Raw genomic sequence first — 43348 nt, forward strand, 5'->3', positions numbered from 1 at the left:
CCAAACAGGATAAATTGACCGACGCGCAGCTGGCCTTGCTGGCTTCACTGAAGACGCTGGCTTTTTTCCCGAAAGGCACAATACTGCCTTTTAGCTCCGCCGCCTGGGACGAAGCCAGTTCGGAATTCAAAACAATCTGGAAAATCTGCGACGGTTCGGACGGCAGAACCATCAATCTGGCTGGTAAATTTTTGCGCGGCGGTAGATACGCTGAGTATGGCCAGACCGGCGGCACGGATACTACAGAGGTACCGTATCACAATCATGGCGTGACCGATAATGGACATGGACATCCAGTGCCTTTCACAATGTCGAATGCTTACAGTGGCGATAACTATGAAGAAACTCCGATTGGTAGAGGTAGACGTGGTGAGTGGTCAGGAAATTGGGGACGCACCGTCACAATTTATGCCGAAAACGCAAAAACAGACATTTCCGTGGACTATGCCGGTTCACAGACAGCTGACAATCGCCCCGCCTTTTGCACTGTGATCTTTATTGAAAAAATACAGTGAGTTTATTTTTTAATAGTATCTATAGAATATATTATGTCCTTGTATAGTGGCTGTTAGTTTGCCCGGTCACTGAGCGAAGTCGAAGTGACCGATAGACAGCGATTATGTCGGTTCGCCAGCGTATCCGTAGGATACTCCGTTCACCGACCGGACACTTAGATGCTTTACCAGCGTATCTGTAGGATACGGGCTCACCCGTCCCAGACCGCTCAGCAACCAAGGCTTCGGATAGCTCCGAAGTGTCCTCATGGCAAGGGTTTTTGTGAAATATCCGGCGACAAAAAAATGGTTTTCACCAACGATAATGCTTGTCACGGAACAGGCTGTAAATTTATACAGACGGTTGCGCAAGAGAGGAGCCACTATCCGCGCCTCGGCGGATTGTCTCATTGCGGCGTATGCTCTGCTGGCGGATATCCCTATTCTGCATAAGGATCGAGATTTTAAGCAAATTGCCCAAAATAGCGCTTTAAGAATATATAAATAAATTTTATCAGATGGGCTATAGTCATTGTCTGTTTGTAATTTACATAATAGAATACAGTAGTATCTTTCCCCGATAGCTAACAACGCCCGCTTAACGCGGCCGTTGTTTCAGGTAACGTAGCGTAGTTATTGTTAATTTGTAAATTAGGTAATAAAATAAAACAACTTTCATTCCCCGATAGCTAACAGCGTCCGCTGACGCGGCCACTGTTTCGTGTTACGGATTGTAGTTATTGTTAGTTTGTAATATAGGTTATAGAATACTGTGGTGTACATTCCCCGATAGCTCAGTCGGTAGAGCAAATGACTGTTAATCATTGGGTCGTAGGTTCGAGTCCTACTCGGGGAGCTTGGCATTAATACCAGCCGAAATATTGCTCGGGCGAAAATAGTGTTTTCAAAACTGATGGACCACGAGTGAGCGTAGCGAACGAAGTCGTCCTACTCGGGGAGCTTGGCATTAATAACAGCCGAAATGTTGCTCGGGCGAAAATAGTGTTTCCAAAGCTGATGGACCACGAGTGAGCGCAGCGAACGAAGTCGTCCTACTCGGGGAGCTTGGCATTAATACCAGCCGAAATATTGCTCGGGCGAAAATAGTGTTTTCAAAACTGATGGACCACGAGTGAGCGCAGCGAACGAAGTCGTCCTACTCGGGGAGCCATATATGACAGCAGACGAAACTTGTCCGGTGGTGTCGGCAAAACCATTTTCATTACCCTATAAGATTTCGATAATCAGTGATATTCTTATACTCGGATGACAAACAAATTAGCCAGAAATTATATTGTCGAAATCAAGCAGATACTCACACAGGCCAGAGCGCAAGCCTATACCGCTGTAAATTCCGCTATGGTGCAGGCGTATTGGTTAATCGGCAAGCGGATTATCGAGGAAGAACAGCACGGCAAGAAGCGCGCCAATTATGGCGAAGAAGTATTATTGACACTTTCTAAAGAATTGACCAAAGAATTTGGCAAGGGGTTCGCTATTTCAAATATAAGGGATATACGTCAGTTTTATCTGACATTTCCAAATCGCCACGCACTGCGTGGTGATTTGGGCTGGACACATTATAGATTTTTAATGCGTATTGATAATGTCGGCGCCCGTCAGTTTTATATGAGCGAATGCGTAAAGTCCAGATGGAGTACCAGACAATTAGAACGTCAGATAAACACTCATTTTTATGAAAGGCTATTATCCAGCCGTGATAAAAAGGCAGTCTCTAAAGAAATAATGAGAGTTGAACAACCTGCTCGGCCCAAGGATTTTATTCGCAGTCCGTATGTTTTGGAGTTTTTAGACGTTTCTCCTGCGCCTAATTTATATGAAAAAGATTTAGAAACAGCCATCATAGATCACTTGCAATCATTCTTGTTGGAATTAGGCAGAGGTTTCTCTTTTGTGGCCAGACAAAAACGTATATCTTTTGATGGGCGAGATTTCTATATCGACCTCGTATTTTATCATTACATTTTAAAATGCTTTGTGTTGGTGGACTTGAAAATGGACGATTTGACGCATCAGGATTTAGGGCAAATGCAGATGTATGTAAATTATTTCAGCAGGGAATTAAGACAGGAAGGCGATAATCCGCCGATTGGTTTAATTTTGTGTGCTGATAAAAGCGAAGCGGTAGTCAAGTATACTTTGCCGAAAGACAACAAACAAATATTTGCTTCTAAATATATGCTTTATTTACCGACTGAAAAAGAATTGATAAAAGAAATAGCACGCCAAAAAAAGATTTTACATTTATAAATCGTAAAAATTGTACTCTTGGGCTGTTTTTTTCCGCGTTTGGATGGCCGCCTGAAAGCCAGTGGCGATAAAAACGGCTGGGCGTGTTACAACTTTTAGCGATACTTTGCTTGGTATTATTTTCGGGGAGCTTGGCGTTCGATACTTACCCTATTCTTTCCTAAAAATAGTGTATAATAAATTCCAAGAGGGAATATGACAGGTTATAATCCGGTAAGTTTTAAATACTTAACAGGCTGGGGGGATGTCGACCTGTCGGCGGCGCCAGTCGCGCAGGCCGCCACTATCGAGGACATTTTCAAGGCTTTGAAAAAATTTTCCGCCAAAGAAAGAGAGTACTTTCGGGATAAATGGCGCGAGGCCTATCGTTTTTACGCCAGCGTGCTGCTGGAGAGTGATGACGCGGAAGCCGCCTGCGGTGATGAATACTTGCAAAAAATCGAAAGGGAATTGAGTTAAATGACAGAGGCGGCGCGGGTGGAAGAAATCTGGAAAAAGGTCAAAAAAACGGTTGATAAAGACATTAAAAAACACCTGACCGAAAAATATTCCGACCAGATACTTAAAAAATACAACAGCAAGATAAATTATCTCATCAACAAATATTTTTCTTCGCTGCCGACGCATGTGGTCAATACCGAGGGCGACGATATCGCCAATGTCGCGCGCATTGAGTTTTTTGAGACGCTCAAAGTCTGGGATCCCGAGCGCAACGAGGACGTCTGGCCGCTGGCCTATTCGCGCATCAGCGGAGCTATGCGCGACCAGATCCGTTATATCACCAAGGCTTCGCCGACGCGGCTCTACAATTGGGTAACTGACGCGTCCAATATTTATCTGGCCGTCGAGCAGGATAATAGTTTTGAAAACAAAATCGAATCCGGCGTGGTTTTAAACGAAGCTCTGCAAAAACTCGACCGCAAAGAAAAATTTATCATTATCAGCCGTTTCAAGCACGATAAGACTTTCAAAGAGATCGGCGAAGCGATCGGCATTTCCGAATCGCAGACCACCCGTATTTATAAACAGGTGATCGAAAAACTGCGCAAGCTGATTGCGGAAAAAGGAGTTTACAAATCGTCCTCGCCTATTTAGACACTTTTCTGGCCGCGCTGCTCACCTCTCTGGCCGCCGTCTGGCCGGTCAAAAAGCTGGCCATTTATTCCAACGCGATCGATTGTCCCAGCCAGCGCAAAATTCACGCGCGCCCCACGCCGAAGCTCGGCGGGCTGGCGATCTTTCTCGGTATTATCGCCGCGCTGGGTGTCAGCCGGATTTTTTACGGCAATATTTTCAGCCACGAAATGATCGTCATCCTGAGCGGCGGCCTGCTGACCGTGGCGCTGGGTTTTGTCGATGATATTTATTCTTTGCCGTGGTCGGTCAAGCTTCTCGGCCAAACCGTTATCGCTGTCCTGGTGGTGTGTTGCGGCATTGAGATCAATTACCTCAAACACCTCCTGTCCCTGCAAATAATCGAGCTTGGCGTTTTCAGCAAAATCCTTTCGGTTTTTTGGATCTTGGTGGTCATGAACATCATCAATCTGATCGACGGTCTGGACGGGCTGGCCAGCGGCATCGCGCTGATCTCGGCTTTCGCGCTCTTTATTATTTCTCTCCTGACCGATCAGCCGCACGTGGTTTTTTTGCTGCTCGCGCTTTGCGGCGCCACGGCCGGTTTTCTGCGTTTCAATTTTCACCCCGCTTCGATCTTTTTAGGCGACACCGGCTCGCTGCTGCTGGGCTATTTGCTGGCGGTCTGTTCGATCACTGGCGTGCTCAAGAGCGCGACAATTATCGCGCTGGGCATACCGCTGCTCTCGCTGCTGATCCCGCTGGCCGACACGGCGCTGGCTATTGTCCGCCGGCTCAAAAACCGTGTGAATATTTTCCTGCCCGACCGCGGGCATCTGCATCATATTCTGCTAAATTATTACAAAGACAGCCAGCGCGAAGTAGTGGCGCTGCTGTATTCCGCTTCAGTCGCGCTCAATCTAGCCGCCGTGCTGCTTTCCGTAACTTCCGGAATATACTCTTACTTGTGGTTTCTAGTTATAATTGTGGTATTACTGATCGCGGCCTTGCGGCTGAAAAAAAGGATCTTATGGCCAGAGTCAAAATAATCGGCGAACAGCCTTTGTACGGCGCGGTTAATATTTCCGGCGCCAAAAATTCCGCGCTGCCGATCATGGCCGCCACGGCGCTGCTGGACGGCGAGAGTTTAATTACCAATGTGCCCGAATTAACCGACATTACGACTATGGTGCGTATGCTGCGCTCGATCAACATCGTCGCCGAACAAAACGGCAACAATATCCGTGTTTACAATAAAAAACAAATCAAGCATTTGATCCCCTATGAGCTCGTCACGAAAATGCGGGCTTCGTTTTTTATCGCGGGGCCGATTTTGGCCAGAGTCGGCATGGTGCGCGTGCCAATGCCGGGCGGCTGCGCGATCGGTTCGCGGCCGGTAGATATTCATCTCAAGGGCTTTGAGGCTCTGGGCGCTAAAGTCCGGCTGGAACACGGCTTCATTGAGATCCGCTGCCCCCAACTCAAGGGCGCGCCTGTGGATTTTTCTTTTCCCAGCGTGGGCGCCACGGAAAATATTATGATGGCCGCCACGCTGGCCGAAGGCACGACCACGCTCACCAACGCCGCGCAGGAGCCGGAGATCGTTGACCTGGCTGAGCTGCTCAATAAAGCTGGCGCCAAAATCAGCGGCGCGGGAACCTCGACAATCACGATCAAAGGCGTCAGCAAACTCTCCGGCGTAAAACATACGATCATTCCTGACCGCATCGAAGCCGGAACCATGCTGCTGGCCGGTTTGATCACGCATGGCAAAGTCACAGTTCACAATGTGCGTCCGGCGGATATTTCCGCGCCGCTTTCCGCGCTGGCCAGCACTGGCGCCAAATTGACCATTAAAAATAATTCTATCGAAGCGGCGGCCAGTGGCGTCTGCCGCAGCACCGACATCGTCACCAGTCCGCACCCGGGGTTTCCGACGGACATGCAGGCGCAGATCATGGCTTATCTAGCGCTGGCGGACGGCATGAGCACTATCCGCGAAACAATTTTTGAAAACCGTTTTATGCACACCAGCGAGCTGCAGCGCATGGGCGCCAATATCCGCATCAAAGAAAGGATTGCTATAATTAAGGGTGTGCCCAAACTTTCTGGCGCAGAAGTCAAAGCCACCGATCTGCGCGCGGGCGCGGCGCTTTGGCTGGCTGGACTGGCGGCGCAGGGCGAGACGACGATCTATGATATTGAGCATATCGAACGCGGCTACGAAAAACTGACGGAAAAACTTTCGCGGCTGGGCGCGAAGATCAAGAGGATCAAATAATGGCCTTTAAAAAAAATAAAGTTTGGCAGGATTTTTTACGCGAGACTGACACGGTCGAAAATCTGATCGGCCTGCTGTGGTTTGTCATATCTTCGGCGATCCTCGTTTGGCCGGTGCTGGCGGATTGGCAGTGGCCGCGCGCGCTGGCGCTGACTATCCTCAACGGCGCGGCGCTCGGACTGATCGTCAACAAAATACTGACCATGCATGCGCGCAGTATTGTCTTTACGCGGCGGATCTTTATTTTGCTGGCTTTAATTTCCTGCGCGGCGCTGCTGGCCGCCAACTATCTGCTGCCGTTTAATCCATTTTTGGTGCCGGTCGCCGCGGCGGTGGCGATCTACGGTTTTGTCTACGGCAATCGCTCGGTGGCGATCTATCTGACCGTTTATCTGGCTTTTGTGCTGGCTTTGCAAAATCCTGAAAACTGGTTTTATTTTTTTATAGTGTACACGTCTCAGGGTTTGTTTCTGATCCAATTGTCCAGCAGCCGGCTGGAGCGCAACTCGCTGGCTTATTCGGCTTTGCTTAGCGCGCTGGCCGGCATCGGCACAATGTTTTTATTCTGCCTGCTCGGGCAAAGCGACTTTCACACTTTGCACGGCAACGCCGCGGCCATGCTGCTTTCGGCTCTAGCCTCGACAGTGATCATCATCGGTTTGCTGCCGTACATTGAGGATATTTTTTATATTGTCACGCCGACCAAACTGCTGGAGCTGGCCAGCCCCAATAATCCGCTGCTCAAACGGCTGCTGATGGAAGCGCCGGGCACGTATCATCACTCGCTGACCGTCGCCAATCTGGCCGAGGCCGCCACAGAAGCCATAAAGGGGAATGCTCTGCTCTCCAGAGTCGGCGCATATTATCACGACATCGGCAAGATCAAACGGCCGCTTTTTTTCGTGGAAAATCAGCACGCTTTTGACAATCCGCACAATCAGCTCAACCCGCAGATGTCGGCGATCATCATTATTTCGCACGTCAAAGACGGCGCGGCGCTGGGCAAAGAATACAAACTGCCGCGGCCGATCATCGATATTATTCAGCAGCATCACGGCGACAACGTCATGTCGTATTTTTTTCATACGTTTAAAGAAACCAATGAGAAAGCCGCCGAGAGCGAAAAAACCACGGTCAATGAAGATGATTTTCGTTATCATGGCCCCAAGCCGCGCACAAAAGAAGCCGCGATCATTATGCTGGCCGATTCCTGCGAAGCCGCGGTGCGCACGCTGGAAAAACCGACACCGTCGCGCGTCAATAACCTGATCAGCCGCATTATCAAGGACAAGATCGACAACGGCCAGCTCGACGACAGTCCGCTGACTTTTCGGGAGATCAGCAAAATCCGCGCTTCTCTACAGCAGACCATCGGCAATATGTTCCACAATAGAATCGCCTACAATGACCAAAGCAAAGACTAGCATATTTTAACCATGCACTACCTAAACAAACTGGTTCAAGTAAAAATCGACCGCGCTATTGTCAGCGCTCTTTTGCGGAAAAGCGGTTTGTCGGAAGTTTCCGTCACGCTGTGCGACCAAGCCATGATCCAAAAATTAAACAAAAAATTCCGCGGGCAAAATCAACCGACGGATGTGCTGTCTTTTGACTGCGGGGACATTATTATCTGTCCGGCAGCCGCGGCGGCCAATGCCCGAAAATACCGCAATACTTTAGCCAAGGAGCTGCTCTACCTGCTCATTCACGGCCTTTGTCATCTGCAGGGGCATGACCACAGCACGCCGCGCGAAACCGCCCGTATGCAAAAAGCCGAGCAGCGCTACTTGGCGTATCTGCGCAAAAAATATAAAATAATAATTACGGGGAGAATCCAGTGAGCTCTAAAAACCGCCGTTTATGGCCCAGTCTGGCTTGTGCTATTCAGGGCATCCGCCAGGCGTTCCGGCAAGAAAGAAATCTGCGTATTCATTGCGCGGCGGCGGCGCTGGCGGCCGCGGCGGGGTTTATTTTTAAACTCTCCGCCGGTGAATGGGCGGTCTTGCTTTTGACGATCACACTGGTAATTTTTGCCGAGCTGCTCAATACCGCGCTGGAAGCCAGTGTCAATCTGGTTACCCGAAAACACCAGCCGGAAGCCAAACTGGCCAAAGACGCCGCGGCTGGCGCGGTTTTGCTCACAGCGCTCAACGCGGTCTTGATCGGCCTGCTGATTTTCGGGGCAAAAATTTGGGAGTTTTTCCGTCAATGATTCTGGAAATTATTTTCAGCATTATTCTGCTCCTGGCTTCGGCTTTTTTTTCCTGTTCGGAAACCGCGCTGACTTCGCTGCCCAAGCATCAGGTCGGTTATCTTAAAAAGCGCAAAGTCAAAGGCGCCAAATCCGCGCTGTTTCTCAAAGAAAACCCGGGCATCATGCTGGCGACGATCTTGATCGGCAATAATTTCGTCAATATCATGCTGTCCGCGCTGGGCACGCTGATCACTTTAAAAATCCTGCGCAATTTCGGCATTGAGAATGAGACCTACACGACGATCATCGCCACGCTGTGCGTCACTTTTATCGTGCTGGTCTTCGGCGAAGTCACACCCAAAAATGTCGGCCTGTCCAAAGCGCGGTATTTCGCGCTTTTTTCCAGCCGCATTATTGTTTTTCTGGCGCATCTTTTCAAACCGCTGGTTTTTAGCTTGAATAAATTTTCCAATCTGGTGATAACCCTGCTGGGCGGGCAGCCCCTCGGTAAAAACAGCCTGATGACCGAGGAAGAGCTGCTCTCGATCATCGACGCCGGGCAAGAAACCGGCGTGATCGAAAAAGAAGAAAAAAATATGCTGCGCGACGTGATCCGTTTTGGGGATTCTTTTGTGGGCGAAATCATGACGCCGCTCGATAATGTCATCTCGGTCAGCGCGACCGACACTATTGAAACCCTTTTTCGCCAAATCAAAAACCGCCTGCCGTCGCGCGTTCCAGTTTACAGCGGCAGCCACCGAAATATTATCGGTGTGCTCTATCTCAAAGACCTGCTGCAAAAAATTCATTACACGCTGAATTATGAACAGCAGCGGATCAATGAATTTAAAGACCTGATCCGGGCGCCTTACATCGTCTATATCGACCAAAAAAGCGCTCAGGTCATGCGCTACATGCGCTTCCAGCATATTCACATTGCTATTGTGCAAAACCGCGATAAAAAAACCGTCGGTCTGGTGACTTTTGAGGATTTACTGGAAGAGATTGTCGGGGAGATACAGGACGAATACGAAAAAGGCTGACAAATTTCGTGTTACAATTCCCCGCATGACCCGCGTGGCGATCAACGGTTTTGGACGAATTGGCCGTAATTTTTTACGCATGGCCGTAAACCGCCCCGATATCGAAGTAGCGGCTGTCAATGACCTGACCAATGCGGCGACGCTGGCTTATCTGCTCAAGTATGATTCGCTACACCGGCGTTTTTCCGGAGAAGTGGATTTCACCGACGAGGCGCTGTTGGTCAACGGGCAAAAGATCCAGATCCTGGCCCAGCGCGATCCGGCGCGTCTGCCCTGGCAAAAACTGGGCGTGGATATAGTGATCGAGTCGACCGGTCTTTTTACCAGCCGCGAGGACGCGCAAAAACATCTGTCTTCCGGCGCTAAAAAAGTCATCATCTCCGCGCCGGCCAAAAATGCGGACATCACTATAGTGCTCGGCGTCAATCAAGAAAAATATCAAGCCGCAGCGCAGCATATTATTTCCAGCGCGTCGCCGACCACACATTGCGCGGCGGTGCTGGCCAAAATCCTGCACGAAAATTATCAGATCATAAACGGCGTTATGACCGCCGTACATTCTTACACCAATGAGCAAAAAGTGCTGGATCTGCCGCACGAGGATATGCGGCAGGGACGCGCCGCCGCGCTGTCGATCATTCCCGTACAGAGCGGCGCGGAAAAAGCGCTCGGCTTGGTCTTGCCTGACCTCAAGGGGAAAATAGAGTGCGGGGCTTTGCGCGTGCCGACGCCCAATGTCGCGCTGGTCGAGCTGGTCGCGCAGCTGGAAAAACCGGCGTCCGGCGCAGACCTTAATGAATTGTACAAAATTCGCTCCGCGGCTCTGCCCGGGATCTTGAGCTACACCGCGGAAAAAGTCGTGTCTGTCGATTTCATGTCCGACACTTCGTCCTGTGTTTTTGACACTTCGCTGACCGCTACCACCGGCCAGCTGGTCAAGCTCTCCGCCTGGTACGACAACGAATCCGGCTATTCCGCGCGGCTGGTCGAGCTGGTCGAGTTTTTAGCGGAAAAGGGAATTTCGTAAGTTAGGCAAAACTATCCGTTTAACTTATTTATTTTTATTCTCCAAATGCCGTTCCAGACCGGAAACTATACCCTGCGCAAGTTTTTGCTGAAATTCCGGCGTGAGGACTAATTTTTCTTCTTTGGGATTGGACATAAACAGCGGCTCGATAAGCACGCCGGGCATAGTAGTATGATTGAGATTGTGCAGCATAGATTTGCGCAAGCCGCGGTCTTTTTGGCCGGTGATCTTGAGCAGCTCCTCATGCACTGCTTTGGCCAGCGCCTGATCCACCGGTTTGTAATAAAAAGTTTCCGCGCCGCTGGCGGTCTCATTGACAAAAGAATTAAGATGCACGCTGACCAATAAATCGGCTTTGTTGCTCTCAGCAAACTGCGCCTGTTTGTCCAGCGACATGCCTTCGTCGCCTTCGCGGTTGAGCAAAGCCACCGCGCCTTTTTCACGCAGCAAAGCCTGCAGCCGTTTGGCAATCGCCAGTGTGAGGTCTTTTTCTTTGTGCCCGCGCTTGGAGATCGCGCCCGGATCGGAGCCGCCGTGCCCGGCAATGATCGCCACGCGCGCGCCTTTCAAAACCGAAACTTGCGGCGGCGCGGAAGCGGTCACCGCGGCCGCGGATTTTGTCACAGACTGCACCGCTGGAGACACTGGCGAAACCGTAACAGCCGCCGTGCTTGCGGCAAAATTTTTTTCTGCCGCGGACGGCGTGACCAAAACCCGCAAAGTATACGGACTGTCCTGTGCCTGTTCATACGCGGCATAATTAGTATTCAGATCCAAAACCACCCGGGCCTGCAGCGGTTCCCAGGTAAACTGGCTGGCGCGCAGCCGCGCCGCCGGACCATAGGGTAAAGCGATCTCTTTATCTATACCCAGCGCTGTCGCCGGAAAATCCAGCGCCAGCCGTTCCGGCGCGGTGAAGCGGCTGACCTTATAATTGAGTGGCACATTGCCGGTCGAAAAAAAAGTCAAACGCAGACTGTTATCATCTTCCGAAACGATTTCCACCAGTCCCAGGCGCAGATTGCCAGTTGGCGGAGTTTTAGGCGGCGGCAGCGCGGTAAATTTCACAATAAAACTATTGCCGCCGTTTTCCCGAAAAACCGCGGGCTGCAATTTTTGGGCGGTTTTAAGCTGGATTTCCACCAATCCCGGATTGAGCGAGCGCTGATCGTAAACAATTGAAGTCAACAAATCGCCGGTAAAATACAGCCGCTGCGGATGCGGTATGTTTAAAACCGCGCCGGACAGCAACAAACGGTAGCCGCCAGCAGTTTGCTCAAAAGAAACTTGTAGCGGCGCGCTGCCGATCACGCTCAAGGTTTGTTTTTCCCAAACAATTGCGTTTATTAAAACGTCCGCCCGCAGGAAATTTAAGCAAACCCAAAAGGCCAAAAACAACTTTGACTTAAACATTAGAACTTATAAACCAGACCTCCGGAGATCTCCGACTGGGTCAGCTTGTCGTGATAATAATAACCTTCGCGGTCATAATCTTCGCCTTCGTATTCATAAAACAAAGAATTTTCCCGCGAGGCCACGCCGTTGAGATACCAGTACAGGTCGCCGAAAGATTGGCCAAAAGCCAGACGCAGGCTGTTTTTATTTTTGTCCAGCGTGTCCAGAGTATTTTTGCGCGTCTGATACCAGTGACTGATCGAAAATTTGCTGTTGTACGGCAGTTTGAATTCACCGAGAGACGCCACCAGATCCCAGCCAGACGAAGCGGAAGTATTGCCACCGAAAATATAACGCGCCCGCTCGTCGACGCGGGTGATCCGGTAGCCAAACCAATCCTGCCGGTAATTCAAGCCGGCTTCCGTGCGGTCAGTAGAATACTCCGCGGACGGCGACTCGTAACGCCAGGTCGAGAGATTATAAGCAGCCCATAGTCGCCGCCGCCAAAGCTCGATCTCATACAACTGCGCGTTGATGCCGCTGGAGCGGAAATTGTCGCGGTAATTGCTGTAATACGAAACCGCTGGCCGGAAAAAAAGCACTTTGTCCAAACCTAAACGCAAGCGCAGACGCTCAACAATATAATCCGGATTGGTCAGCTTTTCCCGCTCGAAACGCTGCAAATAAGTCTCGTAAGAACCGCTCAAAGACAGCAACCGCAAAGGCCGCGCGCTGCCGTAAAAATACCAGCCGCGCATACCGGCATAATTGAAATAATCTGACAAAGCGCGGTAGTCCGGCGCGATGTCGCGGTAAGCGATCTGCCAGCCGTATTTCTCCGTGTCGTAATGCAGCTCGGTGCGTGTGGCGCCAGCATGGTCTTTTTGCGACTCGGCCAATTCCACCACCGCCGCATAATCTGCCCATTGGTAACCGATCTCCGCGGAGTGCAAAGAATAGCTGCCCAGCAGATTGTCCGTTTCCGCCCGGCGCGAGGCTGTTAAATAACCAAGATTAAGATTTTCCAGCGGCCGCCAGCTGAGCCGCGCGCCGCCGACCGACACTTCGCGGTCTTTGTCCGCGATATAATTTTCGCCGACTTCGCGTCCCCAAAAATTCCCCGGCCGCTGGCCGACAAAACCGTCCAGCGCTAGAGTCTGGCTAAAACTGTAACGGCCGGACGCGCCCTGCAGCTCAAGGTACGGCACGGCCAGCTCCGAGTAACGAACAGTAGTATCGCCGATCTCCACAAAACCGCCGCGGCCGGCCAAGCGCGCGGTCAGCAACTCGACCTCGCCAATGTCGTTGCCGTTAGCCGCGGCGTTGTGGCGGTAACGCGTGTAAAAATCCAGATCCAGAGCGCCGACCGCGGCGGAATATTTCAGTGAATTTAAGATCATTTTTTGGTTGACCGGCGTGGCGTTGACCGGATCAAATTTCAGATAAGCTTCCCACTGGCCGTTATTTTTGGCCAGGCGGCGCGCGGCCGCGGCTGTCGTTTGTTTACGGCCGTTAACCCGCACGAACAAAATTTCCTGCCGGTCAGTCCAGTAAAAAAGCCGCGCTTCGCCGCGTTCTTTGGCCTGAATAAGCAGCGCGCCATCGGCCGTGAGCGACACCTCGACAACAGCCGGCGCGGCGTTGACAAAACGCGTTATTTTGGCCGACGGCCTAAAACTATAAGACGCTCCAGCGGTCAGCTCGATCTGCGCCGCGCCGGCTGCAGCGGCGAACAAAATCAAGGCCAGACAAAATTTTTTCATCATTTGATCCTAATTATCTTTTCTTCCATCAGCGTATCCGCGTCGTTTTGTACGGTCAGCACGCAAACATATTCGCCCGCGGGAATAGACCCCGGCAAGCCGATCGGCCAGCTCACATTCAGCGTTTCGACCTTGCCGGGCTTGATCTGCTTGGCGTTGAACTCCACAGTTTTGACCCGCTGATTGGTCGCCGTATCGTAAATAGTGAGCGCCGGTTTGATCGTCATAGCTGCCGCAGCGGCAATATCACAGCGGATCTGCAAAGTATTTTTAGTCTGGTTGTGTTCCGGCTCAAATTTTTCTACCCAGAGTTTAGCGCCGGCCACCGCCTGCGCCGAGTCCGCGGTCAGCAATTGTCCGGTCTGCAACGCGCCATTGGCATCTTCCAGCATATACAGAATTTCCACACGCGCTTTACTGTCAACCGTAGTGCGGCGGTTAAAAACGCCAGTGTAGCGCGCCGTATCGTCTGGCAGCAAGCCGCGTGTAAAGAGCTCGACTTCTTCCAAAGCCTCGCCGTCGACGACCAGCGCCACAAAACCGTGCGCGCTGTTCCAGGCATTGCCGCTGTTGCGCAGGTTGATGTCGTAACTATACACGCCGTTTTGTTTGGCGGCTTTTAATCTCTGCGTGTCGAGAAAATCTTCCGTGTATTTTCTGGTCTTCTGATAAACCAGCGAGCCGACGCGCGCGCCATAATGGATATTGCCAGTGCCCGGCAGATCGGTCTCAAAAAAAATCACCGCTTGGTGTCCGCCAGCGGCGTCTTCCGGTGTGCGCAAAGTGAAAGAAAAGGGCAGCGTGGAATTGGCGGGCACCACGATGCTCTCCGCCTCCAGGGTCAGCCAATCCGCGCAGGAAAACCGCGAGCCGCCCGGCTCTAAAAATTCTTTACCGCCCTTGGCGGTGTGCAGCCAGTCATTAGTGTAGACAAGCAATTTTAGATCTGTGCTGTTGCGGTTCGTCAGATTGATCCTGTGCGTAACCGCCGAACCTCTGTCCGTCTCCAAAAAAATCGACGGGCGGTCGATAGAGATAGTGGTCAACGCGCTGGCCAGACCGCACATCAACAGGATTGCCAAGAATAGTTTTTTCAAAATAAATTCCCCTTTCTATAATTTCTAAATTTCTTCCTCAACTTCAAACCAAATTTTAGTATTGTAAACACCGTTGGGCTGCACGGACGGCACCCAGCGTAATGTTGTGCCCAGCAGCACCTCAACATCTCCTCCGGTCTGATAAGTTTTATCAATAGTCAAAACCGGCACCGGCCTGCCGTGATACGGCGCCCAGCTGTTAAACCCCGTAGAGCTTAGTCCGTTGGTTTTTTGTGGAGAATAAATCTGCCATTCCAAAACGCTATCCTTGAAGCGCAGATCTTCCATAGACAGCGGCTCCTCCAGCCAAGCGTACACAGTCACGTCTTTGCCAGCCGTGCGGTTGATGACTTTAAATCTGATCTGACCATCTTGTTCGCCGTAATAACCGTTGCCGACTTCCGCGTTAAAACGGACATCCCGCCGCGTCGGGTCAAAACTGATCTGAGCAGCGGCGCTTAAAACAGCGGCCAGCAAGATTAGAAAAAGCGCTTTTTTCATTGTGCAATCCCGCGGTTTTATTCGGTCAGAGTCAGCAGCACGCGTCCGGAATAATTGCCTTCCGGCATCGCGTCCGGTACTTTCACGCCAAAATTCAGCGGAACATACGTGCCTTCATAATTATTGAAACCGGCGTCGCCGCGCGCGGTGCTGGAATAAACGATGTTCGGCCGGCTGAGCACTTTTTGCTCGGCCGCCACCAGATTGCCCGGCAGATTTTTGCCGTTGGGCGAACGCGCCGACAGCAGGCCGCGCACCAGCAGAGAGCCTTCCGGCAAGGTCAGCCCTTTGGCCAGATCGCTCAGAGGCTCGGTCTCCTCGACCTGCAAATACCATTGCCGGCCGCTGTTGGATTTACAGCCGGCCACGATCACGCCTGTCACCGGAAAATCTTTGCTGCCCGGCGCGAGCGAGCCGAGATCAAAAGCGCCGGCCGCCGGAAACGCGCTGGCATCCTGCAGCTCCAGCGTAAAAGTATTACCCACCACATTGACCTCCAGATTGACCGCTTCGGGATTAGCCGCCAGCAGACCGATCAACACGCCCAGCAGGATTATTTTGCGCATAAAAACTCCTTTGTTTTTTTATTTGGCCAATTTCACCAATTGCAAATTATCCAAACCGACATTCAAGCGGCCGGCTGGCGTATTGGACAGCGCAATGATCTGTATATGCAGCAAACCGCCAGACCCTCCGGCCGTGCCGGCATCCCAGCGGTCATTGCCGATACCGGGGTTGACATCCACGAAACGGCTGAACGGAATTTCCACCGTGCGCCAGCCTTCCCAGTCCACGACGATCTCGTACTCTAATTGATCGTCTGACGTCGGCTTGAAATTTTTGTCCTGCTCGACCTGATACGTGCCATTGTCGTCGTCAAAAAGCTGGATGCGCAGCGTGCCGCTGTTCAAACCTGAGCCGTAAATATCCAGCGCCAGAGCGTTGTACTCCGCGGCGCTTTTGCCAATATAAGCGCCCAGGCCGCCAACATAATAATTTTCCGCTTTGCCGGTCAACTGGAGATAGGCTTGGCCGCGGCGGCGGTCTTTAGACTCGGCAATAATTGTCTCCAGCCGGTCGAATTTCCACCACTCCGGCGCGGCGCTGATATTGCCGTCATCAAAATTTTCGATGAGCAAAACCTTATCGTATTCCGAAGCCACGCCAGCCACAGGCTCAGCGGCCGACAGCAAAAATCCCATGCACAGAAAACAACCAGTTATCATGATAAAAGCTTTTTTCATGCTAAACCCTCCACAGTTAGTATGAGTGACATTTTACTACAAATTACCTTGATTTACACCCTGTTTTTTGGCTACAATGCCATTTCATGTATACCAAATACTGGTCAGAAACAAAAACGCCGGCGCTAAAGCCGATCGTGCTGGTAATTGACGATGACGCTGATCTGCGCCAGACCACCGGTTTGATGCTTGCCAAAAACTACACGGTGATCGAGGCCGGCAACGGAGCCGCCGGATTAGGTGAATTGAAAAAAACCGCTGTCGATGTGGTGCTCTGTGATATACGCATGCCAGATCTGAGCGGTCTGGATGTGCTGGAAAATATCAAAAAATCCCAGCCGCAGCTGGAAGTCATCATGCTCACCGCTGTCGGCGACGCCAAAACCGCGGTGCAGGCTTTGAAAAAGGGCGCTTTTGATTTTTTGGTCAAACCAGCCGAACCGGAACAACTGCTACACACCTGCGCGCAGGCCGTCAAAAAGAAAGACCTTGTTTTAAAAAACCTGGCGCTCGAAGCCGAACTCGAGCCGGTACGCGGCCCGCAGATCCTGGGCGAGAGCAAGGTCATGCAGGAGCTCTTCAAGAAAATCCAAAAAATCGCCAAAACCACGGCGGCGGCGCTCATCACCGGCGAGACCGGCACCGGCAAAGAGCTAGCGGCGCACGCCATCCACGCGCTGGGGCCGCGCGCCGCCAAACCTTTTATCGCGGTGAATTGCGGCGGCATACCAAACGAACTGCTGGAAACCGAACTTTTCGGCCATGAACGCGGGTCATTTACTTCGGCGGAGGAGCGCAAGTACGGCAAATTTGAGCTGGCGCAGGGCGGCACGATATTTCTCGACGAGATCGGCAACATGCCGCTGCTGATGCAGGCCAAAATGCTGCGTGTCCTGCAGGAAAAAGAACTGGAGCGCGTCGGCGGCGTCAAACCGATACCGCTCAATGTGCGGTTTATTTCCGCGACCAACGAAGATCTGCAGGCCTGCATCAAGGAGAAAAAATTCCGCGCGGATCTGTACCACCGGCTCAAAGTGGTGCCGCTGGAAATTCCGCCTTTGCGGGAACGCCAGGGTGACATTGCTTTACTGGCCGAGCATTTTTTGACACGCTACAACAAGCTTTACCACGGCAATTTCACCAAGATCAGTCCGGCGGCGCTGGATATTCTGGAAAAATATTCCTGGCCCGGCAATGTCCGCGAGCTGGAGCATCTCGTTCAGCGCGTCATCACTCTGGAAGAGGGTGACACCGTCTTGCCCGAGCATCTGCCGGAAGAATTTCAATCGGTAAAAAAGCCAAAAACCAAAAATTAATTTCCGCCAAACCCCGCAGCGGAACTGTTCCGGCCGTTTAATTGAGCCAGATAATTTTCTGCCCGCGCCAATCCAGCTCATATTTTTTCAGGCCGGAAAAATCGCTGACCCTGTCCGCCTGGTTTAACTCGCTGCGGTTGAGGATAATTTCCTTCTCTTGATAATACTCTGTCGCTTCACGCAGACCGCGCGCGTAGCCGCGCTGCCAGAGCAGAAAAAAACTGAAGAGCAGCGCCAAAATCCCCAGCACGATAATCAATTCCAAATACGAATAGGCGTGTTTCATTGCGGACTCCACGTGATCAAGCCGCTGCCGACAGTCACGGTCATTTTCGCGGCGGTCTGGCCGCGGCGGTAAAGATACAGCGTACCGGCAAAACGCGGATTGCCGTCAGCATTGAAGCCCAGACGCAGACTGGAAACCGTGAACGGTTTGGCCAGCGCAATTTCTTTTAAAACCCCGCGGCTGCTCTGCACGGTAAAGCCTTTTTCAAAAAACAACAGATCAATATCGCGCTGCCGCGTTACAGCCTCTTGTTTAGCCCAAAGCAAATATTCTTCAATGACGCCCTGCTGAAAACGCAGTTCGGCTTTTTGCCGATAATGCTCCAGTCCGGTCAAAGCCGCCGCGCCGATCAGCGCGATTATAAAAATCGTCAAACTCAACTCAACTAAAGTAAAGCCTTTACGCATAAAAACTCTCGTACATTTTCAGCAGCGCGCCGCCCCAGTATTCCACAATGACAAACGCCGCCATGATAAACGGCGCAAACGGCAGGACGGCGTCTTTACTGACCCTGCGGCTGGCCAGCAGCCCCAGCGCAACCAGCATACCGAGAAAAAATGACAGGAATAAAAACAAAATATACCGCGCTGGTTCGAAATACAAAGCCGTGCCGAAAAAAAGCAAAAAATCCGCGCCGCCAAAAACCGGCCGGCGGTAATGAAATTTTTCCAGGCCTTTGATCAGCAAAAACAAGGCCAGCCAGATCAGCAGGTTGCCGAAAAATAAGCCGTGATAATTTTCCTGAAAATACAGCAGAGCAAGAAAACCTAAAGAACAAAAATACGGCACTTCTTGGCGTTTAAGATCTGTATAGACCACCGCCCCAATAAAGCCAAACAAAAACAGTTTTGGCCAGAACGGCGCTAGCATGATTTAAAACTTCACAATGCGCGCCTTATCCAGCAGGCCGTCGATTTTGGAAATTTTGGCCAGCGTCGCGGCGTCAAGTTCATTGTCAATGTTGATCAGCATAATCGCTTTGCCGCCGATCTTTTCACGGCCAACCTGCAGTCCGGCAATATTGACCCTGGCTTCGCCAAGTATGCCGCCAAGCTGGCCGACCACGCCGGGTTTATCCTGATGGGAGAGCACTAGCAAAATGCCTTCCGGTATAGCCGACAGGGTGAAGCCGTCAACATTGATAATGCGCCCGCCGACCGAGGCAAACAATGAGCCGCAGATCGAGGCTTTGCCTTTTTTGGTGTTGACGACGATCTCTATTTCATTGGCGTAATCGTGGACTTTTTCCGTGCGCGCGCTTTTCACTGTGATATTTTTTTCTTTGGCGATCAGCGGCGCGTTGACAAAATTGACATGGCCTTCGGGGTTTACGGCTTCCAGAATGCCTTTCAATATAATAGTGGACAGCGGCGACGGATCGACAGCGGCGATCTCTCCTTTATAATTGATCTCCACTTCGGAAAAAGTGTCCTTGACCACCTGGCCGATAAAACGCCCCATTTTTTCCGCCAGACCGAGATAGGGCTTGACCGGCTCAAGCAGCGCGGGCTTCATGGTCGGAATATTGACCGGCGCGGAAGCGCTGCCGCCCTGCAAAACCGTAACGATCTGCTGCGCCACATCCACCGCCACATTGATCTGCGCTTCGGCTGTCGACGCGCCAAGATGCGGCACGGCCACCAAAGTCGGTAATTCCCGCGTCAGCAGCGGCGACTCGATCGCTTTTTTCTCATCTTCAAATACGTCAATGGCCGCGCCGGCCACCTGCCCGCTGGCCAGAGCGTCAGCCAGATCAGCCTCGACGATAATGCCGCCGCGCGCGCAGTTGACGATGCGCACACCTTTTTTCATCAGGGCAAATTTTTCCTTGTTAATGAGGCCTTTGGTCTCATTTGTCTTGGGTATATGCAAAGTGAGAAAATCCGCCTCCTGCAAAACCTCATCAAGTTTTTTTATCTCGATGCCGTGACTCTCGGCGTATTCTTTGGTCACAAAAGGATCATAGGCCGCGACTTTCATGCCCAGAGCCAGACAGCATTTGGCGACATGCGAGCCGATCTTGCCCAGCCCTACCACGCCGAGCGTCTTACCGTATAATTCCACGCCTTGAAACAGCGAGCGATCCCATTTGTGATTTTTGACCAGCGTGTCGTAAGCCTGCGGTATCTTGCGCGCCATAGACAGCATCATCGCCAGCGTATGCTCGGCGGCGGCGATCGTATTGCCCTCGGGAGAATTCACAACAATAATGCCCTGCTCGGTCGCGGACGGCAGGTCAATATTGTCCACGCCAACTCCGGCGCGGCCGATAATTTTGAGTTTCTGTCCGGCCTTGATAATTTTGGGCGTGACTTTGGTTTCGCTGCGCACGATCAGCGCGTCGTATTCGGGAATAATTTTAACCAGCTCGTCTTCGGGCAGACCGGTTTTGAGGTCGACTTGCAGGCCGGCTTTTTCAAAAACCGCAATGCCGTCTTTGGATAATTTATCGCTTGCTAAAACTTTCACTGCTCCGCACCTTCCCCGTACTGTTTCAACTTCACCAACAGCGCTCGAGGTTTATTTTTTGGCCAGAATATTCTGCGCGGCCTGCACGCCCTTGCCCCACTGAATGCCGGGCATACCCAGCTGGGACAACACTATTTCCAGACAGGCGATCACCGCCAGCACATCTTTGGGATCAATAAAACCCAGATGGCCGATGCGGAAAATCTGGCCTTTTAATTCGTCCTGACCGTTAGCCAGCGTGATACCCCAATCGTCTTTCATTTTTTTGCGGATCTCGTCAGCGTCTAACCCGTCCGGCGGATACACCGCGGTCACCGCGCGCGAAGCCGTGTTGTCGTTTTCGTTGAGCAGTTTCAAGCCCAGCGAGCGTAGCGCGGAACGCACCGCTTTCATCAGTCGCTCGTGCCGCCCCAGGATAGATTCCAGTCCTTCCGCCGTCAGCAGATCGACCGCCTCGACCAGCTGATAGATCAAACCGATCGCTGGCGTGTAGGGCGTCTGGCCTTCCGCCGCCTGCTTGAGCGCGGCTTTTAAACTTAGATAAAAATGCGGCAGATCGGAAGTTTCCAGAGCTTTTTTAGCTTTTTCCGAAACAGCCACGACAGCCAGCCCCGGCGGCAGCATGAAGGCTTTTTGCGAACCGGTAATGACCACGTCCAGCCCCCATTCGTCGATCTTGAGGTCAGAAGCCAAAAAACCGGAGATCGCGTCTACAATAATTAACGCGCCGTGAGCTTTGACGACTTTGGCTATCTCTTCGACATCGTTGAGCACGGCCGTCGAAGTTTCATTCATTTGAAAGAAAACGCCTTTGATCTTTTTCTCGGTGTCTTTGGCCAGCAGAGCCTTGACCGCCGATGGATCGACAGCCTGACCGTAAGCGTACTCCAGCGTTTCCACGTCGAGGCCGTAAGTTTTCGCCAGCTTGACCCAGCGTTTGCCGAAATTGCCGACGGACGCGATCAACGCCCTGTCGCCCCTGCAGAAACAGCTCGCCACCGCCGCTTCCATGCCGCCTGTGCCGGAAGCGGACAAAACCACCACATCATTTTTGGTCTGCAGGAGAACCTGCAATTTGGCGGTCAGATCCAGCATCAATTTTTTGAACGGGCCAGAACGATGGCTCATCATTTCTCTGGCGCCGGCCAAAGCCACCTGATTGGGCACGGGCGTCGGCCCGGGTATCATCAATAATTCGGAAACGTATTTCTTCATGCTCAGCCTCCTAAAAAGGTCTAAAAAATCGGCTCATATCCTAGCATTAAAGGGCGGCGCAAGCAAACGGCTCAGTTTTCTTTCTCCGCCGATTTCAGCAAATAGATAATCAGCAGCGCCGCGCCGATATCGATGAAAACATCCGCCAGATTAAAAGTCGGCCAGCGCGGCAGATTGATAAAATCAATCACATAGCCGTAAAAAATCCGGTCGATGAGATTGCCCAGCGCGCCGGCAAAAATAAAGATCAAGCCGTTGTACTGCAGCCGGCTGCGGCAGCGTTCTTTTTGCACATACCAGAGAATGACCAGCAGCACCAATGCCGCCAGCAAGATCAAAAACCAGCGCGCCGCCGGCAAAATGCCAAAAGCCGCGCCAGTATTTTCGCCATAAATTAATTTGAGCACGCCTGGCAGCAGCGTGATTTCCAGCCCGCTTTTTAGATAGATCAAGGCCAGCCTTTTAGCGGCAAAATCCAGCGCGGTCAAAAAAAATGAAGCGGTTAAAAAAAACAGCATTATTTAACCAGCGCCAGTAAAACGCCGATCAACCGGCTGAAAAGACCAGTCACCGAGCGAACTTCGTTGAAATTGGACAAAATCCAGGCAGCCACCACGATCATGATCAGCAGGCCAAAACCAAAAAACAAACCACCGCAGAAATTCCAGAGCAGATAACCAAAACCAAAAGAGCGGCGCTCTAAATTTTTGTCCAGTGTAAGTTTCGACGTTTTTTTCTCGCCGTTGAAAGCGCTGATCACGTCTTCTTTGCCGGAGACAGCTTCTAGAATACTTTTACGCAGCTCATTGCGGCGCTGTGGAGTGTCGCTCATAATTTAACCCAATCCTTTATTTTTATTTGTTTTGCAGCGCGGCAATGCCGGGCAGTTCCCGGCCTTCCAAAAATTCCAAACTCGCGCCGCCGCCAGTGGAAATATGCGACATTCTGGCAGCCAGACCGGATTTATTGACCGCCGACACAGAGTCGCCGCCGCCGATAATCGTCAAAGCGCCGCTTTCCGCCACGGCTTTGGCCACCGCAAAAGTGCCTTTGGCGAAATTAGGAAATTCAAAAACACCCAGCGGACCGTTCCAGACCACGGTTTGCGCGCCCTGAAGCGCGGCGGTGATCCGGGCGGCGGTCTGCGGCCCAATATCCAGACCTTCCATATCCGCCGGTATCTCTGTGCAGCTCACCACCCGGCTCGGCGCGTCATTGGCAAAATCAGCGGCGACCACAGTGTCTACCGGCAAAAGCAATCTCACATTTTGGGCTTTGGCGTCGGCCATGATCTTTTGAGCGGTGCCGATCTGCTCATCCTCGCACAAAGATTTGCCGACCTCGTAGCCCAGCGCTTTAAAAAAAGTATAAGCCATGCCGCCACCGATAACCAGCGTGTCAACTTTGGTCAGGAGATTTTGCAGCACAGCGATCTTAGAGCCGACTTTCGCGCCACCGATGATCGCAACATACGGCCGCGCGGGGTTGTCTACGGCCTTGGTCAGATAGGTGATCTCTTTTTCCATAAGCAGTCCGGCCACAGCCGGCAAATAATGCGTGATGGTTTCCGTCGAAGCGTGCGCGCGGTGCGCCGTGCCGAACGCGTCATTGACGTACAGGTCGCCGTATTTGGCCAGTTCTTTGGCCATGACCTCGCGCTCGCCCGCCTCTTTGCTTGTTTCTTCAGGGTGAAAACGGGTGTTCTCCAGCATCAGTATCCCGCCATCCGGCAGGGCTTTGACCAGAGCGTCCGTCTCCACGCCAAAAGCCGCGGGCGCCAGCTGCACCGGCCGTCCCAGTAATTTGGCTAAATGCTCCGCCACCGGCCGCATTTTATGTTTGCCCGCGCTGAAAGCTTTTTCGTCAAACGGCTTACCTTCTTTTTCCGCTTTTTCCCTGGCTTTTTTAAGGTCTTTTTTCGGATCACCGAGATGCGACATCAGCACCAGCGACTTGACGCCGTTGTCCAGCAAATATTTAATAGTCGGCAGCGCCGCCTGAATGCGCGTGTCATCCTGTATCACGCCGTCTTGCAGCGGCACATTGAAATCGACCCGCGCCAAAATTCTTTGGCCGGCCAGCTCATTTTTGCTCAAGTCTCTTACGGATTTTTTATTGTGCACCAAAAACTCCTCGCTTTGCTGTTCCAATAATAACACCCGTTTTAGACTTTTTTCAATGCGCCGCTTTCCGATATAATTTTTTCTCTGGCTTGCCAATCTATCGGCAGCAGTCTGCCGTCTTCAGCAATATGATAATACACATTAGAGCCGCGGCCAATTTCGATAACATCACCGCGGTAAACTACCCGGCCTTCATCGCTGATAGAATCAACATCGTCGTTGTCTAAATAAAATATTTTCAGTTTATATCTTTCGCCGTTGATCGCTAAAGTCAGCGCAATATTTTTGTTATACTTGCAGTACATTCGTCCCGTGTAAACACCATCACACATGGGTTGACGGACAGCCTTGGTAACACTGAACCAGAATACCAATCCAGCCAGCAAAACAACCAGCATACCCCCAAATAATTTTTTATTTATCGTCATAGTTTTGCCTCCTTTCATAACTTCGTTCGTAATTTTGCTAAATATTCGTCTTACCTCCTCTCAAATAGTTGTGAGTTTTTCATGCTAACATTTCAGATACAAAATTAGCAATACGGGGATTACTTTTGAGTAAGTTCCCTTGCCTCGGAAAGCCAGGATTTATTAACAGGGCAATAGGATTATCAATATATAATGGGTTTTTATTCAGGATACACCGGGTCTGCTGGCGCAAGCCCGGCGTATTTAAACTGCGCGCACGTTATTGCCAGATTTCGTAAAGCGAATAATCCAGCTTTGATCTAATTCTTTTGCCCTGCGGGTCCAGCAGACGCAGCTCCTGGCTGCTGCGCGTCTCATACAAAGAATCGCCGATCTGCAAAACATTTTTGCGGACATAGACGAGCCGGCCCTGGGTCACGGTTGGAACTTTTTGCTTATTGACAAACTTGGCGCTCAAAGTATATTCGCCGTTTTTAATGTTGAGCGTCGTGGCAATGCCGCTGTCGTCCGCCGCCGGCAACACGCCGAAAAACACACCCACAGCATCCTGCTCAAGATTTTTGGCAAAATCCGCTTTGCAGCCCGTCAAAAAAACCAAAGCTAGAAGACAAAACAAAACCTTTCGTATAAACATAAGAAGCACCTCCTTTCCAGTCTAAGTATTATAACTCTTGGGAGGAGGGAATTACAAATCAGCTGCCGCCCACCGGCCCGTCGCTGGCGCTTAACCTCTTCGGCAGGGAGAAACAAAGAAATATTTTGTTTTATAGTTTATTAAGCCTCTCTGACAAATCATTTATAATGCTTCTCATTTTCCCTTTTACAGCTTCAGGAAAGTTAAAATTTTCATAAAACCATTGAGCTTTTTCAGAATATTTTATGGCAATTTCCAGATATTCTTTACATCTACTTATTTCTTTCACTACTAAATACTTGTAATGCTTAGCAAGAACTTCATATAAATAGGGATTATCTGGATCGTATCCCAGCACTGTATTAATCTGCGCTACCCCATTCTTAATCTCTTCTAATGACTTCTCTTTTAGCAGCTCATCATGCTGTAACCCTACCGAATCCGCCAATAGTGCCCAAAAGTCAACTTTACGGCTATAAAACTTATTTTTATGCAACGCGCCCGGCACACCGTATTCTGTAGTGGGTTCCTTTATTTCCTCTCCGGCTACAGCAAAACAATGCACGCCTATTTCATTATCTTTTTTTGTCCAAGCAAGATAAAGTTCGGTGTGTTCTCTCAAGACAGACATGACCAGATAAAAAAGCAACGCTAACGGCTTGCAATCTGCTTGTTTATAGTATCCTGAATTGTCAAAGGTTGCGCCAGTTAATATTCGATGACAAAGTCCGGTAAAAGTTCTATTTTTAATATCATATTTTTCAATATATTCTTTCCGTTTTCCCATAAGAATACTATTATGATCCGCTAAGGTCATTCGTCCGTTTAAACGTCCTAAAACTTCAAAAACCACCTTAGCCTTTGGCTTGTTCGGATTCTTGGCAATAACTATTTCACAATTAATTTTCGCTAACTCAAGCACGTCCAGACAATTCACTACAGTCAGCCAATCTTTGGCTCCATCTGTTAACGCAAAAGCAACCACTACCGCTGAAGCATGTCCGATTTCTTTTTCTAAAATCGCAATAAATTGCCGAAATTTTTTTTCACCATATTCACTAAGAGAAAAATCACTCAAATATAATCCTTGTTCCTGGGCAATTTTTTTGACCACAGCTATCTGGTTTATTATTGCTGTATTGAATATCTCCCGCAAATGTTCATCTTCGGCAACGTTTTTCAAATACATACCTGGTACCTCTACAAAGATATCGTCGGTTTTTAAGAAAAGTTGCGGGCTTTTCTTGGGGTATTCTTTAGTATTCTTTTAAGAATAGGCTTCAATCAAAGCCTCGAGAAAATCGCGGTCTATCGTCCACTGCAGCATAAATTCAGCAGGGCGCAGATCTTGATTGACGCGCCAGACGGCCTGCGAGGTATTCCAGTCCATGTAGCCGCGCTTGAGCGGGATGAAAACTTCCAGCAAAGCGTCATTCTCCAGTGGAGAAAACTCCACACTTTTGATCTTTTCCGCTAATTTGCGGCCGTCCAGAAAAGTGATCGTTTGTAGCAACTCTTCCACCATCGGTTTGGCCGCCGGATATTTGCCGTTGACACACAAAATATCGATCTCTGGATACATTTCGGACTCCAATTGATCGCGCAGGGATTCCAGCTCATTTTTGATATATTGTTTACGCTCCTCGGTACCGGCTTCGGGATTATAATACTCGCCGATCAGCATGCCGGACTTGATCGAGCCGTAGCCGCTTTTGAGGAGCATTTCCTGCAAAGCCGCGATAAAGGGGTCTTTTTCACCGTCATAACTGATCGATATCTCATAGGGTTTGTTATGCATAATTTCCGTAAATCTGGCCTGTACTTTTTCCTGCACGGTTTCCGGCATTTTCATCGCCGAGCAGGCCACGCGCACTGCCGCCGCGCTGTCCACTTCCGGCAAAAGCTGTATCAGCCCGATTTCTCTGGCACGGTCTACAATGTATTTCCGCAGAGAGTTTTTATATTTTTCTTCCTGACCTTTGGTAATTACTTTAAGTATCATTTGTTCCAGCGCAGAGGCTTCTTCATCTTGAGCCGCGCGAAACTGTTCCCAGCCAGTTTTGGAAAACTGCTTAAGATAGGCCACAATATTGATCCAAAACGGAGGATATAGATACAGCTCTTCCAGCGGCTTAGCGTTTCTACTATTCTGGTAAAGTTTATATACTTCTTTTTCTAGCATCTTATAGTTCGCTTTATGAATACCAATCTCATACACGGCTGTATAGATAATATTTAAAAGCTTAGTCAATAAAGCTTTGTATCTTTTCTGCAAGAAAGCGTAAATTTGATCTTTTTCTCTGCCTAACCGTTCAAAATCTACGGAACCATCTGTTTTAATAAAATACAGAGCTAAACCTACTAACACATTACTCATCAAGCTCATAAACTCTTCTGTTTCATCAACAAACCAATTATCGGATATATAGACATATAAATCCCGTGAAGCTCGTTGAGTGTCCTTATCAGCTAATTCTGCAAAACGGGTAAACGCGCCCTTACGTGCGTCCCGCGCCGGCGCCCAATCCGCCAAGGCCTCAATTAAAACAGTGCCCACTCCTTCTCCCTCTGGAAAATTATTCCGAAAAGCATTATGAATCGGCTCCATATCTATAAAAGACACATGGTGCCCCATCTCGTGCCAGAGTATTCCGTCAATCATTTCCTCAATAAATAGTTCTTTAATATTCAGTACATCTGCAGTTTTCCGCGCACCGTAAAAAGTTAATGCTTTTTCTTTAATACCTTCGCGCAGCGCGGAATTCACATGATGCAGCGCGTGTTTGCGTTCGGCTTTGGACTGGTCAAAGAATTTCTGCCATTTGTTAAAGAAGATAACCTCGCAGGCCTCACGGCGAATCATAGTTATATCTTTATAAACCTCTGCCGCCACGGACAAAACAAACTGTGGAGAACGGATATATTCTTTTTGGATGATACAAGCTTTATTTCCTAGTAAATCTTTCTCGTCTACTTCGCCAAAAATGTAACGCAGGCCGTATGGCCTGCTATGGGTATAAAACAAATAATAATCAACATCCAGCAAATCCAGAAAATCATTGATATAAGCAAAATCAATATTCGGATATTTACGGCCAAAAATATCCAATGCGTATTCTTTACGAACATAATTTAAATAAGCGTCGCCCGATTTACTGCCCTGCCGTTTGTCGCATTCGTCTAAGATTCTGCGGAAACGATCGGCATCAAATTGTGTGACCTCACGGTTATTGGGAATATTCAAAATATTCCGGCAAAAAGAAATGGAAACTCTTTGCTCCCCCATAGGGCCAAAGTCTTTGCGTTTGTCCATGGATAAATAAATCAGCAAGGCTAGCTCTTTTAACTCCCGGTAAAGATATTCTTTGACAAATTCTCGAATAGAATGAAGTTCTTCTGCTTGTTTATCGGGTTGTTTAATTCTTTTAGCAACCAGTTTCGTTAATTGTCTATCTTCTAAAGAACGCGCGTCATCCTGAAGCGCGGCGCCGTATTTGACGCTAAACTGCTCATGCAGTTTTTTTAACTCGTTATCCGTCGATTTGCTGTATATAGATATTTCCACTAAGAACCCCTGAGTAATTTTAACACATTTAAATTTAAACAAAAGAAAGGGTGTCTTAAAAAGACACCCTTTAAAAAAAAGCCCTTAAACTTCTACAAAATCAGTTAGGGTCTGCAACAGTACCTGCTGCGTCAGTCTCCACCTTATCTGCCATTGCCGCGGCGCTTGCAACATGGGCTTCTAAATCAACGCCAGCGAGCGGGTTGACGGCTGTTTCGTTGCGGACTTCTTGGGTAGCAACGGCTTCGCCGCTGGTAACCCTAAAACCACTACTACGGGTAGCAACCGCTCTTTCAGCCTCTATAAATCCCGCTTGCTCACGCCATGTTTTTACTGTATCAGCAGACGGAATCGGATCGCCAACACCTATAATCACATTATAGTTTTTCAGCGCGACTAGTCCAAAACGTCCTAACTCTGTGTTATTGAGCATGCCATCTTGATTAACCAAGCTGCTAACATCCTTGCCTTCTTTTTCTAAAGCATCTAACAAAGCGATTACCTTAGCTTGGTTCTCAGTTGCCAGCGCTACTTGACCAAGAACATTCAACGCGTTAGCCGCAATTCCAACATTCGCGCTTATCCGGGCAAACGAAGCAAACCTCGCTGCCACATCTAAAAATTTTACAAATCCTTCTATTGCCATGATCTTTCTCCTTTATTTTTTATTTTTATTCTAAAACAAAATATATTGACTAACTAAAGTACTTCACCTCCGTTTAAATTAAAAATACTTTTTTTATCTTCATAATTATATCGTAAGTAACTCAAAATTGTTTCATTTTTTTAGCTCTGGCCAGCGGGCAGTTTTAAGGCTTGTCCGGGGTGTATTATATAAGGTTCGCTAATATTATTAAGGCGAGCTATATCCTGCCAGCGCAAGCCAAACTTCTGGCCAATCCTAGACAGATTATCGCCGCTAACCACTGTGTACGTTTCCGGTCTTTCGATCGAAACCACAGTACGTACCCCATCTACATAAAGCAGCAGATTATCCAAAAGCGTCTGGAGATAATCGGCGCAAGCAGACTGCTCTTCTTTGCCCGAATTTCGTAAACCAGCAACGGTCTGCTCTAAATGCCGTTTATTTGGATCGACAAAACGCATCCTAGAACTCACACAAGTTTGCACAAACTGGCGGGCAGGTTCGCCCATAGTTAAAAGCAAAGTCTGCATCAGCAGTGGCGAACGGATAACCAGAGACTCTATTTTCCAACGATAAGCCGGATTATCCACATATACCGCATAAAGACTGCCGGCCAGCTCTTGCACAGCTTCTGCGGATAGGCTGTCTGTTTTTTGTAGCAGCCAGCTTATAGACAATCCATAATCATCTCTATGTGCCATGATTTCATTTACGGTCGCTATATTGTTCAACACCAAAAAGGCATCAAAGTCCTCTTCATGATAAGGAAATCGATTTTCATTGCGTTGTGCTATTGTCAAACGATTAAATTGTAAATTATTCCTGCTCGGCTTTTTGCCTTCCGCGAGCATAACCACACACTCAGCTAGCTGCCCGCTAAAAGATGTCCCTATTATTGTTCTCACAATATCAGCTTTATTAGCAGAAACTAAATCAAACTGCTGAATTTGCCGCAAAATGCCGACTAGCTGCAGTGTATCCACAGCCGCCGTTCCGCAAACTGTATTTATGGCGCTAACTAAATCTTTATAAGCCAAATACACTTTTGTTATATCAGGCGGCTGGCCGAGATCTGTATAACCCAATCCTTTAAGCATATCTATTGTTTCGTTGGTATGCATTGCGGCATAATTTTTCTGAAAATATTGATAATCCAGCAAAACGTTTATGACCTCTGCGGCTTCCGCGTTTTCTGGTATCAAGCGCAGGGCAATCATCTGGCTGCGAATTTTATTATAGTTATTGAGATCAGCCTGCCCGGGATTAAAAGAAGTTTCTTCCAGCGTAAACCGGCTGGCTATTGGGGTTTGGTTTCTGAGAAATTGAAAAGCAGACCTGATTAACTCTTTGTTTTGCTGTTCTCCGGCATCATTTGCGAAACCCATGACAGAAAGCAAATAGTCTGAATCCGAATAAATATTGTTTAATAAATCTTTAGTCGTGTTAAATTTAGCAGATCTGCTCAAAACTGCCGACTGTTCTGCAGGAATCACACTACCGTTTAACGGCTCTTTAGCTCTGGCCGCAGCCTGCGCCGGAGTATCCGCTTGTTTCACTTCTATCGCGGCTTGATTGAGTATTCGAGGCGGAAGCATATCCAATGGAATATAAACAGGCTGATTAGACTGCAATACGCTATCTATATTTAACCCATTTGTGTACAAAAATACATTTATTATTTCCGCTCTCTGCTCTTCCGGTACAGAAAAACCTCTCAAAAACAATTGCTCAATATAATTCACCGCTTTCATTCCAGCCTGCTCTGGACTGACCATGCATCTTACTGAATAGCTGCGCAGAGTCCCTATCCTGTTTATATCATTAATCATTGCCCTATTAAGTATCGTGTTATCAATAAAATATTCCGTTGACATATTGACGCCGCCGCTCAGCCGCGCGGCAAAACCAATCTCACCATTTAGATATTTACGTATATTTTCCCTTTGAGCCGCTTTGTTAGCGCCGCTCCAATGAATAATTAAGGCAGAAATTATTTCTAGCATTTTCTTAGCTTCTGTTCTTCTTTTAGTTTCTTCATCGTTAAATTTCGCCAATTCATTCCTGTCAGCGGCAATTTCCGGCGGAGGAGTCGGCAGAGCAGAGTTAGCGAAAGCTGTCCAGGCATCTCTGCGGCTGGTGTTGCCGTCAATACATTCCAGCGCAATCAAAGTGCTCTCCATAAACAGCGCGGCGTTATCCGAGCCAGCTCTGGACAAACTCCAGTTGTCGCCAAGCTCGGCCATAGCCTGTGTATCCGTTGCCACAGAAAAAGTTCCCGACTGGCTCAATCTAAAATCAAAAAACTCTTGCAGCCGCTGGTTTGGATCGAGTCCTAATACATCCAATCCGTAAGAAACGTTTGTTCCCAAAAAGCCCACTGGCAAACGGCCAACTAAAATATTTCCAAAAAAATCCGCCAGCTCTCTTTGAGACAAGGGCGGATTAGCGCGAAGTTTTTCATCTGTTTGTTTTCTAATTTCCGCTAAAATAGCGTCGTTAGCATAGGACCTGCTATTGATTGTCGGGGATTGACTTCTTTCCAGAATCGCCCACGTCATAAAGCTATTAAACAATTCATTATTCGCGGCAAAAAGACCTACAGGCTGCTCTGTCCGTAGCAAATCCTTCATCGTCGGTTTTTGATTGGTAGAATTTAGTGGGTCAAGAGTATGCGGAATTTGCACTCTAGCACAACGCAATGTATTGGCGTCTACCGTAACGCCATATTTTGCCATATTTCTAATAAATGCCGCATCGCTCGGCGCTTCAGTCCTGCCATGTGGGACCAGTTTTAACCACGCGGACCTGGCATAATCTCGGCCAATACCAGGAATGATATTGGTCAGAAAATACCGATATTCATTTTTAGTTAAACTAGCAAAAGGGCGCACGGACTCCGAGCTGCCAGCTACTGTATCTGTTAAAAATCCTGCGCTGCCGACAGCTAATTGCGGATATTTAGCGCCAAAAAGCCGCATGGCATTGGACATTACAAATTCAAAAAATTTGGCTTTGCTCTGGACGCCTTCTGTTCCGGTGGTGACCACAGCATTGTCGCCGTCCTGCCCAAACATAGTAAGAGTGCCGACCAAATTCACCGTATCGCTGATTATCGGAACAGTATTATAAAAATTCCGCTGCGCATTTATATCGCCGCTACGCAAGGCGGCTATAAAATCTTCCCACATAGCGTCAAATGTTTCTTTGTCTGTCCAGCTTCTGACCACAAACCCTTCAACTATTTCCTGACGCTGGATATTTGGCACCATAGCGCACAAAGTTTCTCGTATGTCCGCCAAAAAACCCATATCCTCAAACCATCTGGCCACTTCAAATTGCATCGGACGGACACCTTTAGAATATTTGATATCAAAAAACCTCCGCATCGTCATGGAACGATCCAGCGAGGCATAAATATTAGCCTGCATATCTTTTTCTAATGTGCGCGGCGCAAAAGCAGCCTCGGCAGAGCTGGCCAGCCAATTACCAACTTGCAGTCCCATCATAATCTGTCCGGCTACAGGCAATACTTTGCCGGTGTAACCCAGCAGTTTTGGCACAGTGTAAGTCAAGGAACGTATCAGCACCACACCGCTGGCAGTATGCATGGCATTGCGTGTTACTGTCGTTTTAAAGTTTAAAGAATCAAAATTACGATTGACCTCCTCCAGCGTTAAGGCTGGCGGCGGGGCAATGCCAAGCTCTTGATTTCTTGTTCTTTCTTCATCTATATCTTTAAAAGCTTTATTTCTGTTGGGTTCAAAATAAACTTTATCCATCACATAACCCAGTCCCATTACTGCTCCAACACCAGCAAAAGACCGCAAAAGGGATACAAGTTTCATCACGCCTTTGGACAACGGAGAAGGAATAATAGCCGACATTATCATACCGGGTATTTCAAAAGCCAGATTGGCAAGGCCTTCCGACATACAGGCTAATGACAGCTCCGCCTGAAATTTCATTTGTTCATAGGGATCAGTGCTGGCTGCTCTAGCCAGACATTCTGGATTATTGATCGCTTTCAGCGGACCTTCCATAAAATAACCGCCCAGGAACAAAGCCGGAAAAGCAACCGCCAGATAACTGGCATAGCCTTTAGCATTTTTTCCCAGCGATTCTTTGAGGATTTTTAATTTGCCGCTCTCCTTATCCCGGAAAAGCAGCGCGCCTAATTCTGCCGGTTTTACAATGGCGTTCCCACCCAGCAAGTGATTGACCACGCTCAAAGAAATATCCGTAGCCAGATCATCGCGGATAGAACACATAACACCGAAACCAGTATTGTCCGGTATACCGATCAGCCAGTTCGCCACACGCCGTTCAAACTCTCCTTCTTCAAGAGAAGAATTCCCCGCCCATTCTCCATTTGGCCTGATAAACGTGTTAAATGCCGACAGCGCTAATCCCAATATAAAAGCGCCTTGCGCGGCATCGATGCGTCCCACAGCTTTGCTATAAAACTGACCCAATTTTCCCCTAAGATCCGGGCTCAATCTATCCAAATGCCGCTCTGCTATTTCTCTATGCAGGCGTTCGTATTCATCTTTCGCCGCCTGCAGATCACTAGCATATTTGTCCTTGACCGCCTGGCCGGCTGTTTCAGCTGGTTTATTGTTCTCCAGCAAGGTAATCCTTTCCAGTAGCAAAGCCATAGCGGGAGATAAAACCGCTTGATTTAAACTTCTCAATGTTTCCGCATCGCTGGCATTGACATCTCTAATCAAGTTCCGAATCTGATTCGTAACATCTTCTATTTCAGGATTTACACCTGCTGTTCTTTGACCAGGAACTTCTACGCGCAATATTTCCGCCGTGTCAGGGCGAATTTCTACATTCAGCGGCCCCACAACATCAATGGCTGTCCGTCCTGCCAAAAGAAAATCGCTGGGATCATTTGATTTAGCATAGTTCGTCTCCAGCGTAATTAATTTCCAGCCGTCCGCCGCTCTGTAAAGAACATCCATGCGTCCATTAGTGATGTCCACTTCGCTGGCGCTTTCTCCGCCCGGGTGAATATGCGCTAAACGTCCGCCTATGGCATCGGCTATATTTTTGAACGCAGGTAGCGCCACACAGCTGTCTTTCCACTCTAAAGCCTGCAAGTCTTTAATAGCTGCATCGCTCAAATTTCTAAAAAGAGCGTCCACTCTCTCACCATAAAAGCCAATAATTGTGGTTTTTACCGCCTCAGCCGGATGCTCGGCGGCCTGCGCGGCTCTAAGCGTAGTATATAGATCGGCCATTGTTCTGCCTTGAGGGAAATCAATTTCTCCAAGTTTCAATACTTTGCTGGCTTCCGGCTCGATAACGCGTTCTAATTGTTTATTTTTGTCATAAATCAAAATTACCGGAAGCTCTGTATTAGGATTTTTACGCGCTATTCCGTCCAGCTGAGAATTTCTGGCAGGAGGAACATCAGCCGGATTTGACGCGGCATTTCTATTAACATCCGCCGTATCCACATTGTTATACGCCCGCCAGGCTTCTTCTTCTGAAGAAAATCTCAGCTCGCGCCCATCCGCCGTGCTTAAAACGAAAACATCCCGATACTGCCTGCTTGCGACACGATCTCCCAAACGGCGCATACCGGCCGGAATAGGATTATCTTGCCTGCCGTGCACAGTCAAATTTCCATCGAAATTATATTTAGTAGTTCTTTGACCGCGTCGCACTCCCAACGCGCCAGCTTCTTTATTACCAATCAAATTATGATAAAAGGCGTTTAGAATTTCTTGACAATTACGCAAATACAGATCGAGAGCTGAGAGAGACCGCGCGTCTTGTTCGGCGCCTGATTCGTCCCCGGCAATACGGCTGGTTCCTCTTTCCTGCCGAAGTTTCAAGTAATTATCGCCCGCTTCTTCCAGCGCCGCTATATAGGCCCGCACATTGGCTCCGGTAACGCCCAGCGTGCCCAGATGGTCTAATCCTTCTCTAGGAACAATGTAACCATGCGCGTCAAAATATTTACTATTCACAAAATTTATATACTCATTATAAGACACCGGTATTTTTTCCGCGCCGAGTTTCAGATCTAACAATCTGGCTGTCTCCATCCGCAAAAAAGCTTCCCGGGGATTTACGCTTTCATTAAAAATATTTTTAGCCCTGGCCAGCATCTCCGCAGGAATAGCTTTACCGAATTTAGCCGAATAGGCTTCGCTGACTATCCGGCCAAATTCTTCCGCCGAAGCAGGCATTTTATCCAGCGGCAAATCCAGACGAGTTAAATCGCGCAGTTCGGATTGAAGATAGCTTTCTCTGGTAACTGTGGAGCTTTGTTCATAAATTCCTTTGCTCAACATTTCACGGATATCCTGCAAGCCCCTGTCCGCCGTAAAAGAATTATTTAACATACTAGCCATTCTGCGGACGATTTCTTGTCGTTCAATAACCTGCCGTGTCATTTCATCAGGCTGTATATTATTGATTCCACTTTGATTGATATGGCTCATTGCTGCTCTGGCGATTGAAGACACCAAGCCAAGCTCTGTTCTGCTCCAAAGATGCTGCAAAGCCGCGACTTCGTCCGCAGTTAAACGTTGTCCGTCCGGCACAGACGGCGCGCTCATCTTGGCCAGCTCAGTTTGGAATTTCTCTACAAACTCATATTTTGCATCATTCGGCGCGGCGCCATCCATAAAAAGGTCGCTGATTTTTTCCCATTGCATATTTCCGCCGGTGTATGTCTTTATGGTGTCACGCAGAGCCGTAGAATCAACTTCTGCCGTATAGCGGTCTCCATTGCGCGGCTTCGGCAACACGTCAGGCGAAATACCAACTCTTTTATAAAGGTCATCTGTAATACTCGACAAAACATAAACGCTGCCTCCGGCTGAAGCGCGGTCTACACGGTTCAAAGCTTGAATATAATCCGCCAATCCGCCAGCCGGTTTTTCATACATAATCATATCAAAGGCTTTTATCTCAAAAGTTTCCGTCTTACTTAGATCTCTCTGTCCAAACTCTTGAGCGTTTAGTTTTGACAATCCTTCTTGTTCGGCGCCGTCTCTTACCATTTCCAGACCGGCCAGCGATTCGGCCAGTTTTAGCTTGGCCTCCGCATCTTTAGTTTTATTATATTCACTCCGCGTATCAGCTATTAGCTTGTTTATGGTTTCTACGAGTGTCAGCGTTGAATTTCTGGGATTAGCCAGCACATCCTTTACTAATTGCGCCGCTTCGTTATAACTTTTGGCCGGAGACCAATCCACGCCTCTGCCGCCTAGATTGGTCATCAACACAATCGCGCCCGCTTGTCTGGTCTTTCTAACTATAGCGCGCAGGGTTTTTGGATCTGCATCATGATCATATATGTATATTCCGTTCTTCTCTAATGTTTCTAGACCTTTCTGACTTATTTCTTCTATTCCTTTTTTATTTTTGGTTATTGCCTCCGGGCAAATCATTCTGACAATTTCAATTATTTTTTTCGGATCGGGACAATATACACCCATTGAATTAGCGTTAGTTGCCGTTCTATAAGTATTAATTAGTCTCTGAAATTCTGCATCTCTAGCCTCTCTTGTGGCAAAAACTTCATCATAAACATCCATTCGCGCTTCGGCGATTTTATTTACAGCCACTACATTTTTGTTATAAGGATCGTATGATGCGCCCGTTATTGACGCCGTGCCGGAAGCTCCAGCAAAATTTCCGTTAGAACTAATATAACGCAGCATAGTACTGACCAGCATAGAATCAGAATCCGACCGTGACACCACAAACAAACCAGCTTTATCAATTAAGTTCGGGTGTCCATCTGGGGCCAGTTCTCTGGCTTCCAGCGCGCCCTGTAGTCCGCCGAAAAATTCAAAACCCCACTCGCGGTTGTACCGGCTGCCGAAATTTGCTTCATCGGTATACTTGCTCAATAATACTATGCCAGTCTGGCGGGTCTGTTGGTCAACATCAACTTTATAATCTGTGCCGTAACGCATATCATTGCGCACGCGCAAACTATGCACCAGCTGGGTTTCCACCAGAAAACGAAATTCCTCCATAGATAAAGCTGTTATGCCTTTTTTAGCGTTATATTTACCCAGCACTTTAGTGTCCAGCTCATTAGCCTTAATAAGCTCCGGCAAACGATTAGTAACAAAATCCGCCCATTTAGTAGCGTCCTCGACTTCCAAACGTCCGGCTAAATTAAGTTTTAGACCGCACTCGTTTAATTTTAAACCCTGCACAATCTTATCAATAGTAGTGCAGAAAAGGGCTTGCAAGGCAGACGGTTTGCCGGAAATTTGCGATATTTTGTAAGGAGTCATCGCTTGTTTGGCGGTCAACACATCTATCTCATCGACAGAGAAGAACAATTTACTCATATCGCCAAAAACAGTTTTTAGTCCCATCAGTTCCGCGCTGCGGTCGGACAGCAGTTGAAAACCCAGAGAACGGTTTGACATATAGACAAAATCGCTTTTGGCAAAGGCATCCGCAGCATTGGCGGCGTTTCTATTGTCAAAATTAAAATGCTGAACCTTTACATCATAGCCAAGCATAACCTTAAAATAACCGCCGTGCTTCAGCACATCAGCTCTGCCATCTGACGCTAAAATCTCGCTGGATGTAACGATAATTGCTTTCTGGCCGGAGAAAATTTTTAACATGCCAGCCATCTGCAAAATAATTGTCTTGCCTTCGCCGCAGGGAGCGTCCAAAATCTTGCCGTTGTTGATAACCAGCATACCAAGCGTCTGCATATTATTGACCCTGAATCCTATTTCAGATCCCACTAAAATACCTGCTGGGTTTTTACCGGGACCGGCTTTATACATAATGTAATCGTCTAACGTGCGGGAAGGATTTTTGGCAAAAAACTCGTCCATGTCGCTTATATCTACTTTAAATCTACTCCGCAGATCCACCGTGCCGTTCCTGTTTTTACTCCATTCAGCATTTAGATCAGAACGCCAGTAAGCCTCTCTAGACAACGCGATAAATTCCGCAATGCGCACCTGATCAGCAGGGTCATTAAAATCCGGAGGCCTCCGGCCGATCTCTGTTCTAATTCGCTCTACTGCGTCTAATAACTCGCCGTTATTCATTTTGGCAAAACCAGGAACGACTCTTTCCTGCGTAACACCATTTATCTCATAAGTAATTCGCCCGCCCAGTTCATATACACCCACATTTCTGTTGGTTTGCGCATATTCTGACTTCTCTAATTGATAACGGTTTAGATTGGATTGAAAAGTTTCCATAACATTGAAAGTGCTAAGCGCGTCCCCTGAAAAATCCAGAACGCGCGTAGAATTTGTCTGCTGAAATTCCAAATTGGCCGGACGCAAGTAAGTTTCTATGGCCTGCCCTTTTATCACTTCAAAAATTTCTTGCAGCTCTTTAGGAAAACCCTGCAAAACTCCAGAATCGTTCATCGACACCACATAATGCTTCCCGCCAAAATCAAAATGTAACCCTGGTTTTGTTGCCGCCGACGCGCCACCGTGAATGATCTTAACGTCGCTGGCTCCCTTGTTCTTTAAATTTGTAACAAAAGCCATCGTTGTGGTCGGAGCGGATTCAGTCAAAGCTCTAATATAGGAATCTGTTACCGCTCTCTGCAAATCAATCTGTGGGTCAGTTTTAATCTGTTTATCCAACCCATCAAAGAAAAGCCTGGCTCTTATCGGATTAGTGTCGCCGCCCAAATCGTTATACACTTTTTGCCAATCATATTTGGCTTCTGTCAGGGCAGCGCGCGCCTGTTCTGGTGGCTCATAAACCGCTGGCTGCTTTGGAAAAAAATTCTCCACTCTTGCAGCAGCTTCATTAACAACTGTCTGCGCGCGCATAGTGTCATTGGTTTGAACAGCCTCGATAAAATCTCGTCCCATAACCAGGTTTAAAGCCGAAGTATCTGCATTGGGCAAACCAGAGGAGGCCCGCCATTCAAATATCGTCCGTCCCAGAGAAGGATCTATTTCTATCGAGGATAATAAAGCTGTGCGGCCATTTTCTTCCACCTGCCAGAGACCGCCTTCGACTTTTTTGAAACGCGCGTCGCCTGAATTTTCCAGATACGCCGGTAGCATCTCGCCGAATAATTGCAGTGTGACTTCGTTTCCTGCCAGACGGTAAGCGTCAGTATTCCGGAGGAGCTCTGCCGCGGTGCTTTTTTCCGCGTCATCAAGATTGGTTTCTGCATATTGATATAGGTCATTTAATGTCTTGATCTGTTCCAAGCCCAGACGGCTGCTATAATTATCTCCCAAACGGTTTTTCACGCCGCTTATTACATCCCTTATATTCACTTCTATATTGGTATAAAATTTTCCAGTGGCTGGATTTTGCGAAAAAGACACCCGTCCAGGCGTTTCCAGCACAGGCAGACTTTGATAACGCCCGCGCGGGTTAACTACAGCTGCATTGACTGTCTTATTAGACAAACGAAATGGCACATAGAAAGCAGCTAAAAAATTCCTGCCGATTGCATGAAGTCCATATTTCACAACACTCAGTTTATATTTCCAGTTGGGAATGCTGGAGCCGTCCGGTGCCAATGTAGAGGGCATAGGGATTGGATTTTTAGACTCTACCGTATAAGACCTTCTAAAAAGTCTGCCGATAAGCGGTATTTGCGCAAGCAAGCGATGCTGCGGGCGAAGCTGCGTATAGGCTCCGTCCGTAAAGGCTTCAGTATTGCCATTGAGGCTATTCACAATTTCCCGTGAGGCGGCGGCCAGTCCTTCCGGCGTTTTTAACCAATTTCGGCGTTCTCTATTAGCAAAAATCCCATAGTTATTTCTTGTTTTGACCAATAGATACTCTAAATCAACATTGCCGTACAAACCTTTTAGATAATTACCAATGATGGTTTTAGCCGCTCCCATGCTTCTGGCTTCCACTTCAATATCGCGGCCGTCAACCATAAAAACAAATTTGCTGTTTTTGCCAACTACCGGAAGCGATTTTAGAACTATAGCACTGCGCTGAATGGAACTAGCCGTTATTTTTGTAAGCATATTTATATAAAAAACCGCGAATACATAATTGGAAATCGCGTCGGCAAGACCAGCTCCAATTGCTCCATTCTGAAACTCTTGCCTCGTCTCCATTGTCATCATGACAAACATATCGGGCGCATTCCAGGGCAAAAGCATACTCAAGGTATTCATAATTGTATTGAACGCTTCCTCGCGCTTAGCCGGATCTCCTGATTGCAGTATCTCCAAAGCCGATTTCAAAATGCCAGCCATTGCGGCAAAAGGTGATGCTAAATTTGACAATGACGTTAATCCGAAATCTTTAAGATGATTCCTATCATTTTGAACTAATTTAACTTTCTGCGCCGACTGATCAGAAATATATTCATGTACTTCCAGATTTGAAACGCCAAGCTCGTCAGCTAGATAAATACCAGGAGTCCGAGAAGCATCTGCGCGTTTTGCCAAATAATTTATATACTCCGCATATTCTTCATCGCCGGCCGTGCCGGCGGCTATAGCAAACATTGTATCGGCTGACTGCACTGGATAAAATTCGGTGAAAAAACTTTCCAGCCATTTAGCTTGAGCGTTTTGTTTTATCCAAGCATCCTCATCTTGTATAAGTTGTTCTTTTTCCCCATCATATCGTCCCTCGAAATCAATTTGAGCGGCATTCCACGCTTTAGCTCGCGTCTCATGTGCCTCTCCTTCTTTTATATAGTGTGCGCTTTCCTCTCTATACCTGTCTCTGTCCAGTAATAATTTTCGTATCATCTCAAAAAACTCTTCACAAGCAAAACCATAAGATTCTTTAGCCTCTAATTCAGCATCACTTACAAATTTGTCATCTAGAGAAATTTTCTCGTCATCTATAATAATGTCATCCAGAATTCGATATCCTCCGCGTTCTTTATCATAGATAAAAAAATTATAAAAATCGGCCAACGCTTTAGCCCCATCGGCAATGCCATACCTATCCTCAATATCAGCCACAACATCCGGGCTTTGTTCCCTTATCTGCGCCGTGAGCATATTGTAATAATAGTCATAACTGTCCGTTCCAATTGGTGGTAAAACTTTTATTGGTTCGGGCACTTCCAATGTAAAAGGTTCTGGCTTATCATTTATATGGGCTTGGTACTCTTCGCTATTGACTAAATCAGTTGGCGTAGCTTCTCCTGTGTAAACAAAATCAGTCGGTATTCCCATGTTTTCCAACAGGAGCTTAATAGTAAGCGCATATTTAGTTAGTCCGCCTGGATTATTGACATCCTTAATATTATTGGCTGTTATAAAAAGTCCCAATGCTATCTGCGCATTCTGGCTGCCGGGATTATAAAGAGCCTCGTTTTCGGCGGCCGTACGCAGAACGTACAATTGTTTATAAAAGTCCAGATCAAATCCTGGCACTCCGCGCATTCTGGCTTCCACAGAGGCGACATCCATGTTAAATTGCCTTTCGTTTCCGGGCGCATTTTCCTCTGTATCTATCAGCAATATGCCTTCCGAGAATCTAATCATTCCCATCTCGACAATAGCTGTTTGGTCGTCTTCAACTTTAATACTTACCGATGTCCATTCCTTCCAGGCTATTTGTTTCAAAACCTGTTTTTGTTCATCAGTAAGTTTTCCGTTGTCCCAAATATCCGAACCCAAATCAGCGGGTTCCGGCAAATGGTAATTGCTCTGCACAGCAAGAACATCCATTTTCAAATTATCGTCAGCTAATTCACCTTTTGTCGCCAGATATTCACACAAATAGGCTTTGAATAAAGTCAGCGGGCGCGGATCTGTGGTCTTGCCCAAATGACCGGTCGAAAAATCTGTTCCGGCAAAGTATTTATCATATACAAATTGAGTTAAGGCGTATAAATACCCTCTGGTTTTTTTTAATTGAGAGTACTTTTCATTCTCAAATAATTCCCGATCCTCCGTCGAAAAAGCTTTCTCTAACGCTGTGTAATCAAAAACAGGCTTGGCCGTATTACCGACTGTTTTAAAATCATTCCAGAATTTACTATCCTGCGGTTCGCCTAATATTGCTTGAAAAAACAATCCGTCTATTTTGGGTTCATAGACAGTACTCCTAGCTGTTTCAGATAAAGCACTGACTGTATTTTCAGTTTGCCGCAAACCTGGAATATTCGGGAGATCAGCCGACGAGGAATGTAGTGTGGAATATTTTAATCCGAGAAGTCTGAACTCTGAATTATTTATCATACTTAGATTGCGCAGATAAACCCATTGCCTTACAACAATCTCCTGTTTCCGCAGAACATCCATTGCTTCAACTATTTCCTGCGGATATGAACCGTCTGCCGCAGGATAAATATTAAAACCATTGGTGTGATAATTTTGTCCTGGTTCGCTTTTTAAGTAATTACTGGCCGCTTCCAATTTTGCCCGCTCTTCAGCAGAAAATGTATTTGCGTAAGCTGCGCCATTTAATAAAGTGTCCAAAAATACTGTGGAGATGGAATCATTGCCTATTTCTGTCAGCACTACCGTTTTAGCCTCTTCACTCGTCGCATTGCGGTATACTTCCGCCAAAATTAAACCTTTGAGATAAACCAACGGATATTTTTGATAAAGTTCAGGCGGAGCAACTACCATTTCAGACAAAACACTCATAGTTGCTTCATGGCTGTAACCAACATCCAGCACTTTTCCTTGAGAACTTCTTATTATTGCTGGATTTTGCCTCGTTACTACAATCATCCCTTCCGGCAGCTCCGCTAAACTTTCCACAAAAGCCCGAACAACTTCCGGCGTAACCTGCGCGTAAACAAACGCTTCTTTGATATAATCACTGTTGCTAACAAAAGCTTCAGCAAAATCCCGCAGCAGCCGGATAGTGCTAATATCCCTGTCTCCGGCTAAAAACCTTACAGCGGCTTTATCTTCAGCGCCGACAGCATCGCTCGGACGGCTGGCTCCCTGATTGTGGCTGGTTTCCATTGCTTCCGCCATACCCAAAATATACTTCTGCACGTTGGACAGACTTTCATTAAGTAGAGCAAAAATCTCGTCATTGATTTTATCCAAACCGACGTTTTGAATATTTTTACCGTTGGCGGTTAATAATTCCTGCGCAAACCAAACAAGCTCCGCATTATGAAAATCATTTTTCTGCAATAAAGCTCTTACTAAAATTGCGTTTTCCAAGGGACTAATTTCTTGACCATTATTAAGTTTGGCAACAATTTGCGCTTGCACAACAGAGCCGGATAACAACGTATTTAAAACTCGTTCATATCTGGGCTTTTCTGCGGCAGAGATTTTGCCGTCATTAGCAAATCCATTTATAGTTAAATCATACCGCGGCACCCTCAAATCTGACATAAAAAT

Annotated in this window: 34 protein-coding genes and 1 tRNA gene; 14 read left to right on the forward strand and 21 right to left on the reverse strand. The window is 48.1% G+C overall.

Annotated features, from left to right (window positions below; translation table 11 throughout):
* The 6 genes from LBJ25_02875 to LBJ25_02900 form a co-directional block, all read left to right on the forward strand.
* On the forward strand, window positions 1–515 hold a 515-nt coding region (locus LBJ25_02875), incomplete at its 5' end, for a hypothetical protein (GenBank protein MDR1452901.1).
* A 304-nt stretch (window positions 516–819) separates the two neighbouring features.
* Complete coding sequence (locus LBJ25_02880) at window positions 820–1002, forward strand: PIN domain-containing protein (protein ID MDR1452902.1); 183 nt, start codon at window positions 820–822, stop codon at window positions 1000–1002.
* Between the two features lie 275 nt (window positions 1003–1277).
* A tRNA-Asn gene (locus LBJ25_02885) sits at window positions 1278–1350 on the forward strand.
* 410 nt (window positions 1351–1760) lie between these two features.
* Complete coding sequence (locus LBJ25_02890) at window positions 1761–2765, forward strand: PDDEXK nuclease domain-containing protein (protein MDR1452903.1); 1005 nt, start codon at window positions 1761–1763, stop codon at window positions 2763–2765.
* Between the two features lie 195 nt (window positions 2766–2960).
* The gene (locus LBJ25_02895) at window positions 2961–3224 is read left to right on the forward strand and encodes a hypothetical protein (protein ID MDR1452904.1); all 264 of its coding nucleotides are present in this window, start codon (window positions 2961–2963) and stop codon (window positions 3222–3224) included.
* Window positions 3225–3860 (forward strand): sigma-70 family RNA polymerase sigma factor, encoded by a 636-nt coding sequence (locus LBJ25_02900; protein MDR1452905.1) that lies wholly within the window; start codon window positions 3225–3227, stop codon window positions 3858–3860.
* Here LBJ25_02900 and LBJ25_02905 read toward each other — a convergent pair.
* The gene (locus LBJ25_02905) at window positions 3857–4066 is read right to left on the reverse strand and encodes a hypothetical protein (GenBank protein ID MDR1452906.1); all 210 of its coding nucleotides are present in this window, start codon (window positions 4064–4066) and stop codon (window positions 3857–3859) included. The genes LBJ25_02900 and LBJ25_02905 overlap by 4 nt on opposite strands.
* Window positions 4067–4069: 3 nt before the next feature.
* Here LBJ25_02905 and LBJ25_02910 point away from each other — a divergent pair, with 3 nt between their 5' ends.
* From LBJ25_02910 to gap, 7 genes are read left to right on the forward strand one after another with little or no spacing between them, the layout of a single operon-like run.
* Window positions 4070–4888, forward strand: coding sequence for an undecaprenyl/decaprenyl-phosphate alpha-N-acetylglucosaminyl 1-phosphate transferase (locus LBJ25_02910; GenBank protein MDR1452907.1), 819 nt, complete (start codon window positions 4070–4072; stop codon window positions 4886–4888).
* The gene (gene murA, locus LBJ25_02915; protein MDR1452908.1) at window positions 4870–6120 is read left to right on the forward strand and encodes a UDP-N-acetylglucosamine 1-carboxyvinyltransferase; all 1251 of its coding nucleotides are present in this window, start codon (window positions 4870–4872) and stop codon (window positions 6118–6120) included. The genes LBJ25_02910 and murA overlap by 19 nt, the downstream gene beginning before the upstream one ends.
* Entirely contained in the window at window positions 6120–7544 is a 1425-nt protein-coding gene (locus tag LBJ25_02920; GenBank protein ID MDR1452909.1) for an HDIG domain-containing protein, read from the forward strand. The genes murA and LBJ25_02920 overlap by 1 nt, the downstream gene beginning before the upstream one ends.
* Before the next feature lie 12 nt (window positions 7545–7556).
* Window positions 7557–7961 (forward strand): rRNA maturation RNase YbeY, encoded by a 405-nt coding sequence (gene ybeY / locus LBJ25_02925; GenBank protein MDR1452910.1) that lies wholly within the window; start codon window positions 7557–7559, stop codon window positions 7959–7961.
* Complete coding sequence (locus LBJ25_02930; GenBank protein MDR1452911.1) at window positions 7958–8332, forward strand: diacylglycerol kinase family protein; 375 nt, start codon at window positions 7958–7960, stop codon at window positions 8330–8332. The genes ybeY and LBJ25_02930 overlap by 4 nt, the downstream gene beginning before the upstream one ends.
* Window positions 8329–9357, forward strand: a complete 1029-nt coding sequence (locus LBJ25_02935; protein MDR1452912.1) for a hemolysin family protein — start codon at window positions 8329–8331, stop codon at window positions 9355–9357. The genes LBJ25_02930 and LBJ25_02935 overlap by 4 nt, the downstream gene beginning before the upstream one ends.
* Before the next feature lie 25 nt (window positions 9358–9382).
* The gene (gene gap, locus LBJ25_02940) at window positions 9383–10384 is read left to right on the forward strand and encodes a type I glyceraldehyde-3-phosphate dehydrogenase (GenBank protein MDR1452913.1); all 1002 of its coding nucleotides are present in this window, start codon (window positions 9383–9385) and stop codon (window positions 10382–10384) included.
* 24 nt (window positions 10385–10408) lie between these two features.
* On the opposite strand, the gene LBJ25_02945 is transcribed toward gap, so the two are convergent.
* Genes LBJ25_02945 through LBJ25_02970 form a run of 6 tightly spaced genes read right to left on the reverse strand, consistent with a single transcriptional unit; the run spans window position 10409 to window position 16384 of the window.
* Entirely contained in the window at window positions 10409–11797 is a 1389-nt protein-coding gene (locus tag LBJ25_02945) for an N-acetylmuramoyl-L-alanine amidase (protein MDR1452914.1), read from the reverse strand.
* Window positions 11797–13545 (reverse strand): pilus assembly protein N-terminal domain-containing protein, encoded by a 1749-nt coding sequence (locus tag LBJ25_02950; protein MDR1452915.1) that lies wholly within the window; start codon window positions 13543–13545, stop codon window positions 11797–11799. The genes LBJ25_02945 and LBJ25_02950 overlap by 1 nt, the downstream gene beginning before the upstream one ends.
* Window positions 13542–14639, reverse strand: a complete 1098-nt coding sequence (locus LBJ25_02955) for a hypothetical protein (GenBank protein ID MDR1452916.1) — start codon at window positions 14637–14639, stop codon at window positions 13542–13544. The genes LBJ25_02950 and LBJ25_02955 overlap by 4 nt, the downstream gene beginning before the upstream one ends.
* 24 nt (window positions 14640–14663) lie before the next feature.
* Window positions 14664–15140 carry a hypothetical protein gene (locus LBJ25_02960; protein MDR1452917.1) on the reverse strand — a complete coding sequence of 159 codons (477 nt, stop codon included), beginning with the start codon at window positions 15138–15140 and terminating at the stop codon, window positions 14664–14666.
* Window positions 15141–15157: 17 nt separating this feature from the next.
* Window positions 15158–15706, reverse strand: coding sequence for a hypothetical protein (locus LBJ25_02965; GenBank protein ID MDR1452918.1), 549 nt, complete (start codon window positions 15704–15706; stop codon window positions 15158–15160).
* Between the two features lie 18 nt (window positions 15707–15724).
* Complete coding sequence (locus LBJ25_02970; GenBank protein ID MDR1452919.1) at window positions 15725–16384, reverse strand: hypothetical protein; 660 nt, start codon at window positions 16382–16384, stop codon at window positions 15725–15727.
* Between the two features lie 86 nt (window positions 16385–16470).
* Here LBJ25_02970 and LBJ25_02975 point away from each other — a divergent pair, with 86 nt between their 5' ends.
* Window positions 16471–17700 carry a sigma-54 dependent transcriptional regulator gene (locus LBJ25_02975; GenBank protein MDR1452920.1) on the forward strand — a complete coding sequence of 410 codons (1230 nt, stop codon included), beginning with the start codon at window positions 16471–16473 and terminating at the stop codon, window positions 17698–17700.
* A 37-nt stretch (window positions 17701–17737) separates the two neighbouring features.
* On the opposite strand, the gene LBJ25_02980 is transcribed toward LBJ25_02975, so the two are convergent.
* The 14 genes from LBJ25_02980 to LBJ25_03045 form a co-directional block, all read right to left on the reverse strand.
* Entirely contained in the window at window positions 17738–17986 is a 249-nt protein-coding gene (locus tag LBJ25_02980; GenBank protein ID MDR1452921.1) for a hypothetical protein, read from the reverse strand.
* Window positions 17983–18393, reverse strand: coding sequence for a prepilin-type N-terminal cleavage/methylation domain-containing protein (locus tag LBJ25_02985; protein ID MDR1452922.1), 411 nt, complete (start codon window positions 18391–18393; stop codon window positions 17983–17985). The genes LBJ25_02980 and LBJ25_02985 overlap by 4 nt, the downstream gene beginning before the upstream one ends.
* Window positions 18386–18856, reverse strand: a complete 471-nt coding sequence (locus LBJ25_02990) for a prepilin peptidase (GenBank protein ID MDR1452923.1) — start codon at window positions 18854–18856, stop codon at window positions 18386–18388. Before LBJ25_02990 ends, LBJ25_02985 begins: the two co-directional genes overlap by 8 nt.
* Before the next feature lie 3 nt (window positions 18857–18859).
* Window positions 18860–20455 (reverse strand): phosphoglycerate dehydrogenase, encoded by a 1596-nt coding sequence (gene serA / locus LBJ25_02995; protein ID MDR1452924.1) that lies wholly within the window; start codon window positions 20453–20455, stop codon window positions 18860–18862.
* A 51-nt stretch (window positions 20456–20506) separates the two neighbouring features.
* Window positions 20507–21670, reverse strand: coding sequence for an alanine--glyoxylate aminotransferase family protein (locus tag LBJ25_03000; GenBank protein MDR1452925.1), 1164 nt, complete (start codon window positions 21668–21670; stop codon window positions 20507–20509).
* Between the two features lie 71 nt (window positions 21671–21741).
* Entirely contained in the window at window positions 21742–22188 is a 447-nt protein-coding gene (gene lspA, locus LBJ25_03005) for a signal peptidase II (protein MDR1452926.1), read from the reverse strand.
* Window positions 22188–22502 (reverse strand): hypothetical protein, encoded by a 315-nt coding sequence (locus LBJ25_03010; GenBank protein ID MDR1452927.1) that lies wholly within the window; start codon window positions 22500–22502, stop codon window positions 22188–22190. The genes lspA and LBJ25_03010 overlap by 1 nt, the downstream gene beginning before the upstream one ends.
* Window positions 22503–22524: 22 nt before the next feature.
* Window positions 22525–23796 (reverse strand): phosphoglycerate kinase, encoded by a 1272-nt coding sequence (locus LBJ25_03015; GenBank protein ID MDR1452928.1) that lies wholly within the window; start codon window positions 23794–23796, stop codon window positions 22525–22527.
* Window positions 23797–23834: 38 nt separating this feature from the next.
* Entirely contained in the window at window positions 23835–24221 is a 387-nt protein-coding gene (locus tag LBJ25_03020; GenBank protein ID MDR1452929.1) for a hypothetical protein, read from the reverse strand.
* A 259-nt stretch (window positions 24222–24480) separates the two neighbouring features.
* The gene (locus LBJ25_03025) at window positions 24481–24855 is read right to left on the reverse strand and encodes a copper resistance protein NlpE (protein ID MDR1452930.1); all 375 of its coding nucleotides are present in this window, start codon (window positions 24853–24855) and stop codon (window positions 24481–24483) included.
* Window positions 24856–24985: 130 nt separating this feature from the next.
* Window positions 24986–26044, reverse strand: coding sequence for a hypothetical protein (locus tag LBJ25_03030; protein ID MDR1452931.1), 1059 nt, complete (start codon window positions 26042–26044; stop codon window positions 24986–24988).
* Window positions 26045–26122: 78 nt separating this feature from the next.
* The gene (locus LBJ25_03035) at window positions 26123–28420 is read right to left on the reverse strand and encodes a hypothetical protein (protein ID MDR1452932.1); all 2298 of its coding nucleotides are present in this window, start codon (window positions 28418–28420) and stop codon (window positions 26123–26125) included.
* A gap of 100 nt (window positions 28421–28520) precedes the next feature.
* On the reverse strand, window positions 28521–29066 hold the full coding sequence (locus LBJ25_03040; protein MDR1452933.1) for a hypothetical protein: 546 nt from the start codon (window positions 29064–29066) through the stop codon (window positions 28521–28523).
* A 140-nt stretch (window positions 29067–29206) separates the two neighbouring features.
* The gene (locus LBJ25_03045) at window positions 29207–43135 is read right to left on the reverse strand and encodes a LysM peptidoglycan-binding domain-containing protein (protein MDR1452934.1); all 13929 of its coding nucleotides are present in this window, start codon (window positions 43133–43135) and stop codon (window positions 29207–29209) included.
* Between the last annotated feature and the right edge of the window lie 213 nt (window positions 43136–43348).

This window comes from Candidatus Margulisiibacteriota bacterium, from assembly GCA_031268855.1.
In the GTDB taxonomy this organism is placed as follows: Bacteria; Margulisbacteria; Termititenacia; order Termititenacales; family Termititenacaceae; genus Termititenax.

Bases quoted from the DNA above. Each gene is read 5' to 3' on its own strand.
- LBJ25_02880 (MDR1452902.1), top strand. From the start codon at position 820: ATGCTTGTCACGGAACAGGCTGTAAATTTATACAGACGGTTGCGCAAG.
- LBJ25_02890 (MDR1452903.1), top strand. From the start codon at position 1,761: ATGACAAACAAATTAGCCAGAAATTATATTGTCGAAATCAAGCAGATA.
- LBJ25_02895 (MDR1452904.1), top strand. From the start codon at position 2,961: ATGACAGGTTATAATCCGGTAAGTTTTAAATACTTAACAGGCTGGGGG.
- LBJ25_02900 (MDR1452905.1), top strand. From the start codon at position 3,225: ATGACAGAGGCGGCGCGGGTGGAAGAAATCTGGAAAAAGGTCAAAAAA.
- LBJ25_02910 (MDR1452907.1), top strand. From the start codon at position 4,070: ATGATCGTCATCCTGAGCGGCGGCCTGCTGACCGTGGCGCTGGGTTTT.
- murA (MDR1452908.1), top strand. From the start codon at position 4,870: ATGGCCAGAGTCAAAATAATCGGCGAACAGCCTTTGTACGGCGCGGTT.
- LBJ25_02920 (MDR1452909.1), top strand. From the start codon at position 6,120: ATGGCCTTTAAAAAAAATAAAGTTTGGCAGGATTTTTTACGCGAGACT.
- ybeY (MDR1452910.1), top strand. From the start codon at position 7,557: ATGCACTACCTAAACAAACTGGTTCAAGTAAAAATCGACCGCGCTATT.
- LBJ25_02935 (MDR1452912.1), top strand. From the start codon at position 8,329: ATGATTCTGGAAATTATTTTCAGCATTATTCTGCTCCTGGCTTCGGCT.
- gap (MDR1452913.1), top strand. From the start codon at position 9,383: ATGACCCGCGTGGCGATCAACGGTTTTGGACGAATTGGCCGTAATTTT.
- LBJ25_02945 (MDR1452914.1), bottom strand. From the start codon at position 11,797: ATGTTTAAGTCAAAGTTGTTTTTGGCCTTTTGGGTTTGCTTAAATTTC.
- LBJ25_02950 (MDR1452915.1), bottom strand. From the start codon at position 13,545: ATGATGAAAAAATTTTGTCTGGCCTTGATTTTGTTCGCCGCTGCAGCC.
- LBJ25_02960 (MDR1452917.1), bottom strand. From the start codon at position 15,140: ATGAAAAAAGCGCTTTTTCTAATCTTGCTGGCCGCTGTTTTAAGCGCC.
- LBJ25_02965 (MDR1452918.1), bottom strand. From the start codon at position 15,706: ATGCGCAAAATAATCCTGCTGGGCGTGTTGATCGGTCTGCTGGCGGCT.
- LBJ25_02970 (MDR1452919.1), bottom strand. From the start codon at position 16,384: ATGAAAAAAGCTTTTATCATGATAACTGGTTGTTTTCTGTGCATGGGA.
- LBJ25_02975 (MDR1452920.1), top strand. From the start codon at position 16,471: ATGTATACCAAATACTGGTCAGAAACAAAAACGCCGGCGCTAAAGCCG.
- LBJ25_02980 (MDR1452921.1), bottom strand. From the start codon at position 17,986: ATGAAACACGCCTATTCGTATTTGGAATTGATTATCGTGCTGGGGATT.
- LBJ25_02985 (MDR1452922.1), bottom strand. From the start codon at position 18,393: ATGCGTAAAGGCTTTACTTTAGTTGAGTTGAGTTTGACGATTTTTATA.
- LBJ25_02990 (MDR1452923.1), bottom strand. From the start codon at position 18,856: ATGCTAGCGCCGTTCTGGCCAAAACTGTTTTTGTTTGGCTTTATTGGG.
- LBJ25_03000 (MDR1452925.1), bottom strand. From the start codon at position 21,670: ATGAAGAAATACGTTTCCGAATTATTGATGATACCCGGGCCGACGCCC.
- lspA (MDR1452926.1), bottom strand. From the start codon at position 22,188: ATGCTGTTTTTTTTAACCGCTTCATTTTTTTTGACCGCGCTGGATTTT.
- LBJ25_03010 (MDR1452927.1), bottom strand. From the start codon at position 22,502: ATGAGCGACACTCCACAGCGCCGCAATGAGCTGCGTAAAAGTATTCTA.
- LBJ25_03020 (MDR1452929.1), bottom strand. From the start codon at position 24,221: ATGACGATAAATAAAAAATTATTTGGGGGTATGCTGGTTGTTTTGCTG.
- LBJ25_03025 (MDR1452930.1), bottom strand. From the start codon at position 24,855: ATGTTTATACGAAAGGTTTTGTTTTGTCTTCTAGCTTTGGTTTTTTTG.
- LBJ25_03030 (MDR1452931.1), bottom strand. From the start codon at position 26,044: ATGTATTTGAAAAACGTTGCCGAAGATGAACATTTGCGGGAGATATTC.
- LBJ25_03040 (MDR1452933.1), bottom strand. From the start codon at position 29,066: ATGGCAATAGAAGGATTTGTAAAATTTTTAGATGTGGCAGCGAGGTTT.